Here is a 52,839-nt window from a genome sequence, read left to right as displayed (position 1 = left end):
GTTGCCAAGATCATAAGTATTTCTTATATGGCGCAAGCAATGATGGCTATTATGTTGTTGAAGCCAGACAGCGCAAGAGCTCGCCCTTCAACATTAATTAATTCTGACGTCGAATATAGAAAAATATTTAGCTTAGATAAGCCAATTGATATTTACCTCAAAGCAATCCAAATTATGAAGGCTGTTGAAACATATCTGAAGCCGGAAAATTGCGAGATTCAGTTAGAAAGAAAGATCATTACGAATATTAAATTTTACGTAGCAATGGTAGCTAGCATAAAAATAGCAGGTACTTCACAAGAGATTGAGAAAAAAATTTCGGAATTACCAAACGTAGATATATCTAGCGAAATACTTAATGACTCACTTAAACAAGTACTTGCAGAGTTTAATGAATTGGGAGCAACTGACCAGGTAGCAAAAGGGTCAGCTCTTGTAGCCAAGATTCTGAGCTAATAAATTGCTGCACGCGAGCACATACTACTACTCTCATTTTTGTGTAGTCGTTGCGCTCTATTTTTCACAAAACGCTCTCCTTTGTATGTGTCGGTGAGAAAGTCGTTAAACTTCATGGAGTTGTATGAGTTTTGAAGTATGGCCAAGCATTACATCCTTAAGTTAATCATTGCCCACGATTCAGCGCTAAGAATTATTTTTGTTTATCCGAAATGAAGGTAGTTCCGCGCAAAACGTAGTACGTTTTTGTCCCAAAAGCGTGCTGCGTAACGCTTTTAAATCTACAGATTACGCGAATGTACGAAAGGTGAGCCATGGTGATTAGCGAGACGACCGTCCGCCCCATGGACGGAGCGGTCGAGCATCCAAGGATGGACTGGCTGCGAGTCGACGAGCAAATACTATGGCAAGCCTGTGCGAGTGGATATCAGTAAACGCTAAACACCTCACAACTAAAATTACTGATCCTCTAATACTACTTTCCAATACATTTCAGTCCAAAAGCATGCTGCGTAAAGCTTTCAAATCTACAGGTTACGTTAATGCCAAAAAGGTGAGCCATGGTGATTAGCGAGACGACCGTCCGCCCCATGGCCGCTTTTTGGCATCCATGCCATCGCGGCATTTGTGAATCCTTTCACATCAGACGGGGCGGTCGAGCATCCAAAGGAAGGACTTGAACAACATACTTGTTTAACTGCCAGTTCGCCGTCCATGGCTCTCGTTCATAAGCTCAGAACCCCTAGGTTTCTATTCACCATGTCGATGAGTGAATGACATAGCAAGCCTATGCGAGTGGATATCCGTAAACGTTAAACTGCTAGCAACTGAAATTACTGCTCCCCAAACACTACTTTCCAACACCTATCTGTTCCCAAAGCGTTATCAAGCTTTACGCTAAAACCACTCAAAACTGAGACCGAAATACTGATTGTTGGGATTGGACATAGAGAAATAAGACAATAAAAAAGTGCTTTATTTTTCAATAAAGCACTCATTTTTAAGCGACTCAAGTACTCGTTAACCTACTGATCACACTGCTGATTAAAGTCCCGATAAAAGGACCGATCAAAGTACTATGTAGAGTGGCCAGCCGAGGAGGCCGACGAGACCTTCCTTGTGTTCGAATCTTTCTAAGCGTTCGGGTGAAGCGTCGCTGAGTAAGAGTTCGCGGTAGCTTTTCGCAAAGTGCAGGGTACGCAGTAGGGCGGGGACAAAGTTTTTACCGAGATCTTTACTGATGGTTTCAGCGAGTTCTGCGGGTAATTCTGCTAACGCTTTCTGGGTTTCCAATTCGATATGCTCACGGGTAAACCATTCCTCTTTTAAGGTGATTTTGCCGATACGCTTTTTCAAATCTTGTCTGACTTTGGCGCCATCAAACAACAATCGATACAGTACCGCTTCGGCTAATACACTCTCTAGATTGAGAAAATCTAGCGGATCATAGCTCGATTGCGCGTAAAACTGTGCCAATAGGGCCGCAATTGACTGTTGGCGTTGATGCTCAAGCAGGGCATCTTGATAGGCTTCATAGCCTAACCATTCTTCTGCATCGGGCGGGCTAGACACTTGTTCAAGCAAGAACTTGTCGACATCGCCGTACAGTGACTTGCCGTTGATGAGTTTATGCTTGCTGACGGTGCTGAGCATGCTCCAGCCTTTTTGAAAGCATTTGACGACGCCATCGGCGGTGATCAACAGGCGTATCGCCTGCTGCGGATTTTGGTTTGATAACTCCATCAAACCAAGACTCACCACACCAATGACATCGTGCGCCGCTTGTTCGAGCAGGTGCATTTTGTACTTGTTGTAAAACTTATCGGCCAGTTTGAGGCTCATCAAAATGGCTTTGGATTTGATTTGTGACAGCTGTTCACCGCTCAGCGTTTCGTCTGCTTGGCCTTGGATCAATACCTTGCTCAGGTAAGGTCCTTGATCTACATCACGCAGTACCAGTTGCATCAAATAATTCCTTAATCCAAAAAGCTAAACATATCATCGACTTCAGCGTATTCATCCGTCACTTGGTTTTTCTCTTTGGCTTGAATAACCAGCTCGTTGACAAACTTGCTGATGATCATTTCCCAACCTGAGCTTTCGTTACGCAGCAGACTCTTAATGGCTTTTTCAACATCGGGCGCAAGCTCGTGGATCAAGGCCATTAGGCTGCGTGGGTCGTCTATGCTAAGGCTGTGTGCATCTTCACTGGCGACGCGGCTGTCGTAGCCGATGGTTTCAGTGTCTTCTTCGTCATCATAGAGATCTGTGTAGCCGTCTTCATCTTCATGTTTTTCGCCTAACATCATTTCGATGAAAGGGATCGACAGATAGAAGAGGCCCGCTGGATCTTCGGCGATACATTCTAGAATCGCAGTTTGCTTTTCTTCGCTATCTTGGATGCGAATTAAATAGGTCAAAAAATCAAAGGTATGCTGAATAAGTTCTTCGGCATTGTTTTTGATTTTTTCTTCCCAGTACAAAGGTTGCTGACAGACGATGTCGCGAATTTGTTCTGGGGTCATGAGTTCAGACATGATCGAAGGGCAAGAGATATCATGATGACTGTTGATTTGGGTCAGCGTGACGATATCCATGTGTTCGATGACTTCGACTAATTGCTCGTCGCTCATGGTATTCGCAATGATTTCAAAGCGTTTGCTCGCTTGTTTTGGCTCTACGTCCGCCAACTCTTTAATTTCGGCGACGGTAATCTCAATGAGACTAGTGTTCATTAGCGGTCCTCATCATCGTAGTGATCGTAGTAGCCATCTTCCTCTTCGCCTTCATCATCGTCGTCGTTATCTGAGGTGCCAACATAATCGTTGTCATCATCTTCATCGTCGTGATGCTTCGCTACAGGCGTTGCTTTACCTTGAGTTTCAAGTAAATACAGTACGGCGCAGCTTTCAATCAGTAAGGTCTCCGAGTAACCACGCACGGCTAACACTAAAGGTAAATCAGCATTGTTAAAGCCAATCGTGACTTTAAACTCATCCCACTCGGGTTGAGTTGCCGTGTTTATCCAATGCGCCCACTTGAGTTTGGCTTCGGCGGGAAACTTAATTCGACCGTAAAGCGCGACAGGCAGGTACTCAGGCACAGTATCGAGCATCTTAGGATCGGCTTCTAACACCTTTTTGATTTGGCTAGTAAATTGCTCTAGCGCTTTAGGTGTATCGGGATCGTCGTAGGACTCGATATTGTCGTAGGCATTATTTTTTAGCTCATTAATGCGTGAGATATTCAGTTTTTTGACCATTTGGCACTTACTCTAGAAAACGCTCAAGGATAAAATTGATCCCACAGCTCGCGCATGGCGCTAGCGGGATCGGTCACTATGACGTTATTGAAATCTTTGATAAACGCATTACGTCGCTTAGGATCGGACAACACATCATAAGCATTTTTAACGCGTTCAAGTTGTACGGCGGCTTGCTGCTTTTCCTCTTCCGAGGCGCCTAACAACTTGTCGGGATGATATTTGTTTGACAGCCGTCGATAGGCTTTTTTAATGTCGTCTTCTTTGGCACTGGGTTTTATACCGAGCACACTAAAGTGGTTAATCATACTTGTACCTGCAGGCGATGGGGCTGATATCGCGAGATAAAAAGGGTTTGACTCTGATTATCTTTAAATTCGTGGAATTATGATTAGTCAGCCGTGGATGATAGCAGAAATCCCCACTCAGCGGCAAACGTGCGAGCAGGAATTTGTGCTTTAGTGAAGGGTTAAAAATCCTTTAAACTTTAATCTGTTGTGGCGCATGGATTAAGTCAACCGCTATGCTGTTGAAATCCTGTTATCAAGCCAGATTGACAGCTAACTTAACTTTATTTTTAGGCGAGATAATTGCCCTCGATTCTGGGCAATATTTTAGCGCAGAATCCTACGTTAAACGCATTCACACAGAGCTAACCCACACTCGGCTCGGCCATGTTAGGCTGAGCTAACGCCGTAACCGCTAAGTCAGACTAGACACTAAACGCAGGTTCATTCCAAGGGTGAGCATTTGTTTTTGTTCTCGCTGTAAATCTCTCATAAACAAGCTGATTTTCCGCTTATGGCTTGGTAGTACTAGCATGAGTCCATCGGGGATCACTTTAATATGATCTAAAGTCAGCGTCTTAGCGATACGGCCAAGGTTGAGCAAGACCGCAAGTCTCAGCAGGCAGAGTAGGCGATTGAGCGTGAGCTTATGGTTGGGATCGAGCTCAGCGAGCATTAATTCGTTAGGCTTTTTTCTGTGGTTGGTGATAAGTCGCGCTAAATCCAGCTGCAAGGCTTCACTAAACCCGGGTAAGTCACTGTTACTGATAATGTAACCGCCGTGTTTGTGCAGGGATTTTGAATTAATGTGTAATCCGATTTCATGTAAAGTCGCGCCATAGGCAAGCAAGCGCGCATGGGGCCTTAATTGCCATTCATCGGCGACCTGTTCAAACAAGGCCATAGCAGTGTCGCGTACCTTAGCCGCGTGGGCCATATCGATATGATAAAGCTGGGCAATACTGTCGACGGTGCGGTGGCGAATATCCTGATACTGGCCAATCTTTGCCAGTTCATAGAGTACGCCTTCACGCAGTGCGCCTGGGCTAAACTCAAGTTTTTGAATCGGTAAGCGCCTAAAAAAGCTGATCAAAATGGCAAGTCCGGCGGGCACTAAGGGAATGCGTTTATCATCGACATTGGCAAATTGGATTTGGCTAATATGGCCACATTTGATTAACTTGATTTTGAGCTGTTTGAGTCGTGGCAGCGTGATGGTTTCATCGCCGTGCTCTTCTTGAATTGCTTCGCAGATGGCTTTCACTGTACCTGAACTACCCAAGGTGAGTTCCCAGCCGCCCGCGAAATATTCCTTTGAGAGCGACGCGAACTGCTTATCGGCCGCACTTTGGGCATCGCGAAATGAGGCTGGGGTGATGAGTCCATCGATAAAGAAACGCTCGTTAAAACTCACGCAACCGCAGCGCAGACTCGATAACTGGGTAGGGGTATTTTTCTGGCCGATCACCACTTCGGTAGAACCGCCACCGATATCGATGACTAAATTACTTTTCCCTAGCACTTGGCTTTGGGCAATACCGTTATAAATCAAACGCGCTTCTTCATGGCCCGAAATGACCTCCACCGGATAGGGCATGATGGCGAGCGCGGCCTCGATAAACTGATCGCGGTTTTTGGCAATTCTCAGAGTGTGGGTGGCGACTAATCGCACTTGCGCTTGGTCGAGATTGGAAAATCGTTGGTTAAAATCCCGTAGGCAATTGAGCCCACGTTCTATGGCGTCATTGTCGAGAATATTTTGCGCATTGAGCCCAGTGGCGAGCTGAACCTGTTGTTTTTCTTTATGTAAAATCTGCAAACTGCCATCTTGCTCGCGGGCAATGACCAGATGAAAACTGTTCGACCCCATATCGATGGCGACAAAGTGGCGCGATTTAGAGTTTGCGAGTACATTGCAGGGCGTAGCGTGTGACTGTGTGTGCGAATATGTGGTTACCAATCGGATTATCCTTAGGCAATCAAAGTGATATAAAGCCAGCGATTAGCTGGCTTTGGCCCGTAACTCAGGTGTTATGTCAGGCTGAGTTTTCACTTCTCGCTCAGCGTCACCCTCATGGGTGGACATACGTAAGGCATTAAATTCTTGCAGTTGGCGCTTCTCATAATTAATCAGATATTGATAAATGGCAATTTGAGAACGCACTTTTCGTTTGTTACCGCGATTCCGATAAGGATTACTTTGTTCCTTGTTAATGACACGTGCTTTAGTGTTGTCATTGAACTGTAAGGATAAAATATCCATTATCATCTGTTTTAGGCGCAGATCATAAATCGGCACACTCACTTCAACGCGATTATCTATGTTGCGGCTCATCCAGTCGGCGGAGCAGATGAAGAGTTTGTTCTCTCCACCAGCGTGGAACAGCATCACCCGTGAGTGTTCGAGGAATCGGTCGACGATACTATAGACTTCGATGTTGTCGCTGATCCCCGGAATTTGCGGGATAAGCGAACACATGCCGCGAATAAGTAACTTGATTTTGACCCCTGCCGCCGAGGCTTCATAGAGCTTTTGTACTAAGGATTCATCGAGTAAGTTATTTAGTTTTAAGGTAATCGCCGCCTTCATATGGCTCTGGGCATTAACGATTTCATTATCAATTAAGTGACTCAGTTTTTGTCTGGCATCGTAGGGCGACACAATTAAATGCTGGAAATTATCGCGGCGATACGGATGTTCAATCAAGTCAAATACTTGCTCTACTTCTCGGGCAATTTCTTGATTGGCGGTGAACAGCGACAAGTCAGTGTAGACCCGCGCTGTGCCTTCGTTAAAGTTGCCAGAGCCGACGTGACAATAAAGTTTGATTTCCCCTTGTTCTTCGCGGCCAATCAAGCACAACTTGGAATGCACTTTTAAGCTGGTGATACCGTGGTGAACTTTGACGCCCGCTTCGGCCAAGATGCGGGTCCATTCGATGTTGGATTGCTCATCGAATCTGGCCCTGAGTTCAATGACGGCGGTGACTTGTTTGCCGTTCTTCACTGCATCGATAAGCGATTGCATTACATGGGATTTTTTCGCCACTCGATATAAATTAATTCGAATAAAGCGCACCGCCGGATCGTAGGCCGCTTGGCGCACCATTTCGGTAAAGTGGGAAAACTTATGGTACGGATAATTGAGCATGATATCGCCCATCCGAATCGCATCGAAACTGTTGGCACTGCGGCCAAAACCTGCACTATTGAGCGCCGGTAGTTTTTCGTTTTCGAGGTAGTCGCGACTCGGGTTGGGGAAGGCGATAAAGTCTTTAAAGCTGTGGTAGCGCCCGCCTGGGATCAAACATTCGGTCGAGCTGATGTTCAGATTTTCTTTAAGCATCACTAACATGTGTTCAGGCATTTCTTTGTCATACACTAAGCGCACAGGCTCGGCGGTCAGACGTTTTTTCAATCCCTTAGTCATTTTCTCAAGCTGGGTTTGTTCAAGCTCGTCAGTGATATCAAAATCGGCATCGCGGGTTAACTTCATCGAATACACTTCGATGGCGTCGTACTCAAAGAAGGGGCCAAAGAGTTCATCCACGCAGTGGCGAATAATGTTATCTAATAAAATCAGATACTTTTTCGCTTTACTCTTTTCAGCTGGGAGTTCGATAAATCGCGGTACGTTTTTAGTCGGTACTTCGACTAAGGCGTATTGGCGACGAGCTTTAGTGAATAAACACACACACAAATAGGTGGCATCGTCGTTGATTTGTTTGATCAAATCGCGATTGTTATTGACGATAAGCGGAGCAATATGGCGTTTGAAATGGTCTCGAAAATGTTTTTTCAGCCAGTCGCTGTGGAACTCGCTTAATTGTTTCTCATTGATTAACAAAATATTACGACGCACTAGCTCGCGCATTAAATCCGTGTATATGCCATCGAATCTTTCTTGCAATGCCATCACTTTCGATTGGATTTTTGCCATTAAATGGCGACTGTTGCTGCGACCTTCCTGCAGGGATGACAGCAGAATCGAGCGCCTGACCGCAGCCACACGCACTCTAAAAAACTCATCCATGTTATTGGAAAATATCCCTAAAAATCGCACTCGCTCCACTAAGGGAACATTGTGATCGCAGGCTTCTTGCAATACCCGCTCATTAAATGACAACCAAGAGAGTTCTTTATCAATCGAAAGTTTATCGGTATTCGGGGACACTGCACAGCTCCTTTAAGCAAGCGTCATGGCGCAATATACAATAGCATTCATCCGTCTTTGTGCAATCAGATTTACTGCCGACAAGTGAAGGAATTTCAATGATAAATACTGCGCACACGCCAAAATCAGTCTGGGATTTATCTGGGATAAAGATACGAGGGAAATATGTCAGCTTGATGACGAGTGTGACAGAAATATGACCTTATGATGATCATCTTGGATTGAGCTTAAACTCTGCCCGTACAACTGCGCTTTGCGCATTGAGCACGCCACACGCGCAGCCAGTTTACGGGCAAAGCCAGCAGTCTTAACTCCTTGGGCATTATTGCAAACTATGTTATCTTGCTCGGCTTTTTTATCGCGGGAGTAAAAGGTATGTTTGTTGGATTTGATTATGGTAGTGCTAACTGCGCTGTAGGGATCATGCAGGGTGATGATGTGCAGTTATTGGCGTTATCAGAGCAATCAGCTTATTTACCTTCGACCTTATATGCGATGGACAGGGAACTGATCGCTGAGGCGGTTTATCGTGGTCTTCCTATTGAATTAAAAGCCGATTATGCCCAAAAACGTGCAGCGCAATTGAGCCGTGCCCGCATGGTGCGCCATGAGTTAGATCTCGACGCTGACGTTCAGGCTGTGTTTGTCGGTGAGCAGGCGGTGAGCGCGTATTTAGAGATGCCGGAGGAGGGATTCTATGTCCGTTCGCCAAAATCATTTTTAGGTGCAACGGGACTTAGACCCGAGCAAGTGGCCTTGTTTGAAGACATAGTTACCCTGATGATGCAGCACATTAAAGTGCGCGCCGAATCTGTATTAGTGGAAAAGCAGCTTCCCAAACAAGGCGCTACGGCAACGATCACCCATGCGATTATTGGTCGCCCGGTGAACTTTCAAGGCATAGGCGGTGAAGAGAGTAACCGTCAGGCTGAAGCCATTTTGACCTTAGCGGCAAAACGTGCGGGTTTCGTCGACGTTGATTTTCTGTTCGAGCCGTTAGCGGCGGGGATGGATTATGAAGCGACCTTGACCGATAACAAAACCGTGCTTGTTGTCGACGTAGGCGGCGGTACAACGGACTGCTCTGTGGTCAAAATGGGTCCAGCACATAAACAAAAAGCGGATCGCAGTGAAGATTTCCTCGGCCATAGTGGTCAGCGGATCGGTGGTAATGATCTTGATATCGCCCTTGCAATGAATGCCTTTATGCCGCACTTTGGTTTAGGCTCTTTAATGACCAATGGCAAGCCCATGCCCAGTAAAGCCTTTTGGAATGCGGTGGCGGTAAATGATATTAGCGCCCAGCGAGAATTCAGTACCTTAAGCAGCCGTAAACTGATTGATGAATTGGTGAAAGAAGCTGAGCAGCCACAGTTACTCAACCGACTGTTAAAAGTGCAACAACAGCAATTAAGTTATCAGCTCGTTCGCCAAGCCGAACGCGCCAAAATTGCCCTGTCAGATACCGATAATACTGATGTTAATCTGGATTTTATCGAAGCGGCGCTGCACGCGGGTGTGAGTCGTAATGTGTTTGAGAATGCCATTGAGCCTTCACTGACAAAAGTAGAAGCCCTGATGCACCAAGCGCTTGCGCAAGCGGCAAAAACCTTAGCGGCTGATGGCTCTTTGGCTCATGAGAATACCTCTGCCGACAATGCCGCAGAATGCAAACCCGATGTGATTTATGTGACAGGTGGTACGGCGCGAAGCCCTGCGATCTACGCGAAAATCGCGGGTATTTATCCCGATATTCCAGTCGTGGTCGGCGATCACTTTGGCTCTGTGACAGCAGGATTAACCCGCTGGGCACAAAAGCTATTTGCTACGCATTAATATACAAGCGCTAACATATAAGCACTCATATAGGCACTAATGCAAAAGGATGTAGGAATGAAAACTCTGTTTAAGTGTGCATTTGCGGCCACTGTTGGCTTTTTGCTCGCGGGTTGTGGTGACGATGTAGGTAAGGTGAGCTTAGGGCTTTTTACCACTAAGGATGTGATTATTGATGCTAAGCACGATCCTAAAATTCCTGGGGTGACTTGCCATATTAGCCGTATCGAAGCCAATTTAGATTTTGCCGATCCATCGGATATGGGCATAAGTTGCCGTCAAACTGGGCCAATTACTGCAGCCGATCTGGCGAAGATAGACATGGGTAAACATGGCGAAGTGATTTTTACCGAATCCCTGAGTATTTTATTTAAGTCATTAAAAGTGCGTCGGATTTACGATGCGCAGAACCAGACTCTGCTGTATTTGTCCTATTCGACGAAAGAGACCAATGGCAGCCATAAGCATGCGCTTTCAACAGTGCCGCTTTATGGCTCTGCGGCTTGGGTCGATCCTGCATTGAGTGCTGGAACGAAAGCGAATTAATCGCCGAAGAGTTTATAGCTTTGCAGTAAGTGTTAAAAATAAAAAGGGGCGGAATTGTTTATTCCGTCCCTTTTGTTTTTAAATGCCGCCAGCATTTAACCGCTAATGACATCACTCAATTACTATTCGCCATCTAACGGGTTAGCTTAAATCTTATCAAGATAGGTATCTTTATTTAGCTTTGGCCGCCAATACTGCGTTAAAGCGGTCAAACCCTGCAGTGAGATCGGCGATTAAATCTGCGGGATCTTCTAAACCAATATGCAAGCGAATTAACGGTTTGCTCGCATCCCACTTGGTCGCTGAGCGGATTTTATCAATGCCGAAAATGCCGAGGATCAAACTCTCGTAGCCGCCCCAAGAAAAGCCCATCTTAAAGTGACTCATATTCTCAACCAGTGCGGTGACCGCATCGGCATCGCCTTGTTTCAATACAAAGGAGAACAAGCCGTTGGAGGCGCTAAAGTCGCGTTTAAAGAACTCATGGCCGGGGCAGCTATCAAACGCGGGGTGACGCAGATGATCGACTTCTGCTCGGGTTTTCAACCAGTTGGCCACTTGCAGGGCATTTTTTTCATGCTGCGCCATACGCACGCCTAAGGTACGTAGACCACGTGCGGCAAGGTACACATCATCAGGGGAGGTGGTTTGTCCCATCAAATAGCTGTGCTCACGCAATTGTGGCCAGTATTTTTCGTTGGCCGTAGCCGTCCCTATCATCACATCCGAGTGACCGACTATGTATTTGGTCGCTGCTTGAATCGAAATATCTACACCCATTTCAAAGGGCTTGCTGTTGATTGGGGATGCCCAAGTGTTGTCCAGCATGGTGATCAACCCATGTTCGTGGGCGATGCGGCACAAGGTCGGTACATCTTGCACTTCCATGGTGATGGAGCCAGGTGACTCTAAAAACAGTACCTTAGTATTGGGGCGAATTAGGTCGCGAATGCCTGCGCCAATCAGCGGATCGTAATAAGTGGTTTCGATACCAAAACCGCCCAGAATATGGGTGCACAGATCCCGCGTTGGCTCATACACGCTATCGACCATCAACAGGTGATCGCCCGTTTTTAAAAATGACAGTAGCGCCGCACTGATCGCCGCCGCGCCAGAGGGATACAGCGCTGTACCGACGCCGCCTTCTAATTCGGCAATCGCGGCCTGAAAGGCAAAATGGGTTGGGGTGCCACGGCGGCCATAAAACATCTCGCCATTGGTTTTATTCTTCGCGGCGTGGCGCATTTCATCCATGGTTTCGAAGACGATAGTCGAAGCGCGAAAGACGGGCGGATTGATCACGCCTTTGGTCCATTTTTTGTCTCGACCTAAGCTGACGATTTGGGTGGCTTGATGATGTTTATCTGTCATTGGATCATTACCTTGGCATTTAGGTTGAACGAAGAGGTTGAACAATGTTCGAGAAGAACCATTGGAGATATCTAATCTATTGTTATGGCGGTCATCTTAGCATCTGCGCGCCGAAATAACAGACGGCGCTATGATGAGTTTGACTCATGTTATTGGCGCCTGTCTGTTCGGTCGTTAGATTTTGATACTGAGCTTAACGGCAACATGGCTCTTAATTTAAAGGCAAGGTTACTAGGATATCGACGCCATTATGCTCGCTGCGATTGCGGGCGAGGATTTGTCCTTGGTGAAACTCGGCGACCAATCGTGCGATATACAGACCTAAGCCTAGGTGGGGTTTGTCTTGGACTTGATTTATCCGTACCGACACCATGGAATCGAAAATCTGCTCTGACATATCAACAGGTAATTCTGGTCCTAAGTTACTGATAAGCAATGTCGCTTGCTTACCCACTTGGGTGAGCGTGACTTCGATAGCACTGTCTTTATCACAAAACTCAATGGCGTTGGCGATAAGCTTGTCCATCAACTGGGCGATATATTCCGGTACACCTTGCATCATCAGTGGCTGCTCGGGCACTTTTACGCTAAAGCCTTGTTCTGGATAGGTAATTTGATAACCTTGCATACAGCCACTGACCACTTGGGAAAGTGGGAACTTAGTGATGTCGGCCTGGGTTAAACTCTGCTCTAAGCGCGTTGCCTCGCTCATGTTATTTAAAATCATACTTAAGCGGCTGACGCCTTCTTGGGCGCGGTCGACATATTTCTGTGTGTCTTTATCTAAGGTTTGCAGGTTTAAATGTTCAAGGGATGAACGTACAACCGCCACGGGCGTGCGCAGCTCATGGGACAGGCGCGACGACATGTTTTCCAAATAGTGAGTGTATTGTCCAAGCCGGCCCACAATGCTGGAAAAACTGCGGGACAGATCGCCAATTTCATCCCGAGCTTTAGACGGTTTGAGGTGATTACGAACGCGGCCTTGGCTATCAATGGCATTTTCGGCTTCATCGCGCAATTTACGAATACGATTAGAAATACTCGAGGCGAAAAAGAACAATGCCAAAGTGCCCATGCTCATTATGGTCAAAATCACGTTAAAGAGTTTTTCCAGCGCGCGGTTACGCAGAGTGCGAATACCATGGGTGGTTTCTTCGGCGACGACGGCACCCATCACATTGTTATCAATCCAAATAGGGCTGGCGGCGGCAAGTACCACGGCTTTGTTGTCTGGGGTTAACCGCCAAGTCGAGCTTTGCTGACCCGCGAGGGCTTTTTGGATATGACTGCCATCAAGTTCAGTAGAGTCTTGCAAGGAGTCGATAAAGTCTTTGGGCGGCTTAGTGAGAATTTTATAATACAGCGGATGCAAGTAATCACGCTTGAAGGTTTCCCACAGCGTGGTGCTCTTTTCATCTTCTAAGGTGCGGGTCCACACGCTGTCGTTGGCACGAATATCTCCCGATTTTGCCAGTACGCGGCCGTGTTTATCGACCACCCAGATGCGTGAGCTATAGTGGCTCATGCCTTTGATAATGCTTTCAATTTCAGGCGATGGTACCAACACAGTGCCGAGATTATCGACCGTATCTAAGGCCGAGGTACCGACAACGGCTGCTACATCGCGATTTTTGCTGTCGTTAACATCGGAAATAGCAAAACCGAGTTTGCTGCCGACCATGTCTAAGGGAATACGCAGCTCGACATTGTAGCCCACATCTGTGGTTGCCCATTGTCCTTGAATGCGCACTTCAGGTTTGACTGGCACGGTTTGTTTAGGATTGGCGGGTAATTCGAAGGCGCTGATCCAGCCTGGTTGCGTGGTGGCAATGATATAGCGCTTAAATTTATTGTCGGGTGCGAGTGTTGCAATTGAAAGATGATCGTTTCTATCGACACTTAAGGCATTTCTACCGCGCAGCACCACAGTTGGGTCAATCACTCGAAAGAAGGCGTAAAGATAACCATCGTACTGACCGACCATGTGGGTAAAGCTTAAGGTTAGCGGCGCGTTGGGATCGGCGCGCATGATCAGGTGCGCCTCGTCGTACTGAAGAAATCTGTGCTGATATTCTTCCCATTCATTGAGTTTGCCGTCGAGTAGAATTGCCCCATTGAGCTGGTAGGCGTAGAGATCGCGACTCTTCTCCACTTGTTTTAAAAAGCTCGCTTGTCCATCGAACAATTTCGGCCGTTCGTGCAATGCGGTGGCCAGTGCCTGAGTGGTGCCTTCTAGGGTACGTTCTTGACCGTGGCGAAGATACTTTTCCATCTCCCACACATATTGATACCCCAGCCAAGGTAGGCAGAGCAAAAATAGACTAAGGCCGATGACTTTAGTGCGTAGACCAAAGGGGAAACGTGTCATAAGTTAAGGGTCAGCATCAATGGGGTTAAAAGTGTAATCATTCAAGGTTGTTTGGTTCAACACCGCGCTTAACGGTTTGTTAAGCCATAGATCAGGCTAAGCTGTCCCAGCGATAACCCATGCCATAAACCGTATCGATACAGTCAAACTCAGGCGCGGCGACAATGAACTTCTTGCGAATGCGTTTCACATGGGAAGTGATTGTGCTGTCATCGACAAAAATCTTCGCCTCTTGCATTAATTCATGACGGCTGCGCACATGGCCAGGGTGTTTGGCTAATGCATGTACCATCCAAAATTCGGTGACAGTCAGCTCAATCGGCAACTGGTTCCAATAGACTTGCATGCGATTGGCATCAATCGTCAGTGGACCACGTTCGAGCAGGTTTTCCTGCGCCGTTTGGCTGGCAGCAAGTTCGGAGCGGCGAAACAAGGCCGCTAAACGCGCAGTTAAATGGGGGAAACTCACTTCTTTACTCAAGTAGTCATCGGCGCCTAAACGCAGGCCACAAACAGTATCAAAGTCACTGTCACGGGCGGTCAAAAAGATGATCGGCAGCGTGCTCGACATCGCGCGCAGTGACTGACACAGCATAAAGCCGCCGTCAATTTCATTACCTAAGCCGATGTCGATAATGGCTAAATCCGGTAAACGAGTATTAAAGGCTAACATGGCCGATGGTCTGTCGGCATAGGTTTGCACGCTGTAACCGTGTTGTTGCAGCACGTCCTTGTAATTCTCGCGAATGGCGGCTTCATCTTCCACTATGGCGATACGCTTCATAGAGCCCTATTCCTATTGACTTGGGGGAGTAAGTTTTCGTGACTATACAGGATTTTACCCGAGATAAAAGGCCACAAATGCAATTGCCATTTTGTTGCCACAATTGATAGTTGCATTGCCATTTTCCATCCCTGCTCATGCCATTCCACTTGTGTTTAATAGCCCCATTCAGTTTTGTGCCCGTTTGACCTGATGTGGTGTTGAGTGGATTGCTTCAGGTACGAGTCCAAGCTCAGCTAATAATCAAAAAGGAATGAGATGATGAAAAAGACACTAATTAATCTATTGGTTTTGAGTTTATTAAGCGCACCAGTAGCCAGTGTGTCGGCGCGGGTTTCACTGCAAAATCAAGTGATAGGACAAGACCTCACCCTAGAAAATGATGCCTATGCTAGCGGTATCGCGATGGATGACGAATACGCAAGCGAGGACGAACAACCGGAAGCCCTCATTGGCCTCGGTGGTGGAGCCTTAGTGGGGGCGTTAGTCGGTGGTCCAGTGGGGGCCATTATTGGTGCGTTCACAGGCACCTTAATTGGCAAATCAGTCAGCGATACAGACACACTGCACGTTCAGCAAAGACAGATCCATTTGCAAGAGTCCCAGTTATCCGAGTGGAGTGTAAAACAGCAAGCCGCCGAAAAACGGGCAAGCGAATATACCAAGGCGCAGCAAGAGCTTGATGAGTTGCTGTCAGCGCAACGTCAATTGCTCAGTGAACTCGCCTTGGGGCTTAGCGTACAGTTTCGTACCGGTTCCTCTGAGGTTGAATCGCATTTTTTGCCTCAATTAGATGATGTGGCTGAGGTGATGAATTTGTCACCAGAACTCAATCTTGAGCTGAAGGGTTATGCCGACCGCCGTGGTGATGAGAGTTACAACCAAGCCCTTTCTGAGCAGCGTCTACTAGAGGTGCGTGGCTACCTGATTAAGCAAGGCGTCACTGCCGAGCGTATGACCACTCAAGCCTTTGGCGCTTTATCGCCTTTGCAAGCCGACCAAGACAGAGAATCGGATGTGTTCGACCGCCGCGTGACATTAACACTACAGCCTCATTTGGCCTTGACTGCAAGTAATGCTGCTGACTAGCGGTCAATTTAAGCTGTCCATTTTACGTCGTTCATATTAACGACAACCAACATCAGTTCATATTTGTTAATAGAGGAAGCCTTTGTGATGATCACAGGGAAAAGGGTAAAAGAAGTGAGTGATGCGGTAGCGGTATTGCTGATCAGTGCCGCCGTGTGTTGGGGTTTGCCCTTTGTGGCATTGGCTTCGCCGAATAGTACCGGCACATTATCTGTGCCACAGAATATGGCTTCGGCATTGGTCGGGCAAAATAGTGCTGAGTCACACATCATTAATTACGATGATATTACGCAGGGGCTGTTGCTTTATCGTCAGCCGAGCGGCGCTTGGGTGCCATCTTTGCCGCTCGATACACAAGTGTCGATGCAAGTCTCTGGCTTAAGTAATCGCGTGAGTGTGAAACAGGTTTTTCGCAACAACACTGAATTTGTGTTGAATGGGCAATATTTGTTCCCGCTGCCCAATGAGGCTGCGGTGGATTCGTTGCGATTACATATAGGCCAGAGAGTGATCGAAGGGCAAATTCATCCTAAGGCCGATGCCAAGCAGATTTTTGAGCAAGCGAAAGCTGAAGGCAAACGTGCCAGCTTAGTGAGCCAAGAGCGGCCTAATATGTTCACGACCGAAGTCGCAAACCTAGCACCTCAAGAGGAGCTGATTGTAGAAATCAGCTATCAGGAGACCATTAAATATGAAGATGGTTTGTTTAGTTTACGTTTTCCGCTGGTGGTCGCGCCCCGTTATATTCCGGGATTAACATCGGATTCAAGTGCTAGCGACTCACATGATCCTATGGCACAGGTGCGCCAATCAAGCCGAGTGACAAGTTCGCAGGTGTTTGATGCTGACCGGATTGTGGCACCAGTGCGGGACGGCGCCAGTGGACGCGATCCTGTGCTGAAGGCAGACATTCAAGTCTTACTCGCAAAGGGGGTTGATAAAGCGTCCATTGAGAGTCCTTACCATGATATCCAACTTAAGCAAACCAATAGCGGCGTCGATGTCTCACTGGCACAACGTGTGCCTGCTAATCGTGACTTTGTATTGCAATGGCGTGTACAGCAGGGCACAAGTCCTATGGCTTGGGTGTTTAATCAACAGGGTAAGACCCATAAACCCGATGGCGATAATGTGTCTCAGGACACGCTTGAAACCAGCACAGCCAACGGCGTAAATGAAGATAATTACAGTCTTGTCATGGTGTTGCCTCCTAAGGTCGAAAAGAGCAACCAGCCGAGCTTGCCCCGTGAATTAATTCTGGTGATAGATACTTCGGGTTCTATGGCGGGGGATTCTATCGTTCAAGCCAAAAATGCACTGCTATATGCGTTAAAAGGACTCAAGCCCGAAGACAGTTTTAACATTATCGAATTTAATTCCAGTCTGTCTCAGTTTTCAGCGACACCACTACCGGCGACTTCGTCTAATTTGTCCCGCGCCCGTCAATTTGTGAGCCGTTTACAGGCCGATGGTGGCACCGAAATGGCGCTGGCATTGGATGCTGCATTGCCAAAATCCTTGGGCAGTGTTTCGCCCGATGCTGTGCAGCCTTTGCGCCAAGTGATCTTTATGACAGACGGCTCTGTGGGCAATGAGCAAGCCTTGTTTGATTTGATCCGCTACCAAATCGGTGAGAGCCGCTTGTTTACTGTTGGCATAGGCTCGGCGCCTAATTCTCACTTTATGCAAAGGGCGGCTGAACTGGGTCGCGGCACTTTTACTTATATTGGCAAAGTGGATGAAGTCGACGAGAAGATCAGCGCCTTGCTGAGCAAAATTCAATATCCCGTATTAACCGATATTCAAGTGCGTTTTGATGATGGCAGTGTGCCCGATTACTGGCCGTCACCGATTGCTGATTTGTACCGCGGCGAGCCTGTGCTTGTGAGTCTAAAACGCAGCGCCCGTGAGCCGCAGGAATTAGTGATTTCAGGTCGCCAAGGGCATAAAAACTGGCAACAGTCGTTATCGCTGCAGGACAACTCAGCAGGACTTATTACCAATCAAGGTGCGGGTTTAGACTTGTTGTGGGCTCGTAAACAGATTGGCGCACTGGAGCTGAGTAAAAATGGTGCGAATGATGACAAGGTTAAGCAGCAAGTGACGGCTTTATCGATGAATTATCACTTAGTCAGCGCCTATACCAGCTTAGTGGCGGTGGACTTAACTCCAATCGATTCAACCGCAATGAGCCGCGATGCCGTGGTGCGTCAGCACTTGCCCTTAGGTTGGCAACCCTTTGGTGCCTTACCGCAAACTGCGACATCGAGCCGTTTGGATATGTTATTGGGTGCATTGACCTTGCTACTGGCCTTGGTGCTTATGGGCTCGATTTTACGACAAAAACGCGAAGAGAAGGCGGCCATGATGGCGCTTACCAGTCATCGATGAACCATGAACCAATGAACCAATGAATCATGAACGACGAGTAAAGCGCGATGAGCAAAGGCCGAACACAGCGGTTTTTAGTAGTGGGATTATTTTTAATTGGTGCAACATTGTTAGGAAAGGGACTCTATATGCAAGCTAAAGCACACTTTGCCCAGTATTTGATTGAACAGGCGTGGACTAAAACCTTAGCCGATGGACAATCCCATAAGCCTTGGTCATGGGCAGATACTTACCCCGTCGCAAAGCTGTCGATTTATCGTGAACAAGCGGCTAAAAACGATATTGAAGCCGAGCTTAATGACAGTTTATATGTATTGGCGGGGGCTTCTGGGCGAAATTTGGCCTTTGGTCCGAGTCTAGTGTTGTCCAGCGCGCCAGCGGGGCAAAAGGGCAATACTGTGATTGCCGGACACAGGGATACGCATTTTGCCATCCTTAATGGCATGACGGTAGGGCGTCGATTATCGCTGCAAACGCTTAAGGGAAATCACATTATTTATGAAGTAGTTGCGACTCAGGTGGTGCATGAAACTGAAACGCAGTTTATGGCGCCATCCGCTGATAATCGCTTAACCTTAATCACTTGTTATCCCTTCGATACGCTTCAAGGCGGCGCCGAACTGCGCTTTGTTGTGCAGGCGATACCCGTTGAAGATGAGCCAATGGAGACAGTTAGTGCTGATGTATCAACTTCAACTAGGGATGGGATGCCAGGGAAGGTCGCTTCTTTATCGCGCAGTTTCACCCATTAGGTCGCAAGTTAATTTAAGCCTTAGCGCAATCTTCAACCAAAGCGTTAAGGCTGCTTTGAGCTAATAATGTTAACTAAATAATGCTGAATAAATAGTGCTTATCAGTAACCGTCAAAAGACCTTCACTTAATCGCCTTAGCCTGAAGCTGAATCATCGGCTCCAGGCTCATTCATTGCGTTGCGGTTATCACAACTAGGTTAATATACTCATGCCATTAAACTTATGTCATTACAATCAGGTCATTACAATCAGTTGCTGATCGGTAACACACGGTTTCGACCTAAGCGTTTAGCGTCATAAAGCAATTTATCTGCCGCTTCAATCAATTGCATGCCCGTTTGTTTTTCTTGCCATTGGGCAACCCCAAATGAGGCACTGATATTATTGATACGCTCGTCTTTACGTCTGTCTTTTAAGCTGAGTTTTTCGAGTCCACGGCGCATGGCTTCAGCCAGTTGCCTTGCAATACGTAACTGACTTTTAGGCACAATAATCGCAAACTCTTCACCGCCAAAACGATACAGTTTCGCGCCATCGCGGCAGGATTCCTGTAGCCGTTTTGCCACGGCGCGTAACACTTGGTCGCCGAGCTGGTGGCCGTAGGTGTCGTTAAACACTTTAAAATGGTCGATATCGGCCAAGATCACGCAGGTGCCTAAGGGCGCTTGGGCTAACATACCGGCAAAATCGCTGTCGAAGGCGCGGCGATTAAAGCAGCCAGTTAGTGCATCGTAGAGCACATCTTTTTCTGTCTGTTCGAGCTTTTTCTTTAGCGCATCGATTTCGGTTTGCGCTTTCTGCAATTGTCCGGTAAAGAACTCAGTGCTCGAGCGAATATTGTCTGACTCTTTCACTAAACTGCGCACCAGATCGAGCACTTGCTCAACACTAAAACCCTCGTCTTCGATGCGGTTGAGCTTTTCAAAATTACTCTCGATGCGCGACTGGAATTCATTGGCATCCAGATTGGTATCTTTGAGCGATTGGGACAGCTCAGTCACCATAGCATCCAGATTCTGGCGCATTTCGCGGACATCGAGTTCAACGGGATCGGCAACATACTGGCGATATAAGAGTTCGCTACTCACAGGAGGACAAGTGTTGTACTGGGCGATAACGGTATCGAGTCGTTGATTTAATTCGGGATTCTGTTCACCAACATAAGTGTACCAAAGCGCATAGTTAACCGGGGTGGTCGGAATTTTATGTTTGAGCATCAGAGGCACTGCTTTTTTGAGATTCAGTGCAGCGGCTTGTAATAACTCTAGCGACATATTGTTACCTTACTTAATGAAAATGCACGGATATTTTAAGATTTTCGCTATTTTATTCTGTTGTTATCTGTTCAAAGCTAACCGCAAGCATCGTCGGCTCGATGAAGGCATGAACACCGTTTGTGCTTGGGCAGCAGCGACTCCGTTTGCGCTAAGACTTCCATCATTAACTAAAGATGATATGGTAAAGTCTATCCTTAAAATCAAATAATGATAATAACTTGGGAGAAAGTTGTGAAAAATATCCTCTTAGCCACAAGTCTGATGGCCACTATCTCATTACCCGTCTTTGCTGAAACCGCATTTGTGCAAAGCCTCGATCTCGCGCAATACCGAACCGATGTTAAAACCTTAGCCAGTGACGCCTTCGGTGGACGTGCGCCCTTGTCTGAAGGTGAAACCTTAACTTTAGACTATTTAGTGAAAGCATTTAAAGATATGGGTCTCAAACCCGGATTTGGCGACAGTTATCTGCAGGCCGTGCCTTTGGCGCAAATTAGCGCAGATCAAAATATGCAGCTTGATATCGGCGGACTTAAATTTGCCAATGGCAGTGAATTTACCGCGAGAACCCAAAGAGTCGCCGAAACCGTGAGCCTGAATAAAAGCGATGTGGTGTTTGTCGGCTACGGGATCAATGCACCCGAATATGGTTGGAACGATTATCAAGGGTTAGATGTAAAAGGCAAAACCGTTATCGTGCTCGTGAACGACCCAGGCTTTGTGACTCAAGACCCTGCGGTATTTAAAGGCAATGCCATGACCTATTACGGTCGCTGGACTTATAAGTATGAGGAAGCGGCGCGTCAAGGCGCCGAGGCTGTGTTTATTGTTCACGAAACAGCGCCTGCTGCCTATGGTTGGGGTGTGGTGCAAAACTCCAACACAGGCACTAAGTTCACTCTGGTCGATGCTAATAATAACCAAGGTCAAGTTGGCGTGATGGGCTGGGTTCAGCACGAAACCGCGCAAAAAATATTCGCCAAAGCGGGACTGGATTTCGATAGCTTAAAACAGCAAGCAGCCAAGCCAAACTTTAAGGCGATCCCACTTAAACTAAGCGCCCAGCTCACGTTAAACAATAAAATTGAACGCGCTGAGTCCCATAACGTTGCGGCTTTACTGCCCGGCAAAATGCGCCCCGACGAAGTGGTGATGATGCATGCCCATTGGGATCATCTTGGTACTGTGATTGAAGGCGGTAAGTCAGAGATTTTAAACGGAGCGGTCGATAATGCCAGCGGTGTGGCGGGGGTTTTAGCCTTGGCGCGTTACTTCAAACAGCAAGCCAAGACGGCGCCACTGGATCGCTCGGTGCTCTTCAGTGCCTTTACGGCGGAAGAAACGGGTCTGATTGGTGCACAGCATTTTGCTCAGCATCCGAGTGTGCCCACGAAGAACATCGTCGCCTTTTTAAATATCGATGGCATGAATGTGAACAAGGGCGTGGATTACATTTTGCGTTATGGCGAAGGTGTGTCTGAGTTGGAGCAATACTTAGATAACGCCGCGAAGGCCCAAGACCGTTCGGTAAAAGGTGATCCAAGACCGCAGAATGGGTTGATGTTTAGATCAGACCACTTTGCGCTGGCACAACAAGGTGTACCTGGATTGCTCTTTATGAGCCTTGGCGATACCGATCCTGATTATATCGCCCATAAATATCATAAGCCTGCCGATGATTATGATCCAAGCTGGAATTTAGGTGGTGTAAGCCAAGACCTAGACCTCATCGCCAGTATGATTACCACCTTAGCCAATAGTAGCGATTGGCCCCATTGGCTTGAGTCATCTGACTTTAAAGCCAAGCGCGAGCAAGATGGCCGTAAATAGTGTTAATGAGTTGAATTATAAGGGTGCCCAGTAGGTGCCCTTATTTTTTGGACTGATTTTAGCTGAGAATTGAGCGATAGTTTTAGCGAGGCGTAGCGATTTAAGACAATAACAGTTTTAAGGGAATATAGTTGAATTAAAAAGAATAACTGATGGAAAGCATAGGGCCGATAAAGCTGTAATAGATATTGTAATCGGCGATTTGAGTGTCTTTATTCGGCGAGTTTTGGGCGATATCCACATCCACTTTGTAGTAGTTATAGGCCACGCTCATACGCCAGTTTTGAGTGATTTGTGCATCGACCCCCACTTTGATATCAACGAGCTCGCCTTTTACATCATTGAGTGTGATGTAAAAATACTGTGCATGGCTGGTGACTTGCCAACCGGGAACAAATTCATACTGACCATAAATGCCAAAGTCCGGCAGTGGTGCAGTGACATTTTCATCAACAATGCGCGGTATCGCTTGGCTACCACAGACATTATTGAGTAGTTCCGATGAAGCGCAAACCCCAATCACACCTTCAAAACCTGTCTTGATAAACATAGTGTGTAAACCAAATGACAGACCCACATCATAGTTACTGCCTTGAAAAACATCATAACCATAACCTAAACGCAGTACATCGATGTTTAAGGTTGAACTGAGCTTACCGCCGGCTTTGATATCGTAAATGGTGTCGTTGATTTCAAGCTGGAAGGGTTTGGCTAAGGCTTGGGTGTCGGCGCTGCGGTGGAGTTGTTTCCAGTCGAGGTAGATATTGTGCCGCTCGTTAAAGTGATAATTTAACTCAATAAAAGGCAGAAATTCGTTTTCAGCGAGTTGTAGATCGGACTCATAATCTAAGGTGAAATTATTACCCGAAACTGGGTTAGTGACTTGCATATTAGTGTCTGACTGCGAGTAAAAACCGCCTAACTGAATAGTAAAGTCATCGGCTTGCACTTGAGTGCTGGCGAGTGACGCTATGATGAGGGGCAACAGGCGAATCGACATGTTAAGGAGTAACTCCAGCATTATTCTTATTATGTTTAGCGATAAGGTCAGACTTTAGTGCCATAAAAAAATCGACATTTGGAGTTTAACAGCAAATTTTGCGATGTGAATAAAATGTTTTAAAAAATGCGAAAATTTGTGATTTAAAACAAAAGTAGGACTTATTTTAGCGCTATTGAATGAAATTTGAGCGAAACATCACATCAATTGTGGATTGAAGGGCTGACACAAGGGAAGGGTAAGAGCTTCTTAGGCATGGCTTCAGTATTGCAGCTTTGCTTTTGGCGCGATATGCCGATGGATGTGAAACACGTAAATGGAGGCGTAATCAATTTAAGAATAGCTAGCGGCGTGATACCGCTAGATATTAAGTTGTCCCTCGTCCGCTATTTAGGCTCGATAACGGGCGCTACAGACGTTTCTACATTGTCAGTAATAACCACTTTGGGGCTATTTGGCTCATCTTTATTAAACATGCCTAAACGGATGCGAATAAAGTGTAAAATTTGCGCGGCAATATCCACATTCAAACAGGATTCTAAGCCTTCAAATCCTGGGGATGAGTTTGCTTCGCAAATTTTGTAATGGCCGTTATCAAACAATAAATCGATACCCGCAACATCGAGATCGAGAATATTGGCTGTTTGCGTGGCAAGCCATTCAATTTCAGGGGTGATTTGAAACGGACGTGCTGAACCGCCAGCACTGACATTGGCTTTAAAGCTGTCTTCTTGACCACGCCTTTCATAGCAACCCGCAACACGACCACCGATAGTAAATACCCGAAGATCGCGGCCATGACTGTTAGCGATAAACTCCTGCAGAATGATGTTAGCGTTTTTGTTGGTCGCTTCAATCAACTGCATTAGATCGTCAAATTCTCGTGCTTTATGGGATAAAAACACACCGCTGCCCTGTGAACCAGAAAGCGTTTTAATCACCACAGGAAAACCGAGATGGCGCTCTACGAGGGCGATATCAACGGGGAATTTAACCAACATAGTTTTAGGCGTAGGCAAATTTTTCTCGGCCAACAATTGCTGGGAGAATAATTTGTCTTTAACGATTTCAATGGCTTTAGAAGGATTGAGGCAATACACCCCTAATCTTTCTAAGTGGCGAATAATGGCTAAGGCAAAGTAAGTTGTGCCAGATCCCATTCGCGGAATAATAAAATCGGGCAGCTCAACGGCTTGCCCATTCAATAAAATACTCTTGTTATCTTCTCTGGTGACAGTGAGATCAAATTCATCAGGTGCGTAAACTTCCAACTCTATGTTGTCGGCTTTTGCTGCCGCCAGTAGACGCTCAATTTCATACCATTCAGGTTTTAGCTGAGTCGCGGTTTCTTTATATAAAATCCAACCACGCATTTAGTAGCAAACCTTAATCTTCATTCTTTATCCTCGGGTTCAGGTTCATCCTGAACATCATCTTCAATATCAAATACAGCCTCAACTTCTATTTCAGGCTTGGTTGCAGGCAAATGCACTGTACCAACCACGGCATAAAAGGGTTTCCCCATGGCGAGCCTGCGATACTTTACCCAGATCTGCTCTAACAAGCTACTGGGCGCGATATTTCCTTTGGCGACTTCCACAAATTGAGCTTCATCGGAGGTACAGGGCAAGGATTTACCTTCGGCGAGATTCTTCATTGCATGACCATGCAATTCAAGCAGTTCGGCTTCCTTATTGGTAAAATCGCCGCTTCGTTTGAAGCCTTTGGGGAAATTAGTGTCGTCGTAGAAACGTTTTTGCGAGACAAAACTGGCAGCAGCTGAGCCGTTAAACGTCTCAGAACCCTTGTTAGCGTTTGAAAAAGACTGTTCAGACATGGCAGATACCCTCTAGTTTTTGATATACAAAGATTTGCAACTGGAGTATTGGCTAGTATTATTGATTTATAAATCAAAAAAATTTGCCTATGTTGGTCAAGAATTTTTATGGATACCGATTTACTGAAAACCTTTCTTGAAGTCTCCCGTACTCGCCATTTCGGTAAAGCGGCCGAGAATCTGTATCTCACGCGCAGTGCTGTGAGTTTTCGAGTCAAGCAGCTTGAGAGCATTTTAGGCGTCGCGCTGTTTGAGCGTCAGCGTAATAACATTCAGCCCACCCCCGCAGGCGAGCGCATGCTTGGTCATGCAGAGGCAGTATTAACGGCGTGGGAGCGGGCGAAACAAGATGTTTCCCTGAGTCAGTTACAGTCTACTCAGCTTGCCATTGGTGCAGGGCCGAATATTTGGGATGCCTATTTGCAAGGTTATTTACAGGGATTGCATGTGGGGCTACCCGGCGTTGCGCTGCGCACCGAAGTGCTGCCTGCCAATGCGATGACACGCCAATTAATGGACCGTACCCTCGATATCGCGATTTCATTCGATCCGCCAAAGCTCGATCAATTTGAATTAGTGCAGCTGGGGCAAATTAATTTGTTGTTGGTTTCGAGCTTGAAAGGTCAAACGCTGAATGCCGTGGTGCCGGGGCAATATGTGAAAGTAGATTGGGGAACGGCGTTTAATATTGTGCATGCGCAGGAATATGCCTCGCTGCCTGTGCCAACGCTACATACGAGCTCTGCGCGTATCGCTTTGGATTTCATCTTAAATAATGGTGGTTGTGCTTTCTTACCCGAGCATTTGGTGCAGCATGCTTTGCGCTGCGGTGAATTGCATCACGTTAGTGGCGCCAGCGCTATTTCACGAAATGTGTATGTTGCCTATTGGGCGGAAAATGATCGTTTAGCCCAGATCAAACAAGCCATCGACTTTTTAAGGGACGATGGCTCAGTGTTTTCTCATGCGACTATCTAAAACGTCGGTGTTAAAACACCAGTGGCGCGAGTACAACCAGCCAAGTTAATCCACAAAGCGCAAGACTCATAAAGACGGCAGCCGAGGCAATGTCCTTGGCTTGGCCACTTAATGGGTGAATTTCACTGCCAACACGATCGACCACAGCTTCAATCGCCGAGTTTAAAAGCTCAACAATCAACACGATAAACAGTGTAAAAATCAGCAACAAACGTTCAATCGTGCTGATATCAACCCACAAAGCCACGGGTAACATGACGATAGCCAACATTAATTCTTGTCTAAAAGCGGCTTCGTGGACCCAAGCGGCTTTTAAGCCCTTCATCGAAAATCCCGTCGCTCTGAAAATGCGTTTAATACCGTGATTGTTGGCTGGTTTCATAGTGTTTCCAATAGACATTAGCGACAACGCGCTGAGGTGCTGCTCATTCAAACTGGCTTGATAAAACCAACGGTTGTAGATTTTAACATTTGACTGAGTCAATAAATTTGGCCGCAGTATAGCCCGAGATGAAAAGCGCATAAACAATTAACTGAGTAAAAATGTTATCAACATTCGTTGTTAACTTAAGCGCTTAGTGAATTTCGGCATTTTTTTAGTGCAACTTGAGCTATGGGTTCTAAGCTTGTTGAAGGATATATTGCCAGAGTGAGCAAGGGAATGACTCATACCAGTCCGTTACAAGATTTAACATTTCATTGGTTTATCCGCTTTCGGTTTTTCAAACAACGTCTGTTCTTACTCAGTCTGCTCATTTTCTGTTGTTTCGATCCAGTGACCTATGCAAAAACATTACCACCTTCAATACAGTTGGCAACTGAGTTTGATGCCCAGCAAGAGATTAATATTCACGACTTTTTGATTAGCGAAAAACTTGATGGAGTTCGAGGTTACTGGAACGGAGAGGCATTATTGACTCGGCAAGGTAATCTTATTGCTGCTCCAACTTGGTTTATCGCGAATTTTCCGAATTATCCCCTCGATGGTGAATTATGGCTTGGGCGAGGTCAGTTTGAAGCGATGTCGAGCATAGTTCGACAAACCTTAGCTAAGGATGATGATTGGCGCAAAGTGCGATTTATGGTGTTCGATGTGCCTAAGGCGGGTGGCGACTTTCAACATCGCTATCAATTTGCGTTGACCGAATTAAGCGATAAATCGCATTATCTTGAAGTTATAGCGCAGTTCCAAGTGGACAGTCTGGAAGCCCTGTATCAAAAATTTGATAGCTTAGTTGCTAAAGGCGCTGAAGGATTAATGCTACATCGTAGCTCCGCGACGTATGTCAGTGGCCGCAATCCTAATTTGATGAAATTAAAACCCTATTATGATGCTGAAGCGACAGTGATCGGCCATATACCAGGGAAAGGTCAATTTGCAGGGCAAATGGGTGCAATAAGAGTGCAAACCCCAGACGGCCGGATTTTCAACATAGGCACAGGTTTTAATCTCGCAGAGCGCCAACATCCTCCCGCTGTGGGTGCAATCATCACCTATAAATATCTGGGTCTTACCGTAAATGGCTTACCCAGATTTGCCAGTTTCCTGCGGGTACGCAGTGATGTGGATGAGGGTAATAAAGTCATTTCATCGCAAGAAGGAAACTAGCGGGGCAGTTCTGCCCGCAATACTGCTCCGCTAGTATTTAAATCATTACTCGTAAAAAGTGACTGTAGTAAGTAGTTGTTCACTATAATTAAAAATATCGTCTACTGAACTAATGGGATGACGAGTTTCATTTTTATTAGCATCCATTAATCCTAGGTATTTTTGTTTAACCTAGCGAATACTGGCGTATCACGATGAACGTTAATGTATAAATTAAAAAAACCTTCAATATTTACTGATTAATTGGCAATGATTTCACTCTTATGTCGCCTTAATTTGACAATTCAGGTGCAAACCACATTTAATCACTTAATCATGGCGGTAGATAAGTTTTGACTGTGGAAGGATTGAATGAAATGAAAGAGGCGAGAGTGCAACGCATCTTGATGGTGTGTATGGGCAATATCTGCCGCTCACCGACAGCACAAGCTGTGTGCCGCTTTAAGGTTGCGCAGCGTAGGCTCAATATTGAGGTGGACTCTGCGGGTACTATTGGTTATCACCAAGGGGATACGCCTGACCGCCGTGCTATGGCGGCGGGGGAAAAGCGGGGTTTTAGTTTCGATGGAATGCGGGCTCGGCAGGTTGTGGATGCCGACTTTGAACATTTTGATTTAATTTTGGCGGCGGATAAAGCCAATTTAGCGGATTTGCGTAGTCGTTGTCCGCTTGAGTATCAGTACAAGTTACAGTTAATGCTCTCTTATGCGGATACGCAAGTGACGGAAGTGCCGGACCCTTACTATGGTGGCGAGCAGGGCTTTGAACTGGTGTTGGATTTATTAGAGCAGAGTTTGGATGCCTTGCTTGATAGGTTGACCTCTGGTGCGCAAAAGTAGTTGCGCGTGACAGTGTTTGTTAACGCGACATCTTCGTTTATGAAAATAAAAAGCCAGCATATTCAATATGCTGGCTTAAATATTAAGCTTGATGAATTAGCTTACTAAGCTTGAATATCAACGCCATCAGCGTCTTATCTTAAATACACTCTAAGCGTTATTTTCAATGCTTGCAGAGATAGTAAGATAACTTGCCGTGATGACTAAGCGTAATGAGTTAGTCGTTATGGCGCTTACCAGAACGCTTCAATCTTTCTGCTGCAAGTTTGGCTTCTTTTATTGCTTCCTTCTCCGCCATGATGCGGGCGACTTCAATCTTCTCAAGCTCGGCCATCGCAGGCGTTTCTAACGAGAGTAAGCCTATTTTTCCTGAGCGGTATTCATGCAGTAATAACTCTGATGCCTTGTGCATATCGATGCGGCCACCGGGACGCAGCGCACCACGTTTACGGCCGATTTCCTCGAGAAGTGCGACATCATCCTTGGGTAATTCACTTAAGTTGTAGCGTTCACAAATCTCTTTTGGATAAGCGGTTAAGAAATACTTGGCGGCGAACAGGGCCACATCTTCATATTCCATCGCGGTATCTTTAATGGCGCCCGTGACGGCAAGGCGATAGCTGCTCGCTTCGTTATCCACTTTGGGCCACAAAATACCCGGAGTATCCGATAGCACGATACCGTTACGTAAATTAATCCGTTGCTGGGTTTTGGTTACCGCAGGTTCGTTACCGGTTTTGGCGATAACACGGCCAGCTAAGGTGTTGATGATGGTGGATTTCCCAACGTTAGGAATACCCATGATCATAGTGCGAATGTCTTTTTCGGTTTTATCGCGACTCGGCACTAGCTTACGGCAGATATCAGGGATCTTTTTCACCATTGCCGCTTGCAGTGTGGTGATCGCGGTGGCTTTTACGCCTTGTTCGCGTTCTAAGTATTCAATCCATTGCGCAGTGATCTCTGGATCGGCCAGATCAGATTTATTGAGTAGTTTGATACAAGGTTTGTCGCCTCGAAGCTGAGCCACCATGGGGTTTTCGCTACTGTAGGGAATACGCGCGTCCAGCACTTCGATAACAAGATCGACCTGAGGCATTGCCTCTTCAATCTCTTTGCGTGCCTTGTGCATATGCCCTGGATACCACTGAATTGCCATGATAACGCCTTGTCCTAAATAACTTAAAGAACGGCTATTCTACCTTGAAGGTGGCGAATGTCATAAAAAAAGCGCCCTAAGGCGCTTTAATCGCTTAATCCTTGACTGTCTTTTGTGATTATCACTTGGATTAATAGGCGGTATTAAGGGTTAAATAACCCCTAGTTCGCGCAATCTTTCCATCAAATAACTGTCGGCGGTATAACGCTCAGACAGCACGACAGCAGGGTTTGGATGCAAAAATAACGGCAAAGAGATCCGTGGTTTGGTTTTATCCGTACCTTCAGGATTGATGACGCGATGTGACGTCGATGGGAAATAACCGCCAGACGCTTCCTGTAGCATGTCACCGATATTGATAATAATGCTGCCAAAATCGCTGGGGACATCTAACCAAGTGCCATCTTTGGCTTTCACTTGTAACCCAGGCTCATTGGCCGCAGGTAACACTGTGATAAGGTTAATATCTTCATGGGCGGCGGCGCGAATGGCGCCCATTTCTTCACTGCCCGTCATCGGTGGGTAATGCAGAATGCGCAACAAGGTTTTTTGGCTGTTGGCGATCATTTCTGGCAATGGCATCGAAAACTTGGCTTTTACGTCTTCGGGTGAGTAGGTTTCAATCCACTCTAAAAGTTCTGAAGCCAGCGCATTGGCTTTGTCGTAATAGGCGAGAATATTGGCACGCAGTGAATCGGGGATCCGGCCCCAAGGATAAACGTGATAGTACTCTTTAATGTCTTTGACTGTGTTGCCTTTGGCGGTTTCAGAAATCGATGCGGGGAAGAAACCGTCGTGGGTTTCTTTTTTGAACATATAGTCGTTTTTAGCTTCTGAATTAAAAAAGGCTTGCCACTCGGTGTAGATGTCTTCAACTAAGCGCTTATCAATCGGATGATTAGATAAAACACCAAAGCCAGTTTCCCTAAGTGATTCAACGAATTGCTGGGCACTGTTTTCAGCGCGGTAATCAATGGTTTCTAATTTCATTGTAGTTTCTACTTGTTATATTTAGTTGTAATTTGACCCGCAGCAAGTGTAGCCGTGCGCTTGAGCGGGTGCAAATACTCCGCGAGGGTGAGTGAGAGCAACTGCTGTATTTTCCGTCATTTATGTTGTCGCTTAATGCGCACTGATTTAAATGCTTAGATTAGGACTGACTTAAGTGGCAAGATTTTAGCCGTTAAACCCGTTAGTATGGGTTATTGGATGTGTTGTGATTAGATTTGTTGTGATTGGGATTGATGTCAGCCGCATTTTGAAGCCGAGTGCAAGATATCTTGCTTGGAGTGGGTCTTATGTTGGCTTTTTATGGAACAGCTGCTTAATCAACTTAATCAAAGAGTATCAAAATAGACAACGACGTGAGTCGAAAGGGCATTAATATGAACAAACTGACCGATTTTGAACGCTATGTTATCGAAGAAAAAGGCACTGAACGCCCATTTAGTGGTGAGTATTATGATCATGATGCCAAGGGTTTGTATTTATGCAAAAAATGCCATGCGCCCTTGTACCGCTCTGAGCATAAATTTAATGCCCATTGTGGCTGGCCAGCTTTCGATGATGAAATCGCCGGCGCTGTAACGCGCCATGTTGACGCCGATGGCCGCAGAACCGAGATTGTCTGTAGCCAATGTGGCGGCCATTTGGGCCATGTTTTTGAAGGTGAGATGTTAACCCCCAATAATATTCGTCACTGTGTTAACTCCGTTTCTATGGTTTTCAAAGGGATGGATGATGCTGTTGAACCAGCATCGAACAGCTTTGCAACTTTTGGCGCCGGGTGTTTTTGGTGCGTCGAGGCGATTTTTAAAAGCCTAAAAGGCGTGGTGAACGTGACTTCTGGCTATGCTGGCGGTGATGCCCATGACGCCGATTATAAATCCGTTTGCTCGGGTCAAACTGGCCATGCAGAGGTGGTGCATATTGAGTTCAACCCAGAGGAAATTGATTTTACAACGCTGTTGCAGGTCTTTTTTGAGAGCCATGATCCGACCACGCTTAACCGTCAAGGCAATGATAAGGGGCCACAATATCGCTCCGTGGTGTTTGCCCATAATGCTGAGCAGATTGAGCAAACCACTGCTATGTTAACTCAATTAACGACGGCCAAGGTTTTTGATGCGCCGATTGTGACTCAAGTGTCAGCGTTTGAGACGTTTTATCCCGCTGAAAATTATCACAATGATTACTTTGCTTTACACGGTGAGCAGCCTTATTGTCAGATGGTTGTGCGCCCTAAAGTCGAAAAAGTGAAAGCCTTGTTTGCACGATTGCAAAAAGCTTAAGCAATTAAGCGCAGGATACTAAATACAAAAACGCCACCGATAAAGGTGGCGTTTTTAATCGGTTTTTTAATGTCCGCAACGGTCGTTACCGAGATAACTATCTACTTTCGGCTAACCATTGGGCGTATTGTTTGGTGTAATAGCTGACAATCAAATCCGCTCCGGCTCGCTTTAAGCCGACAAACGTTTCAGTCACCACAGCACGCTCATCCAACGCACCTGCAAGGGCGGCAAACTTAATGCCCGCATATTCGCCGCCGACTTGATAGGCGGCGAGTGGCAAGTGAGTTTCTTGTCTTAAACGGCTTAACACATCTAAGTAGGGCGTACCGGGTTTAACCATCAGGATATCGGCGCCTTCGGCTTCATCTAATGAGGCTTCTAACAGGGCTTGGCGACCGTTGGCATAATCAAGCTGATATCCCTTGCGGTTACCACTGAGTTCACAATCGACCGCGGCTCTAAAAGGACCGTAGAAGGAAGAGGCGAATTTTGCCGAGTGAGCCAGAATCGCCACATGCTCAAAACCTGCGGCATCGAGCCCTTGGCGAATGGCTTTCACTTGACCGTCCATCATGGTCGATGGCGCTAACATATCAGCGCCAGCTTTGGCGGCAGTCACCGATTGCTTAACTAAATTTTCGACGGTGAGGTCGTTGCAGACTTCATTATTGTGCACTACGCCGCAATGGCCGTGATCTGTATATTCACAAAAACAAATGTCGGGGATCACCATCATCTCAGGCACAGCGGCTTTAATGGTGCGCACCATACGGGCGAGCAAGCCATTGTCGTCCCAGGTATCGCTGCCCTTATCATCCTTAGTGTGGGAAATCCCAAAGGGCATTACATAACGGATCCCGAGGGCGTAAAGTTCGCGCACTTCATCCGCCAGTGCACTCTCTGGTAAACGGCTGATGCCAGGTAGCGTAGAGATAGGCACGGCATGGGTGATGTGCTCTTCTATGAACAGGGGATGGATAAGATCGCTTAACGAAATATGGGTTTCGCGCAGCAGATCACGCATCGCTTCTGAACTACGTAAGCGTCTTAGGCGACGCAATGGAGGCGTGTTTAACATGAAATATCCTTATCGAAGGCGGGTTAGTGCAATCGTACAATAGTAAAGGAATGGCAAGGAATGAATTCAATCCAGACTTGTCTGCTCTGACAAGCAAAGTTGAAAAAGTTTCCCCAAGCGAGCGGTATTCATTAATGAGTTTATCGATCATTGACTTAGATCACATAAATCCATCAAGTCCTGATTTGCTACTGGATATCATGCGGGCGCTATTTTAGCTGACTTGTTTGCTTAGCCCTTTGTTTTCGGGCATTTGATGTTATTATTTGCGTCAGTTTACTCATGGCATATTCGCACAATACCGAAATGGTTAACTTGATGCGAAATCTTGCCCGCTAATCCGGTTTTGAAATGACAATAACACACGAACACTCTGCTTGTATTCTTGCCTTAGACACTTGTACCGAATCCTGCTCAGCTGCGCTGCAATATCAAGGTCAGATTTATGCTGAACTTGCCGATGCGCCGCGTGAACACAGCCAGCGTCTGTTACCTATGGTCGATTCAGTGCTCAAGCAAGCGGGCATTAGCTTAGATAAAGTGGCGGGGATTGCCTATGGTCGAGGTCCTGGCAGTTTCACGGGGATCCGTATCTGCACTAGCATGACCCAAGGTCTAGCGCTGGGGTTAGATTTGCCTGTGATTGGTATTTCAACTCTTGCAGCAATGGCACAAATGGCGATTAGCGTGCATCAAGCCGAGCAAGTGTTGTGTGCCATTGATGCGCGCATGGGTGAAGTGTATTGGGGGCAGTTTGTGGCCGTCGATGGTATAGCGACATTAGTCGGTAAAGAAGTGGTCAGTGCACCTGACAATGTACAACTTCAGCTTGATACTCAAGCGCCCATTGTGGCTTGCGGCACCGGTTTTGATGCTTATCCTGATTTACTGGCACTCGGCAAAGGGATTTTAGCTCTCGACGCCGTGAAATATCCCGATGCAAGGGCTATGCTGATATTGGCTGAAGCAGGCATCAAAGCAGGGCTAATAACCTCGGTCGATGAGCTTGAACCTGTGTATTTACGTGATACAGTTACATGGAAAAAGTTACCCGGTCGTGAATAAGCTGTTCTTTGCCTGAGTATCTGCGATAGAATCTCAGGCAATTACTGCTAAGCATTCTTTACGAGGAATGGCTTAACGATGGATAGTGCAAACTTAAGGCTTCTTGATGCAAGTTAATGTAAATCAAATGAGTTTGACGAATGCCGTAGCGAGTAATAGACCCGCTATCGCTCAGGGGCTAACCGCGCCTGAATCGTCACGCCCAGTGATTGAGCAAGATGCCGTCGAAGCCCTCAGTTTAGAAACACAGCCTAAAGGTAAAAACGCAGCGGGAAATTTACAGTCAAAGCTTGGTGCGCACCTCGAGTATGAACAAGATACGCGTGGTCATCAGGGGGCGATTGCCCAATATTTACAAACCCAACATGCCGCCAAACGCGATGAAATTCAGCAAATGGTTGGCGTGGACTTGTATGCTTGAACAGCAAAAAATACCTTCCGGTTCTACCTCGCCATTTTCCTCATCTAAGTTAACGGGTTTAGCCGCCAGCGGTGTGCCAAGCCGTGGCTTGTTTATCATCGAGCTGGTGGTGGCGTTACTCATCACTCGCATTCCCTATTTAAGCGTGCCGTTTAAATGGCTTGAAAGCTATTTCCACGAATTGTCCCACGGCATTGCGACGATATTAAGTTCGGGCGTGGTCAGCCATATTCAATTGTTTCCTAACGGCGCAGGCTTTTGTTTTAGCCAAGGCGGCTCGCCTATGTTGATTGGCTTTGCTGGGTATTTTGGCGCGGCCTGTTGGGGATATTTAATCTACTTGCTCGCGACTTGGCCAAAGGGGATCCGCGTGAGCTTTGCCTTGCTGGGCGCCTTAGTGGTGCTAAGCGGCTTGCTCTGGGGCCGAGATATCCTCACTTTAGCGATTCTAGCCGTGCTGACTATTATTTTGTTGTTACCGCTTAAACTCAGTCAAAACAAAATGTTGACCCAGTTTTTGCGTATTATCGGCTTGATGATCATGCTTAATGCGCTGGCAAGTCCAACTGTGTTGCTCGGGCTTGATGGCCAAGGTGATGCGGTGATGTTGGCCGAGCGTTCTTGGATCCCCGCGTGGATTTGGGTGGGACTATGGTTATTAACCAGTGCATGCGCTTTGTATTTTGCGTGGCGCCGTGTCGATAACGCTGCGAGTCGTTAATCCTAAAGGTCATTTAGTACCTCAATTGTATTGTGTTTCCTCTAGACGTTTTTCCGCTTTGCGCTGTGTTGGTTAGATAAAGGTGAATTGACTCATCACTTTGAGCTATAACCACTTATGTCGCCTAAAGCTTAGTTTTCCGACTTCTATTCCTTGGATTTTTGGCCATTGGCTGCTAGGTTAAGCCTTCGGTATCCATGGAGAATTACAATGAAAAAAGTCACCTTAGTTGCCAGTCTGCTGCTTGCTGGTTTATGTTCGAGTGTTACCTATGCCGATGAAAGCTTAGATAAAGTCTTAAAAAGCGATTTTCGTCAGGCTAAAAATGCCAGTCGCGACGTTTATCGTCATCCCGCTGAAACCTTAACTTTTTTTGGCATTACCCCAACACAGACTGTGATTGAACTCTGGCCGGGTAATGGCTGGTACAGTGAAATATTAGGGCCTTATCTTGCTAAAGAGGGCCAATATATCGCAGCCAGTTTCGAAACGGCTCCTGCGACAGACACGCCCGGAAATCGTTATCGCGCCAACGCTGGCACTAAGTATGCTGCGTGGATGACGGCCAATAAAGACGTCATGGGCAATGCAAAGATTGTTACCTTCGATCCTCCACAAAAAATGGATTTAGGCGCTGACGGCAGTGCTGATCTGGTATTAACCTTCCGTAATCTTCATAACTGGGCATCGACAGATCAGTTGGAAAACGTGTTTGCCGCATCTTATAAAGTGTTGAAAGACGGCGGTATCTTTGGCGTGGTAGAGCATAGAGCCAACGAAGGAATGAACTTCAGCACTGGCTATATGGACCAAGCGGCTATGGTTGCTCTAGCCAAAAAAGCCGGTTTTACCTTAGTAGAAAGCGCAGAAATCAATGCCAACTCCAAAGATACTAAGGATTACGCCAAAGGTGTTTGGACGCTACCGCCCTCTTTTGCCTTGGGTGATACCGATAAAGAAAAATACCAAGCGATCGGTGAAAGTGATCGTATGACACTCAAATTTGTCAAAAAATCATCTTAATTACCTGACATCAGAGGCATTATGTGGCAATCTCTCGCCCCCAAAAATCAAATCGAATTTGCATTACCTCATATTAAGGTCGCAGGCCGATTATGGGGGGCGAAGGACAAACCTTTACTGCTGGCCTTACATGGCTGGTTAGATAATGCCAACAGTTTTGAACCCTTAGCTGCGCATTTACTCGATTATCAAGTGCTCGCGATTGATTGGCCTGGACATGGCTTTTCGGCGCACAGGCCGGGGCATTATCCGCTGCATTGGATTGATTATTTGTATGATTTGGATGCGCTATTAACGGCATTACCGCAAAAGCCTGTGGCCATGGTGGGGCATTCGCTCGGTGGCATTATTGCCTCTGCATATACGGCGACCTTCCCTGAAAAGGTCAACAAGCTGGTATTGATTGAAGCGTTAAGTCCCTTATCTGAATCGCCAACGCAGGCGAAAGCACGACTAAGGAAAAGCTTCTATCAACACGAGAAGTATTTAACTCAGAAGCATGGGCAGGCAAAAATTTACGACAGCATAGAGACTGCAGTGCGGGCGAGGGCGCATTTAACAGGACTTGCCGAACCTTGGTGTCGGCTATTGCTCGAGCGTAATATGCAGCCCGAAGGTGAGGGCATAGGTTGGCGCAGTGATCCTCGATTGAGATTAGATTCACCCCAAAGGCTAACCTTCGCTCAAGTTGATGCATTAATGCAGGACATCAATATTGAAACCTTATTAGTGTGTGGCAAACAGGGATTTAGTCAGTTGCAGACCGCCATACCTAAGGCGCGAACCTGGTTCAAACACTTGTCTGAACACATAATAGAGGGCGATCACCATGTGCACATGGACAATGCCGAAGGTGTCGCGCGCTTGATCCGCGAATTCGTTAAATAGGGTGCTTTTACTGCCCTAAAAAAGACGCTAGGTTTTTTGTTTTTTTTATGTGATGATGATCAAAATTAAAACGCTCGTATGATTTATGACGAGTCAATCAATAACTATAAAATGTAAGCCGGTATTTTAACTCGGTATTTATCGAGTCTTGACGCTTGTATGGATATTGTTTCCGCAGTTGTGGGGATTTAGGAGAGAGTAGTGGATCAGCCTTGGATTAATCATTTGCCAAAAGATGTGCCTGCTGAAATTAATGTGGAGCAGTACTCATCGCTTGTTGATATGTTCGAAACAGCGGTGGCTAAGTATGAAGACCAACCTGCATTTATCAACATGGGTGCCACGCTAACCTACCGTAAATTGGAAGAACGCAGCCGTGCATTCGCCGCGTATCTACAAAATGAATTAAAGCTTGAAAAGGGTGATCGTGTCGCCCTGATGATGCCAAACCTGCTGCAATACCCGATTGCGCTGTTTGGGGTATTACGTGCCGGTATGGTGGTCGTTAACGTTAACCCGCTATATACCCCGCGCGAACTCAAACATCAGTTGATTGACTCGGGCGCCAAAGCCATCGTTGTCGTGTCAAACTTCGCCCGCACCTTAGAAGAAGTGGTCGAACAAACGCCCGTTGAAAGCGTCATCATTACCCGTTTGGGTGATCAATTAAGCGCACCCAAACGCACCTTAGTGAACTTTGTGGTGAAGTACATTAAGAAGTTAGTGCCAAAATATGATTTACCCCACGCATTATCAATGCGCGACACCTTATCAACCGGTCGTCGCATGCAATACATTAAACCTGACGTCACTAACGACGATTTAGCGTTTTTACAATACACAGGTGGCACCACTGGGGTCTCTAAAGGTGCTATGTTGACCCATGGCAATATTGTCGCCAACGTATTGCAGGCCGATGGTGCTTATTCGCCCGCCTTAAACGATGGCAGCGAGTTTGTGGTAACGGCTTTGCCGCTGTATCACATCTTCGCCTTGACCGTGAATTGCCTGCTGTTTTTGCACAAAGGCAGCCAGAACTTACTCATCACCAATCCTCGCGATATCCCAGGATTTGTGGCTGAGTTGAAAAAGTATCCTTTCACCGCATTAACTGGGGTAAATACCTTATTTAACGCGTTAGTGAACAGTGATGATTTTTCCCAGTTGGACTTCTCGCGCTTAAAACTCTCTATCGGTGGCGGCATGGCGGTACAAAAAGCTGTGGCGGATAAATGGCAATCGATTACTAAAACCCGTTTACTTGAAGGTTATGGTCTGACGGAAGCCTCACCCTTATTAACCTGTTGTCCATATAACTTAGACGGTTATAACGGTTCAATCGGTTTCCCTGCACCTTCGACACTCATTCAAATCCGTAATGATGACGGCAAGGTATTAGCCCAAGGCGAAACTGGCGAGCTGTTTGGTAAAGGCCCGCAAGTGATGAAAGGCTATTGGCAGCGTCCTGAAGAAACCGCCAAAGTGATCGATACCGACGGCTGGTTAGCCACGGGCGATATTGGTTACATGGATGAGAAAGGGTTCTTCTATATTGTCGATCGTAAGAAAGACATGATCTTAGTTTCAGGCTTTAACGTATTCCCTAACGAAGTCGAAGAAGTGGTTGCACTGCATCCTAAAGTGATTGAAGTGGCTGCCGTTGGGGTGCCAAACGACGCCAGTGGTGAGTTAGTGAAGGTATTTGTGGTGGCAAAAGATAAATCTTTAACCGCTGAAGACATCATTAAGCACTGCCGTATTCATTTAACGGGATATAAAGTACCGAAGCTGGTAGAATTTAGGGACGAGTTACCTAAAACCAACGTGGGTAAGATCTTGCGACGAGAGCTTAGAGACGAAGCTAAGCGAGCGTAAGATTGAAGCCGGCATTTGCCGGCTTTTGTTTTTATGGACTGTGATTGACCCACAGGATCTGGAGAAGAATTTGTCAGCGTTTCAATATGTGAGTGATGAAGCAAGCCTTAATGCCCTCGTTGCCCAATATAAACAGAGTAAGATACTCGTGTTAGATACCGAGTTTGTTCGTACTCGTACTTATTATGCCAAGTTAGGTTTGATCCAAGCCTATGATGGTAAAACCTTAGCTTTGATTGATCCTGTGGCTTTACCTGATTTAGCCCAGTTTTGGGCGCTGTTATCGGACCCGAATATCGTTAAGCTAGTGCATTCCTGCAGTGAAGACTTAGAAGTGTTTGCCCACTATGGCAAATGTCAGCCTACGCCTTTGTTTGATAGCCAAATTGCCGCCTCTTTGTGTGGTATGGGCCACGGTGTAGGTTATGCCAAGTTAGTTGAAACTTGCCTGGGTGAAGTGATCGATAAAGGTGAGTCGCGTACAGATTGGATCCGCCGCCCGTTAACGGAAGCCCAGTTAAGCTACGCCGCTAATGACGTCCTTTATTTGTATCAGCTCTATCCTCAACTTGAAGCAAAACTCAGCGCCCAAGGGCGTTTAGCTTGGTTATACGAGGAAGGGGAGAGGATGACTCAGGGCAGGCTTGCCGATCCTGATCTCGATACAGCCTATTTGAAAGTGAAAAATGCTTTCCAATTGACAGAAATTCAATTGGCTTACCTTAAAGTGCTTGCCAAGTGGCGTCTTGAAAAAGCGTTAGTGCGTGATCTCGCCTTAGGTTTTGTGGTCAAAGATCATGGTCTTATCGCATTAGCGAAGAAGCAACCTAAATCCTCGGCTGACTTGTTTAAGCTCAATGATTTGACTGAGCAAGAAAAACGTATTCACGGCAAAGACTTATTACGTGTGCTGCAAACCGCTGATTTAGTCAATTTACCCGAGTTAGTGGATGTGTTGGCGTTGAAGTCGGGTTACAAATCGGCCTTTAAGGCGATTAAAAGCTGTTTAGTTGAGTTGTGCGAACAGCATGATGTGCCACAGGAAATGCTCGGCTCTAAACGTCATATCCATGAGTTTTTGCAATGGCGTTGGGATAAGCAACAAGGGGATTTACCCGCGGTGTTATGCGGATGGCGAGGCGAGATTGCCGCTGAGTCCCTAGCTAAACTTGAGGTCTAAGGCTTTTAATCTAGTATTTAAATCTTGCGCGTGAAGTCTTGTACTTTATGCGCAGTATTTGAAACTTACCGATAGCCGAAAAACAGTCAACAAAAAGCGTCATCTTCTTCAGAAGATGACGCTTTTTGCGTAATCGACTTATCTGTCAGGCAAAGTGACGTTAAGCTCGAGTACCGACAGGTTGGCGTCGTTTTGATCTAACTGCACAGAAACTTGATCATCAGAAATCGGCACATATTTGCGAATAACGGCAATGATCTCTTGTTTCATCTGTGGGAAATAATCGGGAGTGTCCCTTTGTCCACGTTGATGAGCCACAATGATCTGTAGGCGCTCTTTAGCCATTACCGCAGTGCTAGGCTTTTTCTTGCTTTTGAAATAGTCGAGTAAAGACATAATTAGCTACCAAATATCCGTTGTAAGAAACCTTTCTTTTCTTCCGTAATAAAGCGTACTGGGACATCTTCGCCCAGTAAACGTGCAACTGTGTCACTGTAGGCTAAACCTGCATCACTTTCTTGATCGATAATCACAGGCACGCCTGAGTTAGAGGCTTTCAGTACCGATTGTGACTCAGGGATCACGCCGAGTAACTCAATGGCCAGAATTTCTTGAACATCATCAACACTCAACATTTCGCCCGATTTTACACGGCTCGGTGAATAGCGAGTCAGCAGTAAGTATTCTTTGATTGGCTCAAGGTTTAGCTCGGCGCGGCGTGATTTGCTCTGCAGCATCCCTAAAATACGGTCTGAGTCGCGTACTGAACTGACTTCTGGGTTAGTGGTCACAATGGCGATATCGGCAAAATACAGTGCCATCATAGCGCCTTGCTCAATCCCAGCGGGAGAATCACACAGAATAAACTCAAAGTCTTTGGCTAAATCGTCTAGAACACGGCCAACGCCTTCTTTGGTCAGCGCATCTTTATCACGGGTCTGTGAAGCGGGTAAAACGAATAACTTGTCGCAGCGTTTATCTTTGATCAGCGCTTGATTTAAATTGGCTTCACCATTGATCACATTAACGAAGTCATAAACAACACGACGCTCACAACCCATGATCAAGTCTAAATTCCGTAAACCAATATCGAAATCGATAACGACTGTCTTGTGTCCTTGCATGGCAAGACCAGTCGCAATTGCAGCACTCGATGTGGTTTTACCTACGCCGCCTTTACCTGAAGTGACAACAATAATTTGTGCCATGTTTCTCTCTATCCTTTGTTCTGCCATTTAGAGGGGCAATGATTCAACCATAAGTGACTCACCGTTTAGGCGAATGCAGCCACTTTTATCTGAGCTATGTTGTTGTAGATTTTCAGCGAGCCAATATTGCCCTGCTATTGAAACGAGTTCGGCTTCCAGAGAGTGGGCTATGATGACGGCGCTGGTATCGCCCGCCGCGCCTGCCATGGCTTTCCCTCGTAATGCGCCATAGATATGAATGCTACCATCTGCGATGACTTCTGCGCCATTGCCTACCGCACCAAATATGATTAAATCACCATTTTTTGCGTAGACTTGTTGCCCTGAACGAATATTTTGCTTCACTATTTTAGTTTGGCGAGGTGCTGGCGGTGGCGTACTGCTCTGTTTTCCGGCTTTAACTATGGCAAGGCCTAAGTCTTTGGCCTGTTTACTGAGTACGGTTGTCGCGCCCGTTATGCCAACAATCACTAATTGACGTGAGATCAGCAGATCCTTTAACGCACTTAAATTTAAGCTGTCGTGTTGGATCGCACTCAGATTGACAACTAAAGGAGCACCCAGAAAAAACTGTGGGGCTTGTGCCAACTTACTGTCTAATTCAGTCATGACAGTTTGTAAATCGCTGCTATTAATATGAAGCACTGAAAGAGTAAAAGAAGCGCCTTTTAACTCTAAGCTAGGTTTTGACATCCCGGCACTATTCTCCAGAAATCATCAGTCGGTTCGCTGATTTTACAATTAAATTACTAGGCGACCATGTTATAGTGTGCCCCATTGACTGGCAAGTTTGAACTATTGGATATTTGTACTCTTATGCTATGTGCCGTTTATAAAAGTAGCCGAAAGGCTGATACTTATTTATTTGTGAAGAAAAGAGATTGTTTTGACGATGTTCCTGCGCCTTTGATGGAAATGTTCGGCGTGCCAAAACTGGTGATGGTGTTTCCTATCGCTAAACGTGACGCGTTAGGTATGGCAGATATTAAAAAGGTGAGAGCTGCGATGGAAGAAAACGGCTTTTATTTACAAATTCCGCCTCCACAGGTGAATTTATTGGCAGAGCATAAACTCAGTCTTGGGATCAAAGATTAAGCCAATAGCATAACAATAACAGGAAGGTATATGCATCGATACCGTGCTTATCTAACCCAAGCTTATCAAACCAATGCTTTCCCGGTTAAGATTTGTCACTTTGGGCTTTATCTGAATAAGCTTTATCGACTCGCCGCATATATCTTCGCTGCCATCAGGGCATTTGTCTGTTTCATTATTTGGATGAGTGCGTGCAGTTTGCCTGCCATGGCGCAGCAACTAGACGAGAAAATCAGCTTTAGTGATTATTTAATTCAATTAAAGCAAGAAGCTAGTCTCCAAGGCATCAGCCAAACCACCTTAGATATAGCCTTTCCCCAGATCAAACTCTTCAAAAAAGCCCGCGCGACAGACAGTTCCCAAACTGACAAAACTCACAACCTCGATACTTATCTCGCCGACACTGTGCCCGAGTGGAAAGTTGACACCGCCCTTGTGCTGTTTAAAGAGCATGAACAACAACTCAATGCCATCGCCAGCCAATACTCAGTTCAGCCACGCTTCTTAGTTGCGCTCTGGGGGCTTGTTTCAGACTTTGGTGAAGCATCTGGGGATTATCCTGTGCTATCTGTGACTGCTTCACTGGCCTTTGGCGGCGAGCGCGAAGCCTTCTTCAAAAAAGAGTTTGTGGCTGCGCTTCGCATAATGGAAAAAGAACATATGGGTTTTCAAGATCTTAAAAGCCGTTGGAATGGCGCTATGGGGCAAACGCAGCTGATGCCTACGGATTATCTTGCCTACGGGCAGGACGGCGATGGTGACGGAAAGAAAGACATTTGGCACAACACACAAGATGCGTTTGCCTCCGCGGCGTATTTACTACAGCAACTCGGTTGGAATGGCGATGATACTTGGGGGCGACAAGTACAAGTGCCCGCAGCGCTTGATTTGGCACTTGCTGGATTAGATAAACCCCAGTCTTTAGCCCAGTGGCAAAATCTCGGTATTCGCAAGTTTGATCATACCGATTTGCCGTCCCGCGAAGACATCAACGCCTCGCTAATCATGCCCGATGGTGTTACCGGTCGAAAATACCTCGTTTATGGCAATTACCGCGCCTTAATGCACTGGCAGAATACCGATTATTGCGGGATTTCTGTCGCGCATCTGTCCGAGAGAATAAAGTATCCGCCGATAAACTAGTGTAAAATAGCCCGCATTAAGCGGGCTTTTTATTGAGAAGAAACAGTTAATCATGGCATTTTGGCAGAGCAAAACATTAGCGCAGATGAGCACAACCGAGTGGGAATCCCTCTGTGACGGTTGTGGTAAATGTTGTTTAAACAAGTTAATAGATGATGAAACCGAAGACTTGTATTACACCAATGCAGCCTGCCTTTTGCTCGATCATCAAACGGCGGGCTGCCAGCATTACACTGACCGTTTCACCCATGTGCCACAATGTACTGTGATCACGATTGATAATATCCATGAGTTAACTTGGCTGCCTGACAGCTGCGCCTATCGCCGTTTAGCGGCAGGGCGCGAGCTACCGAGCTGGCATCCGCTGCTGACTGGTTCTAAAGAGGCGATGCATTTAGCGGGCATGTCGATCCAAGGCAAAGTGGTCGATGAAAGACGCGTGAAGGATATTGAAGATCATATCGTGCTATGGCCACTTAAAGATGTGGATTAACAGACGTGAATTCATTTTGCCGTAGCGTTATCGATTGAAAATTAACTTATTAATTGAAACGACACTTGTTGATTGGAAAGTGACCGTCAGAATGAAAACAACAAGGGAGCGATTATCGCTCCCTTGTGCATTTTGGGTGTTAAGTGAATTTAAACTTCGTTAAATAACCTTTGGCTAGATTTTTAATCCCACCATCAATTGATCCAGTTGCCCAGCTGTTGCTTGCAGCTCATCACAACCTGAAACCGACTGGTTCGCTGATTGCTCCACATCGTGGGACTGGTTGCGAATTTCCATCAGGTTAGTCGCAATCTCGTTGGCCACTGCCGATTGCTCTTCGGCCGAGGTGGCAATTAGCACACTCATTTCAAACACTTTGTTGCTGTGGTGGGCGATAAACTCTAAGTCTTTACCCGTTTGCAGTACGTGTTGTTTACCTTCATCGGCTTGATTCACAGTACGCGACATCACTTGGGTTAGATTGCGCGTACCCGACTGCAGTGATTCGATCATGGTTTTGATCTCAACCGTCGCGGCCTGAGTGCGGCCCGCTAAGGTACGTACCTCATCGGCGACCACGGCAAAACCACGGCCTTGTTCACCGGCGCGTGCCGCTTCAATCGCTGCGTTGAGGGCGAGTAGGTTGGTTTGCTGGGAAATCGCATTAATAGTTGATACCACTTCATCAATTTTACTGGCGTTGTCATTGAGAACGCCCACCGCATTTGAGGCCGCGGAGATTTCATCCGATAACACGTCAATAGCTTTGACTGTGGTTTCAATATCTTTCCCGCCCGCGCTAACCTGTTGATTGGCTTCTTGGGTTTCAGCTGAGGATTGTTCGGCATTGCGGGCAACTTCTTTCACTGCGGCAGTCATTTCTTCCATTGCCGTCGCTAAGGAGTCCAGATGTTGTCTCTGGTTTACCGCCAAGGATTGACCTTGCTGCGCTGTGCTACGAAACGAGGAGACTACCTCACGGATTTTTGTTGTCGATTCTGCGATTTGCTTTACTAAGGTATGTTGACGTTCAACTAAGGTATCTATGCTGATGGCTAAGATACTGAACTCATCTTTGACTTCGAAGAAGTTTAAACGCCCAGTTAAATCGCCCGATGCGGCCCGTTTTAATGCCATCACTGTGGTATAAAGTGCGCCGCCCACGAAGGTCGAAATGTAGTAGCTAAATAAAAACAACACAAATAGAAGCGCCGCCATCAGGCCGTAAACCAGCAGGTTATCTTTGGCGAGCAGGGCATCAATTTCTTTGCTGTCTAAGGGAATAATCGTGATCAGGTTTTGATCGTTAACGCCACTCACAGCTCTAGGTAGCTTACCGCTATTATCAATACCGCCACCGCTGCGAGCGATGGATTGCGCTTTACTGTCGGCCTCATTCACCGAAATAATGCTGACATTGCCTTTGATGTCGCGGCTTAACTGGCTAAGGATAGCTTGGCGTTCTTGCTCTGGGAGTTTGTTATATAAGGTGCCCGTGACTTGGTTGATTTGTTGTGAAGCATTTTGCAGACCGTTGAGTTGTCCTTGGACTAAGGTTTGCTGGGATTGGTTATCAAGAAAAATCGCCAGTCCAACAATCATTAGCATAGGAACGATAGAGAGAATTGCGAATTTAGTTTTTAAGGTCATATGGATAAGATATTGATCTATCCAGCGAAACTTTACTTCTTTCATGAGTGCCTCGATAAAATGGGCTGTGAACCGAATGTATATCGGTTAGTTTGCCATAGACTTTATAGTTTTCTGTTTTGTAAAAGCTTATATCGTTAATGTAGTCTAATTGCAGTCGTTATTGTGTTATTTGCTGCAATTTTGGCAGGGTACGGGTGTGAGTTTACAGTTTAGTTACAAATGCTGCTAGTGGCTGAACGCGGAACTTGTTTCGGTCAGAATCGAGGTTTAGATTTCACCTTGAGCAAAACTCAGGCTCTGAACTGGGGTAACACATGAATTTGCATGATAAAAACCCCCAATAAGCCCTAGTAATATGCCGCTCGCTCGCGTAAAATTTCTATCCTTTTATTTCGTTATAGCTAGCAAAGCGTCTGGCATTAACGCCCGATAACCTGAGCACCCAAATAGCCTGAAAGTTTGGCGCCCATAGCACTTGTTTATCAAGCGCGACTATGCAGTGGAAGAGAAAATGCAGCAGTTAACTGAGATCGTAGAACAAGCCTTAGTCATTATTGACCAGGCCAGTGATCTAAAAGCACTGGATGATATCCGTGTCGATTACCTGGGTAAGAAAGGTAAAATCACCGACATGATGAAAATGATGGGTAGCTTAAGCCCTGAAGAAAAGCCAGCCTTTGGCCAAGCGGTCAATGATGCTAAACAGGCGATTCAACAAAAATTAACTGAGCGCATCGATGGTCTGAAGAGTTCGGAACTGGAAGCCAAATTAATCGCTGAAAAGATTGATGTGACTTTGCCAGGCCGTACCCAAGAGATCGGTGGCTTACATCCAGTGACGCGTACCATTGAACGTATCGAAACCTTTTTCGGGGAATTAGGGTTCTCGGTAAAGCAAGGGCCTGAAATTGAAGATGATTTCCACAATTTCGATGCGCTGAATATCTCTGAACACCACCCTGCGCGTGCTGATCATGATACCTTTTATTTCAATCCTAAACTGATGCTGCGTACCCAAACGTCGGGCGTGCAAATCCGTACTATGGAAACTGAAAAGCCACCCTTACGCATTATTTCACCGGGTCGTGTTTATCGTAACGATTACGACCAAACGCACACGCCAATGTTCCACCAAGTGGAAGGTTTGCTCGTGGATGAACATGTTAACTTTGCCGAATTGAAGGGCATTTTGCATGACTTCCTGCGTAACTTCTTCGAAGAAGATCTGCAAGTGCGTTTCCGTCCATCTTACTTCCCATTCACTGAACCTTCAGCGGAAGTGGACGTGATGGGCAAAAATGGTAAATGGCTAGAAGTGCTTGGCTGCGGTATGGTACATCCGAATGTGCTGCGCAGCGTTGGCATAGATCCAGAAAAATACTCTGGTTTTGCTTTTGGTATGGGTGTCGAGCGCTTAACTATGTTGCGTTACGGCGTAAACGATTTACGTGCGTTTTTCGAAAACGACCTACGTTTCCTGAAGCAATTTAAATAACGGAGCTGTAATAGCATGAAATTTAGCGAATCTTGGCTTCGTGAATGGGTAAACCCTTCAGTCAGCCGTGAAGCATTATCCCACCAGATCACTATGGCCGGTCTCGAAGTCGATGACGTTGAAGCCGTAGCTGCCGATTTTAGCGGTGTAGTGATTGGTGAAGTGGTTGAGTGTGGTCAGCATCCCGATGCCGATAAACTGCGCGTGACCAAAATCAACGTTGGTGGTAGTGAACTTATCGATATCGTCTGCGGTGCACCAAACTGCCGTCAGGGTCTTAAAGTGGCCGTGGCTATGGTTGGCGCCGTATTACCTGGCGATTTCAAAATCAAGAAAGCCAAGCTGCGTGGCATGCCATCAGAAGGCATGTTGTGCTCGTACAGCGAGCTTGGCATTAACGTCGAAAGCGATGGCATTATCGAATTGCCATTGGACACGCCATTAGGCACTGACATCCGCGACTATCTGCAACTTAATGATGCCGTTATCGATGTGGATTTAACGGCTAACCGTGCCGATTGCTTAGGTATGGCAGGTCTTGCCCGTGAAGTGGGCGTGTTAAACCGCCAAACAGTGGTTGAGCCACAGTGGCAAGCCGTTACGCCAACGACAGATGCACAGGTCACGATTAACGTTAACGCGCCTGCAGCGTGTCCACGTTACTTAGGCCGTGTGGTTAAAAACGTCAATGTTAAAGCGCCTACGCCATTATGGATGCAGGAAAAACTGCGTCGAAGCGGTATTCGCTCTATCGATCCTATCGTAGACATCACTAACTTTGTGTTGATTGAATTCGGTCAACCTATGCACGCTTTCGATCTGGCCAAATTAACGGGCGATATCCAAGTGCGTTTAGGCACTGGCGAAGAGAAAATCACCCTGCTTGATGGCAGCGAAGTGACCATCCCAAGCGATACCTTAGTGATCGCCGATGATTTGCGTCCATTAGCCCTTGCTGGTGTGTTTGGCGGCGAATACTCAGGCGTGAGCGACACGACCCAAGACATACTGCTTGAATGTGCCTTCTTCGCGCCGCTTGCCATTATGGGTAAGTCACGTCGTTTAGGTTTGCACACAGATTCATCACACCGCTTTGAGCGTGGTGTTGACCCTGAGATGCAACACAAGGTTATCGACCGTGCTACCCGTTTAGTACTGGATATCTGTGGTGGTGAAGCTGGCCCTGTAGTTGAGGCTAAATCAGAGGCTGATTTACCCAAACCTGCACAAATCGTTTTACGTCGTAGCAAGTTAGATCGAATTTTAGGCCACCATGTACCAGACACAGATGTGGTCGAAATTCTACAACGTCTCGGCTTCAGTGTGGTTGTGGGCCAAGATAGTTGGCAGGTCACTACCGCGACTTATCGTTTTGATATGGCGATTGAAGAAGATTTGATCGAAGAAGTGGCCCGTATTTACGGTTATAACAATATCCCGAATACGGCGCCTGTTGCTGCGCTGCGTATGTCAGATCATAAAGAATCTGACTTAAGCCTAAAACGCGTGCGTGCCTTATTGGTCGCTCGTGGTTTCCAAGAAGCGGTAACCTACAGCTTTGTCGATCCAAAACTGCAAAATCTGGTTCATCCTGGTTTAGACGCTATGGTGTTACCAAACCCAATTTCCAGTGAAATGTCGGCCATGCGCCTGTCAATGTTCACCGGTTTATTGGCCGCCGTTGGCTACAACCAAAGTCGTCAACAGAGTCGCGTGAGACTTTTTGAAACTGGCCTGCGCTTTGTTCCTGATATCAATGCAGAATCCGGTGTAAGACAGCAAGCAATGCTCGCTTGTGTCATTACTGGGCTCCAAAATGATGAACATTGGGCTATGGAATCGAAAACTGTTGATTTTTTCGACCTTAAAGGTGATTTAGAAGCAATTATCGGCTTGACAGTTTCCGCATCAGAATTTAGCTTTAGAGGAGCGACGCATTCTGCTCTCCATCCGGGGCAATGTGCTGAAATATTGAGAAATGATCGAGTGATCGGTCATATAGGTGCAATCCATCCTAGTTTGGAGAAGCCTTTTGGACTCAATGGTAAAACCATCGTTTTTGAGTTGGAATTGGATGCTTTATTGCATACCAGTTTGCCGCTAGCCCAAGCTGTATCTAAGTTTCCAGCTAATCGTCGTGACATCGCAGTCGTAGTAGATGAGAGTGTATCTGCAGGTGATGTAATGAAATTGATAAGAAAAGTTGGCGAAAATCAGTTGGTTGGCATAAACTTGTTCGATGTATACTTAGGTAAAGGTGTTGAACCCGGCAAGAAGAGCCTGGCGATAGCACTTACATTACAAGACACTACTCGTACGCTTGAGGAAAAAGAGATTGCTGAGACCGTTGGTTCAGTCGTTTCTGCCCTTAAGTCCGAGTTCAACGCATCGTTGAGGGATTAAAGTATGGCACTTACCAAAGCCGAAATGGCAGAACATCTTTTTGAAACACTCGGAATGAACAAACGTGTCGCCAAAGAGATGGTTGAGTCGTTCTTTGAAGAGATTCGGGGCGCACTTGAAAGTGGTGAGCAGGTCAAGTTATCTGGCTTTGGCAACTTTGACCTTAGGGACAAGAATCAAAGACCGGGAAGGAACCCAAAAACAGGCGAAGATATTCCAATTTCTGCTCGTCGTGTCGTGACTTTCCGTCCCGGCCAAAAGCTGAAAACTCGTGTAGAAGCAGCAAACACGGGTAAGTAATTTCGTTTGTTTGATGGGAAAGCCACTCCTTAGAGAGTGGCTTTCCTGTTTATTTTTTCGTGCAATATCTCCATTGTTTTTATCCACTGTCTGAGGTGAATTCTTTGTCAAGACAGCCCAAACATTTTGACCGTCGTTTTAAACTCGCCTTATTACACCCTAGATACTGGGCCACTTGGTTAGTGATTGGTCTATTAGTAATTTTCGGACTCATGGCCGCATGGCTGCGTGATCCTATTGCAAGATTATTGGCAAAAATAGTGATGCCAATTGCCAAAAAGCCCATTAGCGTTGCGAGAGCCAATTTAAAGGCGTGCTTTCCTGAACAATCTGCCGCCGAGATTGAAGTGTTAATCCGCGAGAACGTACAAAACTTCGTTTTGGTCTTGTTAGCTCAGGGCGAATTGCTGGTGCGCTCAAAAGCGCATTTACGTCGTCGAGTTAATTTAATCGGCTTTGAGCATGTGACTAAAGCGCAGGCTGCAGGGCAACCGATCATTTTTATCATGCCCCATGTGTGGCCAATCGATTATGCTGGTTTACGCCTTAACCTTGAGTTGCCTATGGTGACTATGGCCAAAGCCCATAAAAATGGCTTATTCAATTGGTTTAGTAATCGTGTGCGCAGCAGCTGTGGTGGCCATGTGTATATGCGCGAGGCGGGCATTAGGGCACTATTGGCTGAGCTTAAGCGCGGTAACAGTTTCTTTTATCTCCCCGATGAAGACTTAGGTCCTGAACAAAGCGTGTTTGCACCTTTTTTAGGCACAGTGAAAGCAACGCTGCCTGTCGTTGGGCGTTTAGCGCAGGCGGGGAATGCCCAAGTGTTGCCAGTAAAGATTGGCTACAACCAAGCTACACGTCAGTTTGATCTTACTGTGATGACGGCCGTTGCGCCTGAAGAAATGGTAGGCAAAGAAAACGAGGCGTTGGCACTGAACAAAGTGGTCGAGCAAGTTATCTTAGCTTATCCAGAGCAGTATATGTGGTTTCTGCGGGTGCTCAAAACGCGCCCAGAGGGTGAAGCTTCTATCTACAGCTGATGTAGCGTGACTGAAAATAGTGTGGTTTAAAATGGCTTTGAGCGCTGATTGCTCAAAGCCATTTTTTTGAGGAATATTCTTGCTGATAGAACTCTTTATTGATTGAAATCTTTATCGACTCTGCTGTTGTTAACAATGCAGATTACAAATGAAGGATTTAATCTTCATCTTGTTCCATCTCAAGTTGCATCAGTAGCATATCTTCACCATCGAGTACGCGGGTGCGATAGCTTTGACACGCAGGGCAGACGATGGTGCGCTCACTCAGTACGGATTCGCTCTGGCAGTCTTGGCAAAGTATCACTAGCGGCTGAATTTGCATATTGAGTAGGGCTTCTTTGCAAATCCCATCGAGCTTAAACGTATCGAAGGCCGTTTGTAGCAGGCTAGGTTCAACCCCGCTCATGACGCCTAGTTTGATATCCACTCGGGTGATTTTATCGGCATGATTAGCCTGCGCGTGCTGCTCGCATTGCTCAATCAAGGCACTCACAATAGAATATTCGTGCATCAGCAAATCCTTGGCAGCAGTTCACCTTGGGGAAGATCGAGATAACGCTTGGTATTCCAAGGCGTTCTTAGCACGACTTTCCCCACGAGTTCATCACTCACAGTGCCGATTATCGCTGCATGCTCACAGTGGCCAAAGCGTTGCATGATTTCGAGCGCACCTAAGGCGATGTCGTTGGGGACGGCGAGGATGAAAGTGCCTTCGTTGGCAAGATCCATGGCTTCGAAACCATAGAGTTCGCACAGACCTTTGACTTCATCGCTAACGGGAATACTGGCCTCATTCACTGTGATACCAACATTGGAGGCAATAGCCCATTCGTTCAGTACTGCCGATAAGCCGCCGCGAGTCGCATCTCGCATCGCATGAATGGGAATATTGGCGGCAATCAATTGCTCGACTATCGGCCAGAGCGTGGCGCAGTCACTTTGTAATGCTGATTCGAGCGTGAGTCCTTCACGCGCCATTAAAATCGCTGCGCCGTGGCAACCAATATCACGGGAAACAATAATGGCATCGCCCACTGCAATGTTTGCCGCTGAGATATTCGGACGCAAGATGCGACCAATGCCTGAGGTATTAATAAATAAACCATCGGCGCAGCCCTTGGGTACGACTTTAGTGTCGCCGCAGACAATCCGTGCACCACTTTGTTTGAGCTCTTTTGCCATGCTGCGGACAATCCTCGTTAAGTCCTTGATAGAAAAGCCTTCTTCGATAATCACGCTACAACTCAAATATTGAGGCTCTGCGCCCATCATAGCGAGATCGTTGACTGTGCCTGCGATGGCGAGTTTGCCGATATCGCCGCCGGCAAAAAATAAAGGTGAGACGGTGAAAGAGTCAGTAGTAAAAGCGTTGGCACCGTGCAAATCGAGTTTTGCGGCGTCTTCTTCGCTGCGAAGGATTGGGTTATCAAACTCGACAAAAAACAGATCGCGGATCAGTTTATTCATTTCTTTGCCGCCACCGCCGTGGCTGAGTTGAATGGATTTATCTTTTAACGTATCAACCATGATGTGGTTCCTTGATATCGATACCTTGATAGCGGTAGTAGGCATTGCAAGCACCTTCGGAGCTGACCATGCAGCTGCCTAGTGG

The 52,839-nt window shown here is 46.5% G+C and carries 49 protein-coding genes (1 of these 49 cut by a window edge); 25 read left to right on the top strand and 24 right to left on the bottom strand.

Annotated elements, in window-relative coordinates; all coding sequences use genetic code 11:
• Positions 1–456 (top strand): hypothetical protein (locus K5Q99_RS03130; protein ID WP_220776017.1); only part of this gene is annotated, 456 nt, incomplete at its 5' end.
• Positions 457–1,524: 1,068 nt separating this feature from the next.
• Here the strand turns inward: K5Q99_RS03130 and atcC are convergent.
• The 6 genes from atcC to ppk1 all read right to left on the bottom strand — a co-directional run bounded on the left by atcC (position 1,525) and on the right by ppk1 (position 8,179).
• The gene (gene atcC / locus K5Q99_RS03125) at positions 1,525–2,421 is read right to left on the bottom strand and encodes a cold adaptation protein AtcC (RefSeq protein ID WP_131525556.1); all 897 of its coding nucleotides are present in this window, start codon (positions 2,419–2,421) and stop codon (positions 1,525–1,527) included.
• Between the two features lie 11 nt (positions 2,422–2,432).
• Positions 2,433–3,191, bottom strand: a complete 759-nt coding sequence (atcB, locus tag K5Q99_RS03120; protein WP_006086363.1) for a cold adaptation protein AtcB — start codon at positions 3,189–3,191, stop codon at positions 2,433–2,435.
• Entirely contained in the window at positions 3,191–3,718 is a 528-nt protein-coding gene (gene atcA / locus K5Q99_RS03115; RefSeq protein WP_220776016.1) for a cold adaptation protein AtcA, read from the bottom strand. The genes atcB and atcA overlap by 1 nt, the downstream gene beginning before the upstream one ends.
• A 23-nt stretch (positions 3,719–3,741) precedes the next feature.
• Positions 3,742–4,026 carry a cold adaptation protein ActJcold adaptation protein ActJ gene (atcJ, locus tag K5Q99_RS03110; protein ID WP_006081330.1) on the bottom strand — a complete coding sequence of 95 codons (285 nt, stop codon included), beginning with the start codon at positions 4,024–4,026 and terminating at the stop codon, positions 3,742–3,744.
• Positions 4,027–4,420: 394 nt separating this feature from the next.
• Positions 4,421–5,965 carry an exopolyphosphatase gene (gene ppx, locus K5Q99_RS03105; protein WP_281422421.1) on the bottom strand — a complete coding sequence of 515 codons (1,545 nt, stop codon included), beginning with the start codon at positions 5,963–5,965 and terminating at the stop codon, positions 4,421–4,423.
• 42 nt (positions 5,966–6,007) lie between these two features.
• Entirely contained in the window at positions 6,008–8,179 is a 2,172-nt protein-coding gene (gene ppk1 / locus K5Q99_RS03100) for a polyphosphate kinase 1 (protein ID WP_220776015.1), read from the bottom strand.
• 375 nt (positions 8,180–8,554) lie between these two features.
• Here ppk1 and yegD point away from each other — a divergent pair, with 375 nt between their 5' ends.
• Both yegD and K5Q99_RS03090 read left to right on the top strand, forming a co-directional pair.
• Entirely contained in the window at positions 8,555–10,015 is a 1,461-nt protein-coding gene (yegD, locus tag K5Q99_RS03095) for a molecular chaperone (protein ID WP_220776014.1), read from the top strand.
• Positions 10,016–10,072: 57 nt separating this feature from the next.
• Positions 10,073–10,561, top strand: a complete 489-nt coding sequence (locus K5Q99_RS03090; RefSeq protein WP_106650302.1) for a CreA family protein — start codon at positions 10,073–10,075, stop codon at positions 10,559–10,561.
• Between the two features lie 171 nt (positions 10,562–10,732).
• On the opposite strand, the gene K5Q99_RS03085 is transcribed toward K5Q99_RS03090, so the two are convergent.
• From K5Q99_RS03085 to pdsR, 3 genes are all read right to left on the bottom strand, one after another.
• A complete protein-coding gene (locus K5Q99_RS03085; RefSeq protein ID WP_220776013.1) occupies positions 10,733–11,932 on the bottom strand; it encodes a cystathionine beta-lyase in 1,200 nt (399 codons plus the stop codon).
• A gap of 211 nt (positions 11,933–12,143) precedes the next feature.
• Positions 12,144–14,303, bottom strand: coding sequence for a proteobacterial dedicated sortase system histidine kinase (pdsS, locus tag K5Q99_RS03080; protein WP_220592741.1), 2,160 nt, complete (start codon positions 14,301–14,303; stop codon positions 12,144–12,146).
• Between the two features lie 91 nt (positions 14,304–14,394).
• A complete protein-coding gene (gene pdsR / locus K5Q99_RS03075) occupies positions 14,395–15,087 on the bottom strand; it encodes a proteobacterial dedicated sortase system response regulator (RefSeq protein WP_106650305.1) in 693 nt (230 codons plus the stop codon).
• 258 nt (positions 15,088–15,345) lie between these two features.
• On the opposite strand from pdsR, the gene pdsO reads away from it, so the two are divergent.
• From pdsO to K5Q99_RS03060, 3 genes are all read left to right on the top strand, one after another.
• Entirely contained in the window at positions 15,346–16,176 is an 831-nt protein-coding gene (pdsO, locus tag K5Q99_RS03070; protein WP_220776012.1) for a sortase-associated OmpA-like protein PdsO, read from the top strand.
• Positions 16,177–16,263: 87 nt separating this feature from the next.
• Complete coding sequence (locus K5Q99_RS03065; RefSeq protein ID WP_220776021.1) at positions 16,264–18,567, top strand: marine proteobacterial sortase target protein; 2,304 nt, start codon at positions 16,264–16,266, stop codon at positions 18,565–18,567.
• 47 nt (positions 18,568–18,614) lie between these two features.
• Positions 18,615–19,319, top strand: coding sequence for a class GN sortase (locus K5Q99_RS03060; RefSeq protein ID WP_220776011.1), 705 nt, complete (start codon positions 18,615–18,617; stop codon positions 19,317–19,319).
• Between the two features lie 249 nt (positions 19,320–19,568).
• On the opposite strand, the gene K5Q99_RS03055 is transcribed toward K5Q99_RS03060, so the two are convergent.
• Positions 19,569–20,594: a GGDEF domain-containing protein gene (locus K5Q99_RS03055; RefSeq protein ID WP_220776010.1), complete on the bottom strand. Its 1,026-nt coding sequence runs from the start codon at positions 20,592–20,594 to the stop codon at positions 19,569–19,571.
• 210 nt (positions 20,595–20,804) lie between these two features.
• Between K5Q99_RS03055 and K5Q99_RS03050 the strand changes: the two genes are divergently transcribed.
• Positions 20,805–22,427 (top strand): M28 family metallopeptidase, encoded by a 1,623-nt coding sequence (locus K5Q99_RS03050; protein WP_220776009.1) that lies wholly within the window; start codon positions 20,805–20,807, stop codon positions 22,425–22,427.
• 136 nt (positions 22,428–22,563) lie between these two features.
• On the opposite strand, the gene K5Q99_RS03045 is transcribed toward K5Q99_RS03050, so the two are convergent.
• The 3 genes from K5Q99_RS03045 to K5Q99_RS03035 form a co-directional block, all read right to left on the bottom strand.
• Positions 22,564–23,427, bottom strand: a complete 864-nt coding sequence (locus tag K5Q99_RS03045; RefSeq protein ID WP_106650311.1) for a DUF481 domain-containing protein — start codon at positions 23,425–23,427, stop codon at positions 22,564–22,566.
• A gap of 386 nt (positions 23,428–23,813) precedes the next feature.
• Positions 23,814–24,800 carry an ATP-grasp domain-containing protein gene (locus K5Q99_RS03040; RefSeq protein ID WP_220776008.1) on the bottom strand — a complete coding sequence of 329 codons (987 nt, stop codon included), beginning with the start codon at positions 24,798–24,800 and terminating at the stop codon, positions 23,814–23,816.
• A gap of 20 nt (positions 24,801–24,820) precedes the next feature.
• Complete coding sequence (locus K5Q99_RS03035; RefSeq protein ID WP_220776007.1) at positions 24,821–25,264, bottom strand: MaoP family protein; 444 nt, start codon at positions 25,262–25,264, stop codon at positions 24,821–24,823.
• Positions 25,265–25,372: 108 nt separating this feature from the next.
• On the opposite strand from K5Q99_RS03035, the gene hdfR reads away from it, so the two are divergent.
• Complete coding sequence (gene hdfR, locus K5Q99_RS03030; protein WP_220776006.1) at positions 25,373–26,242, top strand: HTH-type transcriptional regulator HdfR; 870 nt, start codon at positions 25,373–25,375, stop codon at positions 26,240–26,242.
• 10 nt (positions 26,243–26,252) lie between these two features.
• Here the strand turns inward: hdfR and K5Q99_RS03025 are convergent, their stop codons facing one another.
• Complete coding sequence (locus tag K5Q99_RS03025; protein ID WP_006086380.1) at positions 26,253–26,624, bottom strand: diacylglycerol kinase; 372 nt, start codon at positions 26,622–26,624, stop codon at positions 26,253–26,255.
• 279 nt (positions 26,625–26,903) lie between these two features.
• Between K5Q99_RS03025 and K5Q99_RS03020 the strand changes: the two genes are divergently transcribed.
• Entirely contained in the window at positions 26,904–27,851 is a 948-nt protein-coding gene (locus tag K5Q99_RS03020) for a DNA ligase (RefSeq protein WP_220776005.1), read from the top strand.
• A 356-nt stretch (positions 27,852–28,207) separates the two neighbouring features.
• Complete coding sequence (locus tag K5Q99_RS03015; protein WP_220776004.1) at positions 28,208–28,690, top strand: low molecular weight protein-tyrosine-phosphatase; 483 nt, start codon at positions 28,208–28,210, stop codon at positions 28,688–28,690.
• A gap of 217 nt (positions 28,691–28,907) precedes the next feature.
• Here K5Q99_RS03015 and ylqF read toward each other — a convergent pair whose 3' ends face one another.
• Positions 28,908–29,849 (bottom strand): ribosome biogenesis GTPase YlqF, encoded by a 942-nt coding sequence (gene ylqF / locus K5Q99_RS03010; RefSeq protein ID WP_220592779.1) that lies wholly within the window; start codon positions 29,847–29,849, stop codon positions 28,908–28,910.
• 150 nt (positions 29,850–29,999) lie between these two features.
• A complete protein-coding gene (locus tag K5Q99_RS03005) occupies positions 30,000–30,839 on the bottom strand; it encodes an isopenicillin N synthase family dioxygenase (RefSeq protein WP_106650318.1) in 840 nt (279 codons plus the stop codon).
• A 395-nt stretch (positions 30,840–31,234) separates the two neighbouring features.
• On the opposite strand from K5Q99_RS03005, the gene K5Q99_RS03000 reads away from it, so the two are divergent.
• A complete protein-coding gene (locus K5Q99_RS03000) occupies positions 31,235–32,140 on the top strand; it encodes a bifunctional methionine sulfoxide reductase B/A protein (RefSeq protein WP_220776003.1) in 906 nt (301 codons plus the stop codon).
• Positions 32,141–32,237: 97 nt separating this feature from the next.
• On the opposite strand, the gene hemB is transcribed toward K5Q99_RS03000, so the two are convergent.
• Entirely contained in the window at positions 32,238–33,221 is a 984-nt protein-coding gene (gene hemB, locus K5Q99_RS02995) for a porphobilinogen synthase (RefSeq protein ID WP_220776002.1), read from the bottom strand.
• A 351-nt stretch (positions 33,222–33,572) separates the two neighbouring features.
• Here hemB and tsaB point away from each other — a divergent pair, with 351 nt between their 5' ends.
• From tsaB to rnd, 7 genes are all read left to right on the top strand, one after another.
• Positions 33,573–34,286, top strand: coding sequence for a tRNA (adenosine(37)-N6)-threonylcarbamoyltransferase complex dimerization subunit type 1 TsaB (tsaB, locus tag K5Q99_RS02990; RefSeq protein WP_220776001.1), 714 nt, complete (start codon positions 33,573–33,575; stop codon positions 34,284–34,286).
• 106 nt (positions 34,287–34,392) lie between these two features.
• The gene (locus tag K5Q99_RS02985) at positions 34,393–34,707 is read left to right on the top strand and encodes a hypothetical protein (RefSeq protein ID WP_107947193.1); all 315 of its coding nucleotides are present in this window, start codon (positions 34,393–34,395) and stop codon (positions 34,705–34,707) included.
• Positions 34,700–35,428: a M50 family metallopeptidase gene (locus K5Q99_RS02980; protein WP_220776000.1), complete on the top strand. Its 729-nt coding sequence runs from the start codon at positions 34,700–34,702 to the stop codon at positions 35,426–35,428. Before K5Q99_RS02985 ends, K5Q99_RS02980 begins: the two co-directional genes overlap by 8 nt.
• Before the next feature lie 210 nt (positions 35,429–35,638).
• Positions 35,639–36,451, top strand: coding sequence for a class I SAM-dependent methyltransferase (locus K5Q99_RS02975; RefSeq protein WP_107947195.1), 813 nt, complete (start codon positions 35,639–35,641; stop codon positions 36,449–36,451).
• 21 nt (positions 36,452–36,472) lie between these two features.
• Complete coding sequence (locus tag K5Q99_RS02970) at positions 36,473–37,339, top strand: alpha/beta fold hydrolase (RefSeq protein WP_220775999.1); 867 nt, start codon at positions 36,473–36,475, stop codon at positions 37,337–37,339.
• A 201-nt stretch (positions 37,340–37,540) separates the two neighbouring features.
• Entirely contained in the window at positions 37,541–39,214 is a 1,674-nt protein-coding gene (fadD, locus tag K5Q99_RS02965; RefSeq protein ID WP_106650325.1) for a long-chain-fatty-acid--CoA ligase FadD, read from the top strand.
• Positions 39,215–39,284: 70 nt separating this feature from the next.
• Complete coding sequence (rnd, locus tag K5Q99_RS02960; RefSeq protein ID WP_115334811.1) at positions 39,285–40,394, top strand: ribonuclease D; 1,110 nt, start codon at positions 39,285–39,287, stop codon at positions 40,392–40,394.
• 138 nt (positions 40,395–40,532) lie between these two features.
• On the opposite strand, the gene minE is transcribed toward rnd, so the two are convergent.
• From minE to minC, 3 genes are read right to left on the bottom strand one after another with little or no spacing between them, the layout of a single operon-like run.
• A complete protein-coding gene (minE, locus tag K5Q99_RS02955; RefSeq protein ID WP_028760193.1) occupies positions 40,533–40,790 on the bottom strand; it encodes a cell division topological specificity factor MinE in 258 nt (85 codons plus the stop codon).
• A gap of 2 nt (positions 40,791–40,792) precedes the next feature.
• Positions 40,793–41,602: a septum site-determining protein MinD gene (gene minD, locus K5Q99_RS02950; RefSeq protein ID WP_006086391.1), complete on the bottom strand. Its 810-nt coding sequence runs from the start codon at positions 41,600–41,602 to the stop codon at positions 40,793–40,795.
• Positions 41,603–41,629: 27 nt separating this feature from the next.
• The gene (gene minC, locus K5Q99_RS02945; protein WP_220775998.1) at positions 41,630–42,295 is read right to left on the bottom strand and encodes a septum site-determining protein MinC; all 666 of its coding nucleotides are present in this window, start codon (positions 42,293–42,295) and stop codon (positions 41,630–41,632) included.
• 123 nt (positions 42,296–42,418) lie between these two features.
• On the opposite strand from minC, the gene K5Q99_RS02940 reads away from it, so the two are divergent.
• From K5Q99_RS02940 to K5Q99_RS02930, 3 genes are read left to right on the top strand one after another with little or no spacing between them, the layout of a single operon-like run.
• On the top strand, positions 42,419–42,697 hold the full coding sequence (locus K5Q99_RS02940; RefSeq protein WP_106650328.1) for a YcgL domain-containing protein: 279 nt from the start codon (positions 42,419–42,421) through the stop codon (positions 42,695–42,697).
• Positions 42,698–42,727: 30 nt separating this feature from the next.
• On the top strand, positions 42,728–43,840 hold the full coding sequence (locus K5Q99_RS02935; RefSeq protein WP_220775997.1) for a lytic murein transglycosylase: 1,113 nt from the start codon (positions 42,728–42,730) through the stop codon (positions 43,838–43,840).
• Between the two features lie 52 nt (positions 43,841–43,892).
• A complete protein-coding gene (locus tag K5Q99_RS02930; protein WP_107947205.1) occupies positions 43,893–44,333 on the top strand; it encodes a YcgN family cysteine cluster protein in 441 nt (146 codons plus the stop codon).
• Between the two features lie 174 nt (positions 44,334–44,507).
• On the opposite strand, the gene K5Q99_RS02925 is transcribed toward K5Q99_RS02930, so the two are convergent.
• Positions 44,508–46,028 (bottom strand): methyl-accepting chemotaxis protein, encoded by a 1,521-nt coding sequence (locus K5Q99_RS02925; protein WP_220775996.1) that lies wholly within the window; start codon positions 46,026–46,028, stop codon positions 44,508–44,510.
• Between the two features lie 469 nt (positions 46,029–46,497).
• Here K5Q99_RS02925 and pheS point away from each other — a divergent pair, with 469 nt between their 5' ends.
• The 4 genes from pheS (at position 46,498) to lpxM (ending at position 51,227) form a co-directional block, all read left to right on the top strand.
• A complete protein-coding gene (gene pheS, locus K5Q99_RS02920; protein ID WP_006081368.1) occupies positions 46,498–47,481 on the top strand; it encodes a phenylalanine--tRNA ligase subunit alpha in 984 nt (327 codons plus the stop codon).
• Between the two features lie 15 nt (positions 47,482–47,496).
• Entirely contained in the window at positions 47,497–49,884 is a 2,388-nt protein-coding gene (gene pheT, locus K5Q99_RS02915; RefSeq protein ID WP_220775995.1) for a phenylalanine--tRNA ligase subunit beta, read from the top strand.
• A 3-nt stretch (positions 49,885–49,887) separates the two neighbouring features.
• Complete coding sequence (gene ihfA, locus K5Q99_RS02910) at positions 49,888–50,184, top strand: integration host factor subunit alpha (protein WP_006081370.1); 297 nt, start codon at positions 49,888–49,890, stop codon at positions 50,182–50,184.
• A gap of 104 nt (positions 50,185–50,288) precedes the next feature.
• Positions 50,289–51,227, top strand: coding sequence for a lauroyl-Kdo(2)-lipid IV(A) myristoyltransferase (gene lpxM / locus K5Q99_RS02905; RefSeq protein WP_220775994.1), 939 nt, complete (start codon positions 50,289–50,291; stop codon positions 51,225–51,227).
• A gap of 157 nt (positions 51,228–51,384) precedes the next feature.
• On the opposite strand, the gene hypA is transcribed toward lpxM, so the two are convergent.
• The 3 genes in view from hypA to hypD are tightly spaced (each overlapping or abutting the next) and all read right to left on the bottom strand, a layout consistent with a single transcriptional unit that may run on beyond the window.
• Positions 51,385–51,738, bottom strand: coding sequence for a hydrogenase maturation nickel metallochaperone HypA (gene hypA, locus K5Q99_RS02900; RefSeq protein ID WP_220775993.1), 354 nt, complete (start codon positions 51,736–51,738; stop codon positions 51,385–51,387).
• Positions 51,738–52,754, bottom strand: a complete 1,017-nt coding sequence (gene hypE, locus K5Q99_RS02895) for a hydrogenase expression/formation protein HypE (protein WP_220775992.1) — start codon at positions 52,752–52,754, stop codon at positions 51,738–51,740. Before hypE ends, hypA begins: the two co-directional genes overlap by 1 nt.
• On the bottom strand, positions 52,747–52,839 hold the end of the coding sequence (gene hypD / locus K5Q99_RS02890; protein ID WP_220775991.1) for a hydrogenase formation protein HypD. The gene runs 1,047 nt beyond the window's last position; 93 of the gene's 1,140 nt are visible here — the last part of the coding sequence; its start codon lies beyond the right edge, outside the window; it ends in the stop codon at positions 52,747–52,749. The genes hypE and hypD overlap by 8 nt, the downstream gene beginning before the upstream one ends.

This window comes from Shewanella hafniensis (assembly GCF_019655335.1).
In the GTDB taxonomy this organism is placed as follows: Bacteria; Pseudomonadota; Gammaproteobacteria; order Enterobacterales; family Shewanellaceae; genus Shewanella; species Shewanella hafniensis.
The sequence above is the reverse complement of the archived record's forward strand: the minus strand, read 5'-3'. Positions and strand labels throughout refer to the sequence as shown.

What these genes read in the sequence shown, in the direction of transcription:
- atcC (WP_131525556.1), bottom strand. Translation starts at nt 2,421, where the DNA reads ATGCAACTGGTACTGCGTGATGTAGATCAAGGACCTTACCTGAGCAAG.
- atcB (WP_006086363.1), bottom strand. Translation starts at nt 3,191, where the DNA reads ATGAACACTAGTCTCATTGAGATTACCGTCGCCGAAATTAAAGAGTTG.
- atcA (WP_220776016.1), bottom strand. Translation starts at nt 3,718, where the DNA reads ATGGTCAAAAAACTGAATATCTCACGCATTAATGAGCTAAAAAATAAT.
- atcJ (WP_006081330.1), bottom strand. Translation starts at nt 4,026, where the DNA reads ATGATTAACCACTTTAGTGTGCTCGGTATAAAACCCAGTGCCAAAGAA.
- yegD (WP_220776014.1), top strand. Translation starts at nt 8,555, where the DNA reads ATGTTTGTTGGATTTGATTATGGTAGTGCTAACTGCGCTGTAGGGATC.
- K5Q99_RS03090 (WP_106650302.1), top strand. Translation starts at nt 10,073, where the DNA reads ATGAAAACTCTGTTTAAGTGTGCATTTGCGGCCACTGTTGGCTTTTTG.
- K5Q99_RS03085 (WP_220776013.1), bottom strand. Translation starts at nt 11,932, where the DNA reads ATGACAGATAAACATCATCAAGCCACCCAAATCGTCAGCTTAGGTCGA.
- pdsS (WP_220592741.1), bottom strand. Translation starts at nt 14,303, where the DNA reads ATGACACGTTTCCCCTTTGGTCTACGCACTAAAGTCATCGGCCTTAGT.
- pdsR (WP_106650305.1), bottom strand. Translation starts at nt 15,087, where the DNA reads ATGAAGCGTATCGCCATAGTGGAAGATGAAGCCGCCATTCGCGAGAAT.
- pdsO (WP_220776012.1), top strand. Translation starts at nt 15,346, where the DNA reads ATGATGAAAAAGACACTAATTAATCTATTGGTTTTGAGTTTATTAAGC.
- K5Q99_RS03065 (WP_220776021.1), top strand. Translation starts at nt 16,264, where the DNA reads ATGATCACAGGGAAAAGGGTAAAAGAAGTGAGTGATGCGGTAGCGGTA.
- K5Q99_RS03060 (WP_220776011.1), top strand. Translation starts at nt 18,615, where the DNA reads ATGAGCAAAGGCCGAACACAGCGGTTTTTAGTAGTGGGATTATTTTTA.
- K5Q99_RS03055 (WP_220776010.1), bottom strand. Translation starts at nt 20,594, where the DNA reads ATGTCGCTAGAGTTATTACAAGCCGCTGCACTGAATCTCAAAAAAGCA.
- K5Q99_RS03050 (WP_220776009.1), top strand. Translation starts at nt 20,805, where the DNA reads ATGATAATAACTTGGGAGAAAGTTGTGAAAAATATCCTCTTAGCCACA.
- K5Q99_RS03045 (WP_106650311.1), bottom strand. Translation starts at nt 23,427, where the DNA reads ATGTCGATTCGCCTGTTGCCCCTCATCATAGCGTCACTCGCCAGCACT.
- K5Q99_RS03040 (WP_220776008.1), bottom strand. Translation starts at nt 24,800, where the DNA reads ATGCGTGGTTGGATTTTATATAAAGAAACCGCGACTCAGCTAAAACCT.
- K5Q99_RS03035 (WP_220776007.1), bottom strand. Translation starts at nt 25,264, where the DNA reads ATGTCTGAACAGTCTTTTTCAAACGCTAACAAGGGTTCTGAGACGTTT.
- hdfR (WP_220776006.1), top strand. Translation starts at nt 25,373, where the DNA reads ATGGATACCGATTTACTGAAAACCTTTCTTGAAGTCTCCCGTACTCGC.
- K5Q99_RS03025 (WP_006086380.1), bottom strand. Translation starts at nt 26,624, where the DNA reads ATGAAACCAGCCAACAATCACGGTATTAAACGCATTTTCAGAGCGACG.
- K5Q99_RS03020 (WP_220776005.1), top strand. Translation starts at nt 26,904, where the DNA reads ATGACTCATACCAGTCCGTTACAAGATTTAACATTTCATTGGTTTATC.
- K5Q99_RS03015 (WP_220776004.1), top strand. Translation starts at nt 28,208, where the DNA reads ATGAAAGAGGCGAGAGTGCAACGCATCTTGATGGTGTGTATGGGCAAT.
- ylqF (WP_220592779.1), bottom strand. Translation starts at nt 29,849, where the DNA reads ATGGCAATTCAGTGGTATCCAGGGCATATGCACAAGGCACGCAAAGAG.
- K5Q99_RS03005 (WP_106650318.1), bottom strand. Translation starts at nt 30,839, where the DNA reads ATGAAATTAGAAACCATTGATTACCGCGCTGAAAACAGTGCCCAGCAA.
- K5Q99_RS03000 (WP_220776003.1), top strand. Translation starts at nt 31,235, where the DNA reads ATGAACAAACTGACCGATTTTGAACGCTATGTTATCGAAGAAAAAGGC.
- hemB (WP_220776002.1), bottom strand. Translation starts at nt 33,221, where the DNA reads ATGTTAAACACGCCTCCATTGCGTCGCCTAAGACGCTTACGTAGTTCA.
- tsaB (WP_220776001.1), top strand. Translation starts at nt 33,573, where the DNA reads ATGACAATAACACACGAACACTCTGCTTGTATTCTTGCCTTAGACACT.
- K5Q99_RS02985 (WP_107947193.1), top strand. Translation starts at nt 34,393, where the DNA reads ATGCAAGTTAATGTAAATCAAATGAGTTTGACGAATGCCGTAGCGAGT.
- K5Q99_RS02980 (WP_220776000.1), top strand. Translation starts at nt 34,700, where the DNA reads ATGCTTGAACAGCAAAAAATACCTTCCGGTTCTACCTCGCCATTTTCC.
- K5Q99_RS02975 (WP_107947195.1), top strand. Translation starts at nt 35,639, where the DNA reads ATGAAAAAAGTCACCTTAGTTGCCAGTCTGCTGCTTGCTGGTTTATGT.
- K5Q99_RS02970 (WP_220775999.1), top strand. Translation starts at nt 36,473, where the DNA reads ATGTGGCAATCTCTCGCCCCCAAAAATCAAATCGAATTTGCATTACCT.
- minE (WP_028760193.1), bottom strand. Translation starts at nt 40,790, where the DNA reads ATGTCTTTACTCGACTATTTCAAAAGCAAGAAAAAGCCTAGCACTGCG.
- minD (WP_006086391.1), bottom strand. Translation starts at nt 41,602, where the DNA reads ATGGCACAAATTATTGTTGTCACTTCAGGTAAAGGCGGCGTAGGTAAA.
- minC (WP_220775998.1), bottom strand. Translation starts at nt 42,295, where the DNA reads ATGTCAAAACCTAGCTTAGAGTTAAAAGGCGCTTCTTTTACTCTTTCA.
- K5Q99_RS02940 (WP_106650328.1), top strand. Translation starts at nt 42,419, where the DNA reads ATGCTATGTGCCGTTTATAAAAGTAGCCGAAAGGCTGATACTTATTTA.
- K5Q99_RS02935 (WP_220775997.1), top strand. Translation starts at nt 42,728, where the DNA reads ATGCATCGATACCGTGCTTATCTAACCCAAGCTTATCAAACCAATGCT.
- K5Q99_RS02930 (WP_107947205.1), top strand. Translation starts at nt 43,893, where the DNA reads ATGGCATTTTGGCAGAGCAAAACATTAGCGCAGATGAGCACAACCGAG.
- K5Q99_RS02925 (WP_220775996.1), bottom strand. Translation starts at nt 46,028, where the DNA reads ATGAAAGAAGTAAAGTTTCGCTGGATAGATCAATATCTTATCCATATG.
- pheS (WP_006081368.1), top strand. Translation starts at nt 46,498, where the DNA reads ATGCAGCAGTTAACTGAGATCGTAGAACAAGCCTTAGTCATTATTGAC.
- pheT (WP_220775995.1), top strand. Translation starts at nt 47,497, where the DNA reads ATGAAATTTAGCGAATCTTGGCTTCGTGAATGGGTAAACCCTTCAGTC.
- ihfA (WP_006081370.1), top strand. Translation starts at nt 49,888, where the DNA reads ATGGCACTTACCAAAGCCGAAATGGCAGAACATCTTTTTGAAACACTC.
- hypA (WP_220775993.1), bottom strand. Translation starts at nt 51,738, where the DNA reads ATGCACGAATATTCTATTGTGAGTGCCTTGATTGAGCAATGCGAGCAG.
- hypE (WP_220775992.1), bottom strand. Translation starts at nt 52,754, where the DNA reads ATGGTTGATACGTTAAAAGATAAATCCATTCAACTCAGCCACGGCGGT.